This window comes from Microvirga aerophila, from assembly GCF_003332305.1.
In the GTDB taxonomy this organism is placed as follows: Bacteria; Pseudomonadota; Alphaproteobacteria; order Rhizobiales; family Beijerinckiaceae; genus Microvirga; species Microvirga aerophila.
Genome location: NZ_QOIO01000040.1, coordinates 1 through 52,714, shown reverse-complemented (window position 1 = coordinate 52,714; position 52,714 = coordinate 1). Strand labels below are relative to the sequence as shown.

General features: G+C 64.2%; 49 protein-coding genes. 30 read left to right on the top strand and 19 right to left on the bottom strand.

Translation table 11 applies throughout. The features are described 5' to 3' along the window. Positions 1-149: 149 nt before the first annotated feature. The 3 genes from DRB19_RS19920 (at position 150) to DRB19_RS19910 (ending at position 2,653) form a co-directional block, all read left to right on the top strand. Positions 150-770, top strand: coding sequence for a DUF2939 domain-containing protein (locus DRB19_RS19920; RefSeq protein WP_114187772.1), 621 nt, complete (start codon positions 150-152; stop codon positions 768-770). A 126-nt stretch (positions 771-896) separates the two neighbouring features. Further along, on the top strand, positions 897-1,181 hold the full coding sequence (locus DRB19_RS19915) for a YMGG-like glycine zipper-containing protein (RefSeq protein WP_114187771.1): 285 nt from the start codon (positions 897-899) through the stop codon (positions 1,179-1,181). A 434-nt stretch (positions 1,182-1,615) separates the two neighbouring features. After that, positions 1,616-2,653 carry an AI-2E family transporter gene (locus tag DRB19_RS19910; protein WP_162815772.1) on the top strand — a complete coding sequence of 346 codons (1,038 nt, stop codon included), beginning with the start codon at positions 1,616-1,618 and terminating at the stop codon, positions 2,651-2,653. 334 nt (positions 2,654-2,987) lie between these two features. Here DRB19_RS19910 and DRB19_RS19905 read toward each other — a convergent pair whose 3' ends face one another. Continuing rightward, on the bottom strand, positions 2,988-3,488 hold the full coding sequence (locus tag DRB19_RS19905; RefSeq protein ID WP_162815771.1) for a YcgN family cysteine cluster protein: 501 nt from the start codon (positions 3,486-3,488) through the stop codon (positions 2,988-2,990). Between the two features lie 233 nt (positions 3,489-3,721). Between DRB19_RS19905 and DRB19_RS19900 the strand changes: the two genes are divergently transcribed. The 5 genes from DRB19_RS19900 to DRB19_RS19875 all read left to right on the top strand — a co-directional run bounded on the left by DRB19_RS19900 (position 3,722) and on the right by DRB19_RS19875 (position 9,318). Beyond that, a complete protein-coding gene (locus DRB19_RS19900) occupies positions 3,722-5,938 on the top strand; it encodes a transglycosylase domain-containing protein (protein ID WP_114187780.1) in 2,217 nt (738 codons plus the stop codon). 137 nt (positions 5,939-6,075) lie between these two features. Then, entirely contained in the window at positions 6,076-6,726 is a 651-nt protein-coding gene (locus tag DRB19_RS19895; RefSeq protein ID WP_162815770.1) for a DUF1214 domain-containing protein, read from the top strand. Next, positions 6,723-7,286, top strand: coding sequence for a DUF1254 domain-containing protein (locus DRB19_RS19890; protein WP_114187779.1), 564 nt, complete (start codon positions 6,723-6,725; stop codon positions 7,284-7,286). Before DRB19_RS19895 ends, DRB19_RS19890 begins: the two co-directional genes overlap by 4 nt. Further along, positions 7,286-7,789 (top strand): GNAT family N-acetyltransferase, encoded by a 504-nt coding sequence (locus DRB19_RS19885; protein ID WP_114187767.1) that lies wholly within the window; start codon positions 7,286-7,288, stop codon positions 7,787-7,789. The genes DRB19_RS19890 and DRB19_RS19885 overlap by 1 nt, the downstream gene beginning before the upstream one ends. 509 nt (positions 7,790-8,298) lie before the next feature. After that, positions 8,299-9,318 carry a hypothetical protein gene (locus tag DRB19_RS19875; RefSeq protein ID WP_114187765.1) on the top strand — a complete coding sequence of 340 codons (1,020 nt, stop codon included), beginning with the start codon at positions 8,299-8,301 and terminating at the stop codon, positions 9,316-9,318. A gap of 121 nt (positions 9,319-9,439) precedes the next feature. Here DRB19_RS19875 and DRB19_RS19870 read toward each other — a convergent pair whose 3' ends face one another. The 4 genes from DRB19_RS19870 to DRB19_RS19855 all read right to left on the bottom strand — a co-directional run bounded on the left by DRB19_RS19870 (position 9,440) and on the right by DRB19_RS19855 (position 13,183). Next, complete coding sequence (locus tag DRB19_RS19870) at positions 9,440-10,183, bottom strand: SDR family oxidoreductase (protein ID WP_114187764.1); 744 nt, start codon at positions 10,181-10,183, stop codon at positions 9,440-9,442. A gap of 89 nt (positions 10,184-10,272) precedes the next feature. Further along, positions 10,273-10,614: a DUF1491 family protein gene (locus DRB19_RS19865; RefSeq protein ID WP_114187763.1), complete on the bottom strand. Its 342-nt coding sequence runs from the start codon at positions 10,612-10,614 to the stop codon at positions 10,273-10,275. Beyond that, positions 10,614-11,405: a peptidoglycan-binding domain-containing protein gene (locus DRB19_RS19860; protein ID WP_245439685.1), complete on the bottom strand. Its 792-nt coding sequence runs from the start codon at positions 11,403-11,405 to the stop codon at positions 10,614-10,616. Before DRB19_RS19860 ends, DRB19_RS19865 begins: the two co-directional genes overlap by 1 nt. A gap of 5 nt (positions 11,406-11,410) precedes the next feature. Beyond that, positions 11,411-13,183, bottom strand: coding sequence for a sensor histidine kinase (locus DRB19_RS19855; protein WP_114187762.1), 1,773 nt, complete (start codon positions 13,181-13,183; stop codon positions 11,411-11,413). 296 nt (positions 13,184-13,479) lie between these two features. On the opposite strand from DRB19_RS19855, the gene DRB19_RS19850 reads away from it, so the two are divergent. Both DRB19_RS19850 and DRB19_RS19845 read left to right on the top strand, forming a co-directional pair. Beyond that, positions 13,480-13,779 (top strand): hypothetical protein, encoded by a 300-nt coding sequence (locus tag DRB19_RS19850; RefSeq protein WP_114187761.1) that lies wholly within the window; start codon positions 13,480-13,482, stop codon positions 13,777-13,779. Positions 13,780-13,857: 78 nt separating this feature from the next. Further along, complete coding sequence (locus DRB19_RS19845; RefSeq protein ID WP_114187760.1) at positions 13,858-14,286, top strand: SufE family protein; 429 nt, start codon at positions 13,858-13,860, stop codon at positions 14,284-14,286. A gap of 181 nt (positions 14,287-14,467) precedes the next feature. On the opposite strand, the gene DRB19_RS19840 is transcribed toward DRB19_RS19845, so the two are convergent. Both DRB19_RS19840 and DRB19_RS19835 read right to left on the bottom strand, forming a co-directional pair. Next, positions 14,468-15,397, bottom strand: a complete 930-nt coding sequence (locus tag DRB19_RS19840) for a DUF6456 domain-containing protein (protein ID WP_245439683.1) — start codon at positions 15,395-15,397, stop codon at positions 14,468-14,470. Positions 15,398-15,597: 200 nt separating this feature from the next. After that, positions 15,598-16,032, bottom strand: coding sequence for a rhodanese-like domain-containing protein (locus DRB19_RS19835; protein WP_114187759.1), 435 nt, complete (start codon positions 16,030-16,032; stop codon positions 15,598-15,600). 184 nt (positions 16,033-16,216) lie between these two features. On the opposite strand from DRB19_RS19835, the gene ftrA reads away from it, so the two are divergent. Then, positions 16,217-17,188 (top strand): transcriptional regulator FtrA, encoded by a 972-nt coding sequence (ftrA, locus tag DRB19_RS19830; RefSeq protein ID WP_114187758.1) that lies wholly within the window; start codon positions 16,217-16,219, stop codon positions 17,186-17,188. A gap of 71 nt (positions 17,189-17,259) precedes the next feature. Here ftrA and DRB19_RS19825 read toward each other — a convergent pair whose 3' ends face one another. Next, positions 17,260-17,688, bottom strand: a complete 429-nt coding sequence (locus tag DRB19_RS19825) for a Ros/MucR family transcriptional regulator (protein WP_174799976.1) — start codon at positions 17,686-17,688, stop codon at positions 17,260-17,262. Between the two features lie 431 nt (positions 17,689-18,119). On the opposite strand from DRB19_RS19825, the gene DRB19_RS19820 reads away from it, so the two are divergent. Then, the gene (locus DRB19_RS19820) at positions 18,120-20,231 is read left to right on the top strand and encodes a S9 family peptidase (protein ID WP_114187757.1); all 2,112 of its coding nucleotides are present in this window, start codon (positions 18,120-18,122) and stop codon (positions 20,229-20,231) included. Positions 20,232-20,320: 89 nt separating this feature from the next. Next, positions 20,321-22,705 (top strand): PAS domain-containing protein, encoded by a 2,385-nt coding sequence (locus tag DRB19_RS19815; RefSeq protein WP_114187756.1) that lies wholly within the window; start codon positions 20,321-20,323, stop codon positions 22,703-22,705. 57 nt (positions 22,706-22,762) lie between these two features. On the opposite strand, the gene DRB19_RS19810 is transcribed toward DRB19_RS19815, so the two are convergent. Then, positions 22,763-23,815 carry a hypothetical protein gene (locus DRB19_RS19810; RefSeq protein ID WP_114187755.1) on the bottom strand — a complete coding sequence of 351 codons (1,053 nt, stop codon included), beginning with the start codon at positions 23,813-23,815 and terminating at the stop codon, positions 22,763-22,765. Positions 23,816-24,079: 264 nt separating this feature from the next. Between DRB19_RS19810 and DRB19_RS19805 the strand changes: the two genes are divergently transcribed. Continuing rightward, positions 24,080-24,679, top strand: coding sequence for a superoxide dismutase (locus DRB19_RS19805; protein ID WP_114187754.1), 600 nt, complete (start codon positions 24,080-24,082; stop codon positions 24,677-24,679). A gap of 121 nt (positions 24,680-24,800) precedes the next feature. Here DRB19_RS19805 and DRB19_RS19800 read toward each other — a convergent pair whose 3' ends face one another. After that, entirely contained in the window at positions 24,801-25,652 is an 852-nt protein-coding gene (locus DRB19_RS19800) for a ChbG/HpnK family deacetylase (protein WP_114187753.1), read from the bottom strand. A gap of 235 nt (positions 25,653-25,887) precedes the next feature. Between DRB19_RS19800 and DRB19_RS19795 the strand changes: the two genes are divergently transcribed. Both DRB19_RS19795 and murJ read left to right on the top strand, forming a co-directional pair. Next, positions 25,888-26,871, top strand: coding sequence for a glycosyltransferase family 2 protein (locus DRB19_RS19795; protein WP_373867375.1), 984 nt, complete (start codon positions 25,888-25,890; stop codon positions 26,869-26,871). 3 nt (positions 26,872-26,874) lie between these two features. After that, positions 26,875-28,425, top strand: a complete 1,551-nt coding sequence (murJ, locus tag DRB19_RS19790; protein ID WP_114187751.1) for a murein biosynthesis integral membrane protein MurJ — start codon at positions 26,875-26,877, stop codon at positions 28,423-28,425. On the opposite strand, the gene DRB19_RS19785 is transcribed toward murJ, so the two are convergent. The 3 genes from DRB19_RS19785 to DRB19_RS19775 form a co-directional block, all read right to left on the bottom strand. Then, positions 28,409-29,569: an adenylate/guanylate cyclase domain-containing protein gene (locus DRB19_RS19785; RefSeq protein ID WP_114187750.1), complete on the bottom strand. Its 1,161-nt coding sequence runs from the start codon at positions 29,567-29,569 to the stop codon at positions 28,409-28,411. The two genes, murJ and DRB19_RS19785, sit on opposite strands and share 17 nt — an antisense overlap. A gap of 45 nt (positions 29,570-29,614) precedes the next feature. Next, positions 29,615-30,334, bottom strand: coding sequence for a DUF1194 domain-containing protein (locus tag DRB19_RS19780; protein ID WP_114187775.1), 720 nt, complete (start codon positions 30,332-30,334; stop codon positions 29,615-29,617). Between the two features lie 162 nt (positions 30,335-30,496). Beyond that, complete coding sequence (locus DRB19_RS19775; RefSeq protein WP_114187749.1) at positions 30,497-31,381, bottom strand: branched-chain amino acid aminotransferase; 885 nt, start codon at positions 31,379-31,381, stop codon at positions 30,497-30,499. A 155-nt stretch (positions 31,382-31,536) separates the two neighbouring features. Here DRB19_RS19775 and DRB19_RS19770 point away from each other — a divergent pair, with 155 nt between their 5' ends. Then, positions 31,537-32,247, top strand: a complete 711-nt coding sequence (locus tag DRB19_RS19770; protein WP_114187748.1) for a haloacid dehalogenase type II — start codon at positions 31,537-31,539, stop codon at positions 32,245-32,247. Between the two features lie 143 nt (positions 32,248-32,390). Here DRB19_RS19770 and DRB19_RS19765 read toward each other — a convergent pair whose 3' ends face one another. Then, positions 32,391-33,773, bottom strand: coding sequence for a M20/M25/M40 family metallo-hydrolase (locus DRB19_RS19765; protein WP_114187747.1), 1,383 nt, complete (start codon positions 33,771-33,773; stop codon positions 32,391-32,393). A 143-nt stretch (positions 33,774-33,916) separates the two neighbouring features. Here DRB19_RS19765 and DRB19_RS19760 point away from each other — a divergent pair, with 143 nt between their 5' ends. Genes DRB19_RS19760 through DRB19_RS19750 form a run of 3 tightly spaced genes read left to right on the top strand, consistent with a single transcriptional unit; the run spans position 33,917 to position 35,467 of the window. After that, positions 33,917-34,273 carry an ArsR/SmtB family transcription factor gene (locus DRB19_RS19760; RefSeq protein WP_114187746.1) on the top strand — a complete coding sequence of 119 codons (357 nt, stop codon included), beginning with the start codon at positions 33,917-33,919 and terminating at the stop codon, positions 34,271-34,273. Next, positions 34,266-34,796 (top strand): arsenate reductase ArsC, encoded by a 531-nt coding sequence (locus DRB19_RS19755; protein ID WP_114187745.1) that lies wholly within the window; start codon positions 34,266-34,268, stop codon positions 34,794-34,796. Before DRB19_RS19760 ends, DRB19_RS19755 begins: the two co-directional genes overlap by 8 nt. Further along, complete coding sequence (locus DRB19_RS19750) at positions 34,793-35,467, top strand: aquaporin (RefSeq protein ID WP_210207500.1); 675 nt, start codon at positions 34,793-34,795, stop codon at positions 35,465-35,467. The genes DRB19_RS19755 and DRB19_RS19750 overlap by 4 nt, the downstream gene beginning before the upstream one ends. Positions 35,468-35,478: 11 nt before the next feature. Here the strand turns inward: DRB19_RS19750 and DRB19_RS19745 are convergent, their stop codons facing one another. Further along, positions 35,479-37,017 carry a helicase HerA-like domain-containing protein gene (locus DRB19_RS19745; RefSeq protein WP_114187744.1) on the bottom strand — a complete coding sequence of 513 codons (1,539 nt, stop codon included), beginning with the start codon at positions 37,015-37,017 and terminating at the stop codon, positions 35,479-35,481. A 123-nt stretch (positions 37,018-37,140) separates the two neighbouring features. Here DRB19_RS19745 and DRB19_RS19740 point away from each other — a divergent pair, with 123 nt between their 5' ends. From DRB19_RS19740 to scpA, 5 genes are all read left to right on the top strand, one after another. Then, entirely contained in the window at positions 37,141-37,524 is a 384-nt protein-coding gene (locus DRB19_RS19740) for a DUF2267 domain-containing protein (RefSeq protein ID WP_114187743.1), read from the top strand. A gap of 214 nt (positions 37,525-37,738) precedes the next feature. Beyond that, positions 37,739-39,595: a methylmalonyl-CoA mutase family protein gene (locus tag DRB19_RS19735; protein ID WP_114187742.1), complete on the top strand. Its 1,857-nt coding sequence runs from the start codon at positions 37,739-37,741 to the stop codon at positions 39,593-39,595. Between the two features lie 47 nt (positions 39,596-39,642). Continuing rightward, entirely contained in the window at positions 39,643-40,035 is a 393-nt protein-coding gene (locus DRB19_RS19730) for a hypothetical protein (RefSeq protein ID WP_114187741.1), read from the top strand. Positions 40,036-40,204: 169 nt separating this feature from the next. Continuing rightward, a complete protein-coding gene (locus DRB19_RS19725) occupies positions 40,205-40,573 on the top strand; it encodes a hypothetical protein (protein WP_114187740.1) in 369 nt (122 codons plus the stop codon). A 149-nt stretch (positions 40,574-40,722) separates the two neighbouring features. Further along, complete coding sequence (scpA, locus tag DRB19_RS19720; protein ID WP_114187739.1) at positions 40,723-42,900, top strand: methylmalonyl-CoA mutase; 2,178 nt, start codon at positions 40,723-40,725, stop codon at positions 42,898-42,900. A gap of 5 nt (positions 42,901-42,905) precedes the next feature. On the opposite strand, the gene DRB19_RS19715 is transcribed toward scpA, so the two are convergent. Further along, positions 42,906-43,544, bottom strand: coding sequence for a DUF924 family protein (locus DRB19_RS19715; RefSeq protein ID WP_114187738.1), 639 nt, complete (start codon positions 43,542-43,544; stop codon positions 42,906-42,908). 216 nt (positions 43,545-43,760) lie between these two features. Between DRB19_RS19715 and DRB19_RS19710 the strand changes: the two genes are divergently transcribed. Continuing rightward, on the top strand, positions 43,761-44,921 hold the full coding sequence (locus DRB19_RS19710; RefSeq protein ID WP_114187737.1) for a family 16 glycosylhydrolase: 1,161 nt from the start codon (positions 43,761-43,763) through the stop codon (positions 44,919-44,921). A gap of 82 nt (positions 44,922-45,003) precedes the next feature. Here the strand turns inward: DRB19_RS19710 and DRB19_RS19705 are convergent, their stop codons facing one another. Together DRB19_RS19705 and DRB19_RS19700 are read right to left on the bottom strand one after the other, a co-directional pair. Beyond that, complete coding sequence (locus DRB19_RS19705) at positions 45,004-45,990, bottom strand: Bug family tripartite tricarboxylate transporter substrate binding protein (RefSeq protein WP_114187736.1); 987 nt, start codon at positions 45,988-45,990, stop codon at positions 45,004-45,006. A gap of 88 nt (positions 45,991-46,078) precedes the next feature. Beyond that, entirely contained in the window at positions 46,079-47,062 is a 984-nt protein-coding gene (locus tag DRB19_RS19700; RefSeq protein WP_114187735.1) for an alpha/beta hydrolase, read from the bottom strand. A 148-nt stretch (positions 47,063-47,210) separates the two neighbouring features. Between DRB19_RS19700 and DRB19_RS19695 the strand changes: the two genes are divergently transcribed. From DRB19_RS19695 to DRB19_RS19685, 3 genes are all read left to right on the top strand, one after another. Next, positions 47,211-48,005 (top strand): DUF3750 domain-containing protein, encoded by a 795-nt coding sequence (locus DRB19_RS19695; protein ID WP_245439681.1) that lies wholly within the window; start codon positions 47,211-47,213, stop codon positions 48,003-48,005. Between the two features lie 99 nt (positions 48,006-48,104). After that, positions 48,105-49,091, top strand: coding sequence for a methylmalonyl Co-A mutase-associated GTPase MeaB (gene meaB / locus DRB19_RS19690; protein ID WP_114187734.1), 987 nt, complete (start codon positions 48,105-48,107; stop codon positions 49,089-49,091). Between the two features lie 325 nt (positions 49,092-49,416). Further along, on the top strand, positions 49,417-51,399 hold the full coding sequence (locus DRB19_RS19685) for a LuxR C-terminal-related transcriptional regulator (protein WP_114187733.1): 1,983 nt from the start codon (positions 49,417-49,419) through the stop codon (positions 51,397-51,399). A gap of 25 nt (positions 51,400-51,424) precedes the next feature. Here the strand turns inward: DRB19_RS19685 and DRB19_RS19680 are convergent, their stop codons facing one another. Then, a complete protein-coding gene (locus DRB19_RS19680; RefSeq protein ID WP_114187732.1) occupies positions 51,425-52,432 on the bottom strand; it encodes an asparaginase in 1,008 nt (335 codons plus the stop codon). A 163-nt stretch (positions 52,433-52,595) separates the two neighbouring features. Between DRB19_RS19680 and DRB19_RS31540 the strand changes: the two genes are divergently transcribed. After that, the coding region (locus tag DRB19_RS31540) for a hypothetical protein (protein WP_162815769.1) at positions 52,596-52,714 on the top strand (119 nt) is incomplete at its 3' end.

Genomic DNA, 52,714 nt, shown 5'->3' with positions numbered 1-52,714 from the left:
CGAAGTCAGAACGGAGTGGGATCGGCATGGCGAACCTCCATGGCTCGCCAAGTTGAATCACACCCACCCCGACGCAGGAAATCACGAACGAGTCAGCCCTTCAGGGACTTAGTATTACAGGCCCGTTCTTAGAGAAACTGGAACAAAATATGGTCTGGACGATCCGAATAACAATTCTTCTGTTCCTGGCTTGGCTCGCCTTCCTCGTCTCGCCCTTCTGGTCGCTGTACAACCTGGCGAGGGCCGTGGAGGCCCGCGACATCCAGGAGATCACCGAACGGGTGAATTTCCGGGCTCTGCGCATCTCCCTCACCCGGCAGCTTGTGGGCGAATACCTGAATTCTCCCGGGGGAAAGCAGGAATTCGGCGGGATTGACCGGCCGATGGCCATGAACGCAGGGTCGGCCCTCCTCAATCCGGTGGTGGAACAGCTTGTCACGCCCGAGGCCGTGCTCGACCTGCTCGAGGACGGATGGCCTCAGCAGGCGGTTACCGGAAACCGGCCACCGCCGCCCCAGGTTACGCCGGTCAAGCTTGACGTCGGATCCCTGGGCCAGGCCTGGAGGCTCTTCATCTCGTCGGAAACACAGGGCTTCCGGAGCATCACGATCCCGTATCCGGACGATGCGCCGAAGGACAGGCAGTTCAGAATCACCTTGCGCCTCAGCGGCCTGACCTGGCGGCTCACCGGGGTTGAGCTCCCAAGGGTCCTGAGCCGGGAACTGTCGAGGCGGGCGTCGCGGGCTGCGCGCACGAAAGAACAGCCTTAGCGCGCCCGGAGGAAAATCGATCCGGCTTTTCGCACTGAAAGCTGGGCAACAAGCAAGCTTTGCATTGGAACCCGCCACGCTCCGGAACGTTCGTCTTCCGAACTGTTCGAGATAAAGTATTTCAACATGCGTAAGCTAATCCTGGCCGTTTCTGCGTCTGCCCAGGAAGGCACTGCCGCTGGCGTGGCCACCGGTGCTGTGACCGGCGCAATCGTCGGCGGTCCGGTCGGCGCTGCCATCGGCGCGGGTGTCGGCGGCGTGGCCGGCGGTATCGCCGAGCAGAACGCCAAGACGCAGGCCCCGGCAGGCGTGGTCGTGGTGCCGGAGGCGAGCACCACCGGAACGATCAGCCGGCGCACCTGCGTCCAGGACGCTTACGGCAACCAGAGCTGTCGCGAAGTCATCCAATAAGCTTCCGGTTCCATAGTAAAGCCCGCCCAAGTAATCTTGGGCGGGCTTTACTATGGCCTATACACGCAACTAACGCACACTCTTACGCAACATCTATTCGATACATAGGTCATGACAAATAAATTTATAAACGATCTAGCCCTGCATGATCAGCCAACCCACGGTGGCTAGCGGGAAGACAGTACCAAGAACGAAGCAAATTGCGCTCGAAGTCATATCAACCACTCCTTTACCAAATTAACCAACCAGGAAAAGAAGCGTTCCTTGAATTCATATTCTCATATTAAAGTGAATACTTTTTAGCTTTGCCATTCGTCTTAAGAGTCAAGCAGCCGAGCTTCCATGCCTCTAAGGAACCAAGCTTCGCGGTTGGGATTGTTCCGCCAGATATCGAGGTGTGAGTGATGGATGAGCCGAGGCGGTCTTCTCAAAGAATGCTGGACGATGTGGAATTCATCCGAAAGATCCTCATCGCCCTGGGCATCATCCTTCTAGCGCTGATCTTCTGGAAGCTGTCTGGCGTCCTCCTCCTGGCCTTCGGCGCGATCCTGACGGCCATCATCTTTCATAGCGCAGCCGAGGCTCTCGAACGCTATGCCCGTGTGCCGAGCCGCTGGAGCCTCGCCACGGCGGCCTTTATCTTTCTCGTCATCCTGGTCGGCCTCGTGCTCCTCTTCGGGGCGCAGATCCGCACCCAGTTGTCCGGCGTCATCCAGGGCCTGCCGGCTGCCATCAACGATTTCAGCAAGAGCCTTGGCTTGGGCGACGTCACGGACGAAATCTCGCAGGCGTTCAACGATCAGGGATCGGGCGGCCTCGCGGCGCGCCTTGCCGGCATCGGCGGAACCATCCTGGGCGGTCTCGGCGACTTCTTCCTGGTGATCGTGGCGGGCCTCTACATCGCGGCCGCGCCGAAGACCCACGTGGACGGCCTCGTCAAGCTCTTTCCCGTCAACCAGCACCGGCGCGTGAGAAGCTCCCTCCACGCCTCCGGCGAGGCGTTGAAGCTCTGGCTCGTGTCCCAGCTCATCGCCATGACCTGCGTGGGCGTTCTGTCGACGATCGCTTATTGGCTGATCGGCCTGCCCTCCCCGTTCGCCCTCGGCCTCATCGCGGGCCTCGTGGACTTCATCCCGTTCCTCGGCCCCATTCTCGGCGCGCTCCCGGCCGTCTTGATGGGCTTTACGGTCAGCTCCGAGGTGGCGATCTGGACGATCGTGGCCGCCTTCGTCATCCAGCAGATCGAAGGCAACATCATCTTTCCGCTCGTGGCCAGGAAAGTCGTAACGGTGCCGCCGGCCCTCGCCCTCTTCGCCATTGTGGCGGGCAGCGTGCTGTTCGGGACCTACGGGCTCATCTTCGGCTTCCCACTCGCGGTGGTTGCCTACGTGCTGGTCAAGAAGCTCTACGTGAAGGAAACCTTGGGCGAGGAAACGCCCGTGCCCGGAGAAACGCCGGCGGAGAGCCACTGATCGGCCTTTGCCGGGACGCAAGAGGATGGGGGCCGAAGCCAGGCTTCAGCCTCCGATGACCCATACGGGATTTTGCAATTGCTAATGATCCGGCCAATGCCGGCAAGTCGATTCTGATTGTCTGATAAGCGGTCTTTCGCGCGGGGCCACGCCTGGCTTACGAGAGACCCAGTGAACTGCTCTGCGGCGGCGTCATTATCGTAGCCTCCGTGGTTCGACATCTCACGCTGGGCCTATTTCCTCACCGCGTCAAGGCTGATCGATGCTCGTCTGACGCCAGAAACCATAGCCCGCCCGAGAACAGGCTGAGATGGCCTGTGGGTGCGATTGGCTGTTACCCTTCCCGGTATGGATCGTCCTTCGGCCAGTCGGTCAACCGCTCAAGCAATTCCCGGACCGTAAAGTCCTCCTCGGGGCCCGCCACCCGGTCACGCACCGAGATCCCGGCCGCATGAACGGTCTCTGGATCGCCCGAGACGAGCGGATGCCACCAGTAGAGGTCCCGGCCCTCGGCCACGAGCCGGTAGCCGCAGGTATCCGGCAGCCAGGAGAGGCTTCGCACCGCGTCGGGCGAGAGGCGCACGCAGTCGGGAACCTTGGCCTGGCGGTTGGGGTAGTCGCGGCAGCGGCAGGCCTGACCGTCCAGCAGGGTGCAGCCCACATCCGTGTACAGGACCTCCGCCGTATCCTCATCCTCGAGCTTGACGAGACAGCAGCGCCCGCAGCCGTCGCACAGGCTCTCCCATTCGTCGGAGCTCATGGCCTCGAGTGATTTCAGACGCCAGAACGGCAGTTCCTCGGGCTCCGGGGGCATGACAGGCAAAGAGTTTTCCATCAGCAGAGTCTTGGGACTGTTTTTGCGGCGATTTCTAGGATAATTAAACGATAGGCGGTGCGGCGTTATGGCCCTGCAACGCTTCTCCTCTAAAGAGGTAGAAGCCATTTGAACCGATAAACCTGTTTGCGAGTTGTTGATAGAAGGTTTCGGCGGCGTTCAGACGTTGCCGCAGCGAAAATCAACGATCATAACGGGCACTCTTGGTTGCCTGGCCTGCCCCGAGGACCACCGTGCGCTCCCATCCCCCCACCCCGTTTACGACCCGGCTCAAGCGCGCGGCGCTGGCGTTCGACGCTTGGCTGAACTCATTCCTGTTCCAGGGTGGGCGAGGCTTGGCCCAGGCCTGGGATTCCTATTCGGAAAAGGCCAAATGCCTGCGGTTCCGCGGCGCGTCCCGGGTCGTGCTGGATCTGACCAGCGAGGCGACGACCCTTGGCCTCGTGGGCGGCGTGGTCATGCTCGCCCTCGCGCTCCCGGCCTTCCGGGAGACGGAGGATGACTGGCTCAAGACCCAGGATCTCGCCGTGACCTTCCTGGACCGGTACGGTCAGGAGGCCGGGCGGCGCGGCCTGCATCTCGACGATTCCTACAAGCTCGAGGACTTCCCGGACTATCTCGTCAAGGCCGCTCTCGCGACCGAGGACCGGCGCTTCTACGAGCACTGGGGCATCGACCCCATCGGCACGTTCCGGGCGCTTATGGTCAACGCCAAGGGCGGCGGCGTGGTGCAGGGCGGCTCGTCCATCACCCAGCAGCTCGCTAAGAACCTCTTCCTGACCAACGAGCGCTCCCTCGAGCGCAAGATCAAGGAAGCCTTCCTGGCGCTCTGGCTCGAGTTCCACCTGACCAAGGACGAAATCCTCAAGCTCTATCTCGACCGCGCCTATATGGGCGGCGGCGCTCACGGAGCCGTGGCGGCGGCCGAGTATTACTTCGGCAAGCCGGCCAAGGATCTCACCCTGGCCGAAGCCGCCATGCTGGCGGGCCTGTTCAAGGCTCCCACCAAATACGCCCCCCACGTCAACCTCCCGGCGGCCCGCGCCCGCGCCAACGAGGTGTTGCGCAACATGGTGGAGGCAGGCTTTCTGACCGAAGGCCAGATCCAGATTGCGCGCCGCAACCCGGCGACCCCGGTCAACCGCAGCCGCGAGACGACTCCCGACTTCTATCTCGACTGGGCCTTCGAGCAGGTGAAGCAGCTTGCAACCGCGAAGAAGCTCGGCAGTGACCGCGTGCTCATCGTCAAGACGCCCCTGGACACCAACCTCCAGCAGCATGCGGAGCAGACCCTCGAGAACATGCTTCGCCAGCACGGACGGCAGTATAAGGCGGGACAAGGCGCGATCGTGGTGCTCGATTCCGACGGGGCCGTCAGAGCCATCGTGGGCGGGCGCGACTACGGCCAGAGCCAGTTCAACCGCGCGACCGGAGCCCTGCGCCAGCCCGGCTCATCCTTCAAGCCGTTCGTCTATGCGGCCGCCATGACGGTCAACCCGAAGCTGCGGCCGAATTCGAATGTGGTCGACCAGCCCATCTGCCTCGGCAACTGGTGCCCGCAGAACTATGGCCGGTCGTTCTCGGGCTCGATGTCCCTCACCTCGGCCATCGCCCGCTCGATCAACTCCATCCCGGTGCGCATGTCCCTTGAGATCGGCAAAAGCAACGCCAAGGCGGGCCGTGCGGTCATCATGGACACGGCCAAGCGCATGGGCCTGTCCCACCCGCTGACGGATTCGAGCTCGCTGCCCATCGGCGCCGCCGAGGTGACGGTCATCGACATGGCGGCGTCCTATGCGGTCTTCGCCAATGGCGGCAAGCGGGCCGATCCCTATGCGGCCTGGGAGGTGCGCAACTCGTCCGGCGAGGTCATCTATCGCCGCGACCAGGCCGTCCAGCCCAAGCAGGTCCTCGAAACCCGCGTGGTCAACGACATGAACTTCATGCTGAACAAGGTGGTGGAGGAAGGCACGGGCAAGCGCGCCGCCCTGGACGGCATCAAGACGGCCGGCAAGACCGGCACCACCAACGCCTACCGCGACGCCTGGTTCGTGGGGTACACGGGCAATCTCGCGGCGGCAGTCTGGTACGGCAACGACGATCACAGCACCATGAACGACATGACCGGCGGCACCCTCCCAGCCATGACCTGGAAAGAGGTGATGACAGTCGCCCATCAGAACCTCGAGATCCGCCCCCTCCCGGGTGTGGACGCCGCAGCTCCGACCGTGGCGGCGAAACCGGGTAGCCCGGCCGAGCAACAGGCGACCGCGCAGGCCTATCTGGCGGGCACGCTTTCGCGCCGTTCGTTCGATGTGCTGGGTGATATCGGCAACCTGTTCAAATCGGCCGAGCGGCCGGCAGCGGCCGCAAGGGAAGCCGAGGCCGCGCGCAACCAAGCTGCCGCTCGGCCGGCCGCCAGCGCCGCCCGCCAAGTTGCAATGCCGTAACGGGTTGCGCACAAAAGTGGATTGCACTTTTGGGGATTCGTCCGGTGCGCACGTCTATGAGCTGCGCATCGTTCGGTGCCGACAACCGGAACCACTTTTCAACACGATGCGCTAGTCGGATGAACGTCCAGCCTGTATTGACCAAAACTCCGGCGCCCGCCTTCGTGCGGGCCTCCTCCATTTCGTCGTTGCCCGTGACCTCCAGATTCAATCCAACGGTCCTCCTCATCATCTACGCCCTGCTGCTCGCGCTGGCGCTGGGCCTGGGCTCGGCCTACCTTGCCTTGAAGGGCGATCCGCCTTTCGGCGGCGTCAGGATCGGGCCGTGGCAGACCTGGCCGAAGCTCGGCTCTCCCGAGGCCGATCCCTATATGCGGGCGATCGTCGCGTATGGAGGGGACGTGCCCCTCGCCACGGGCGAGGGTCTGGCCGTGACGGCCAGGACCGATAATGAGGGTCGCGAGCTCGATTCCGGCTGCTCCTACCGGATTGGGGCGGTCATGCCCGCCGCGCGCATCTGGACGCTAACGCTCTACGACCGGGATGGACGCCTCCCCGCCTCCGGCTCGGCGCGAAGCAGCTTCACCTCGTCGGAAATCGTGCGGAACACGGACAATCTCTTCTTCCTGAACCTGTCGCGGGATCTCAGTGCGGGCAACTGGCTGCAGCTTCCCCCATCGGGATCGTTCAGCTTGGTGCTCCGTCTCTACGACATGGCCGGCGCGGGCGGCGCGAACCTCAAGGCGGAGGATCTTCCCACCATCGAACGCCTGGGATGCGGGTCATGAGCTTCCTCAACCGTCTCCTGCTTGCCACCTTCGTGGGCGTCGTCCTGGCGGCCGGGGTCCACATTGCGGCGATCCTCACCGCCCCGCGCTACGCGGAGCAGGATGCGTTCGGCCGGATCCAGCCGACCCTTGCGGCCGAACACGCCCAGATCATCAGCGCGCCCGGTGGAGCCAACACCTGGCTGCCGATGCCCGATCCGGCGGCCGCCGTCGCGGCCTGCGCGTTCAATCTGAGCGACGGACCCGCACGCATCGCGGCCAAGACCGGCGCGCTCTTCCTGTCGTTCTCCTTCCACACGAAGACCGGGGGCGTGTTCTTCGCCGTGACCGACCGCGCCGCTGTGCGGGGTGAACTCGAGATCGTCGTCATGACCGCCCGGCAGCTGGACGAGGCCCGCGCCGGCGAGGACGTGAACGAGCCCTCGCGAGATGTTCGGATCGTCGCCCCAGAGTCGCGGGGCTTCATGATCGTTCGGGTCGTGGCCCCCACCTCAAGCCTGCACGCGCAGGCCCAACAGGCCGCCGAGGCGGTCTCCTGCACGGTGGACGAGCAGGTCTGATGTCCTGGCGCCCCATGGTGTCCCAGGACGTCGATGCCGTGCAGGCCCTTGCGGACCGCATCCACGTGGATCACCCGGAAGATAGGTCGGTATTCGTCGAGCGCCTGCATCTCTACCCGCAGGGGTGCCACGTGCTCGTTGGAAACGGCCGCCCCATCGGTTACGCGCTCACGCATCCATGGCGACTGGCGGAGCCGCCGCCATTGAATTCACCATTGGGGGAGATTCCCCGCGACGCGAACACCTACTACGTCCACGATGTGGCGCTGCTGCCGGAAGGGCGCGGGAGGGGCTATGCGGGACAGATCATCGACCGGCTGACCGATCATGCCGGGAAGGCGGGGTACGGCGCCATGTCGTTGGTGGCCGTGAACAAATCACAGAGATTCTGGGAAAAGCTGGATTTCCGCGCGCAGGATATTCCGGGCCTGAAGACCAAGCTCTCGAGCTATGGGCCGGACGCGGCACTCATGGTGCGCGAACTGAAAACACGAAACAACTGACGTCAGGACTGCACACAAAACCCTTGGCGGGGCAGCACTCCGAAAATCAGAAGCGGCGGCGACGTCCAGGACCATCCGAAATGAACGGGCGCGAAGGACCCGGGTTCGGAGAGGGCCTCTCGTAACGGACACCCGTGAAGAGCAGGATCTCTCCCCTTGGCTCATCGGCGGATAGCGGGCGTTGCGGGCGCGATGTCGCGTCGGGAAAAGCGACGACGACACCAGGCGATCTTATCAGGACCTCTTGCATTTGAATGTCCTCCCTTTCAACCGGACTCGGCTGGTTAGACTACCCTCACAAAAAAGACCCTATGGTTAACAGACCGTTTCCAGATTGCTGAGCCAGACCCGAAAAACGCCGCCTGTTGCAAATCCAACAATACAGCTGCGCTTAATGTTCCGGACGGCCACGATCACAATCTGTTTTCCCCAAAGGGATGTTTAATGATCCGCTAAGAGCGATTGCGTAGGGTCATGGAGTCAGTTGCGTTGCCGAGAGTATCAAGCCCGTGGCGTCCCTTGCATGGCCGGATCTATCGAGCCTGAGCTCGACGGAGACCAGTGGGTTCGATCCCCGCGCAGCTCTCCTGCGGGTCAACGCGGAGATGTTCGTTGCTGCGCCTGCGCGCGACCGGGAGATCATCGCGACCTTCGAGGCCTTGGCGCTCGGCTTCCTGCCGATGGTCGACGCCGCGACGCTCGCCGACATCGCGCGCATCCTTACCCCTTGCGCGGATACGCCGGCTTCCGTTCTCGAGCATCTGGCGCGCCTCTGCCCACAGGCGCGCGACATCCTGCGAACGGGCCCTTCGCATCCTCCGGGTTCGGCCAATGTCAGGCATTTCGCCACGCCCGAGGGACGGTTGCAGCTCGCAGGCAGGCCTGATCTCGACGCCTGGACGCTGGACCGCCTTCTCGTCCTGCGCGAAAGTCGAATCGAAATCGCGCTTGCGGCCAATCCCGCCCTTGCGCCCTCGGACGCGGCCTTCAGGGAGCTGATCCGGCGAGCCAAGGAGCGACCAGCCGTCGCGCTTGTCCTTCTCGACCGGTCCGACCTGACGGTTGCGGACGAAGCCGCCCTGTACATCGCCGCGCCGCCGGAACGCCGGGTCCGCATCCGCGACAGGGTCGCGGCCGCAACCGCGCTTCAGCGCGCGACGCTCACGTTCAACCTGACGGAGCACGAGGTAGGAGAGCTGTTCACTGCGGCGTCCCGGAGCGATGACCGGCAGTTGGAAAAGCTGTTCAATGCGGCGTTCGAGTTCCCGCCCTCGACCGACTGGCGCATTCTCCAATGGGACCGCCACGTGCTTCTCGCGCTGGCCCTCAAGGCGCTGGGGCTCATCGACAAGGAAGCCACGCGGATCTTCCTGACCCTCCACCCGGCGCTGTCCCAGTCCCTGTCGACCGTCAAGGAACTGGCGCGGGTGGTGCGCGATACTCCAAGCCCTGTCGCGCTGGCACTCGTCGAAGCAATCCTCGGCGTGCAGGCGCTATCGGGCCGTCCCGCCGCGCCGATCCTGAAGTAGCGACGCAAGCCGATGCGTCATCCCGGACGCCGAAGGCGATCCGGGATCGCATGCCGGATAGAGCGTCATTCTCGCCGGGTGGCCTCGAGATGAGAGCAGAAGATAAGCGGCGACGCGTGCTCTAACGACCGCCCGACACGTCCAGAAAAGCGCCAGTCGAATAGGATGCCGCATCGCTCAGGAGCCAGACGATCGCTTCCGCGACTTCTTCCGGCTGGCCGGCGCGGCCCATGGGCGTGGTTACCCCGAGCCTCTCGGCGCGGTCGGGCTGCCCCCCGCTTGCATGAATGTCGGTATCGATCAGGCCGGGACGCACGGCGTTCACCCGCACGCCCTCCTGGCCCATCTCTTTGGCGAGGCCGATCGTCAGGGAATCGACCGCCCCCTTGGCGCCTGCGTAGTCCACATACTCCGAGGGCGACCCGAGCCTTGCGGCCATGGACGACACCAGGACAATGGACCCGCCGCGGCCGCCGCGGCTTTTCGCCAGACGCCGCGCGCCTTCACGGGCGCACAGATAGGCCCCGATTGTGTTGATCTCGAAGACCCGCCGGATGCGTTCGGCCTCCATGTCCATCAGCCGCGACGGCATGGCGACCGCCCCCGCATTGACCACCACACCGTCCAAAGGCCCGAGCTGAGCGACCGCGTCGAACATGGCGAGCACGTCGGCCTCGCTCGTCACGTCGCCTTTGATCGCAACCGCCTTCCCGCCTGCCGCGCCGATGGCCCCGACCACGGCTTCGGCGGCGGACTGGTTGCCGACATAGTTCACGCCGACAGACCATCCGCGCCGGCCCGCGAGGAGCGCCGTCGCCCGGCCGATGCCCCGGCTTCCCCCGGTAATCAGAATCGTTTTCGTCATTCGTCACCTGCCTGTCGACTCACTGCATGAGCCGAGTGTCGCAAAGTTTTCGGCTTTGGCGAATTGCCGCGCCGAAGTTTGCCGCCTGCCTATTCTTCCGGCGCGAGATCGAGGAAATGGCGACCGGCCCGGTCGTCGACTTCGACCAGCCACAGATCCGAGTCGAACCGCAGTTCCCGCGTGACCCTCTCCTCCACGTCGAGCGGCGTGACCGCGTGCAGCACCCGGGCGAAGAGGCGCTCGCCCGCATCCGTGACGAAGAGCTGCGGCGCAGGGCCATAGAGGCTTGCCGTGCCGTCGAGGTGGTCCACCTTCACGAAGATCGAGCCGGCCTCCGCCGAGCCGCGCCGGCGCAACACCGCCTCCACCCCCTCGACGCCACAGCGTCGAAGGTAGGCCGAAACCCAGAAATCGGACCGGAGCCTCGCCACTAGTGGATGGCGACGCCGGACGCGGCCGACAATTCGCGAACGGTGCGGGCCGTGAAGTCGCCTGTCACCGGCAGCTTCCGCTCCCGCTCGAAGCGCTCGATGGCCTGACGCGTCCCGGAGCCCATGATGCCGTCCGCCTTGATGTCGTAACCGAGCTTGGCGAGGGCGCGCTGGCCTGACAGAACGGTGTCGCCGGGCTCCGCACGTCCCACATTGGCGGGCGGCGTCGGCACCGGACCGCCCATGCGAATGATCTCGCCAATCGCGTCGCGCGCGGCGGGCGGCCTCGTGGGCGTGGACACGACCGCAGGACCCGGCGCAGGCGCGGCGCGGGCGGCGGGCGGAACCTCGCCGCCGTTGCGGATCATATACCCGATCGCACTGCGCGCCGGAACCTTGGGCGGAGCCGGTGGAGCGGCGGCTGCGGGCGGAACGGCAGGCGTCGGCGCCAGGATGGAGGATTCGTGGGCAGCGCCGGCCTCCGCCTCCGGCAGTGGGGCGCTCGGCCGCGCCGGTGGAACCGGAAGCGCCGACGGGGCCGCAACCGCGTCCTTGTGGTTGAAGAGCGGCGCCGGATGGTGCGCCGTCTGAAGAAACAGTGCGTTCCAGGCAATCATGCCGCCGCAGCCCCCTAGGAGCAGGGTCATGGCGATCGCGCGCGGGCGCTGCAGGACGAGCATCAGCAGCCGCGTCCCGGCCCCGACCTTTTTCTTGCGGGCGGGCACTCTGCGTCGCGCCGGGGCGTCGACAACGAAATCTCCATCGTGGCGGGCAGCTAGGGCTTCACGCAAAGGGGTCATCCCGTCTTGAGAACAATAACGTCGTGTCTGTCATGGTCGTGGCGCCGGGCTGCCGGGACAAGTCCCTTGGCGGCCGCCGCCACACGGGCATCGACCGGAAGGCTGATCCTGACGCAGGTGCCGTTGCCGGGCGTGCTCGAAATCCGGAAAGCCCCTTGGTGCAGGGTCACGAGGCCGCGCACCACCGAGAGGCCGAGGCCGTTGCCCTTCTCGATCCTGCCCCGGCCCGATCCCTGATAGAACGGCATGCCGAGCCGCGGCAGGTCCGCCTCCGCAACGCCAATTCCGGTGTCGCGGATCGCAAGGCTCACGAAGCCGCCCTCGTGGCGGGCTTCCACGGCGACTTCACCACCCTTCGGCGTGAACTTCACCGCATTGGACAGAAGATTGAGCAGGATCTGTCGGCAGGCGCGCCGGTCGGCCACGAGGTCCGGCAGGCCGGGCGCGAGATCCCGCCGCAGGACGATGTCGCCCTGCTCCGCTGGAAGCGCGATGACGGAGCAGCATTCCTCGATCAGTTCGGCCACGTCGATGGTCTCGAACGCGAGATTGTAGTGGCCTGCTTCGATGGCCGACAAATCGAGCAGCGTGTTGACCACGCCGAGCATGTGCTGGCCCGAATGGTTGATGATCTGCGCGTAGCTTTCCCGCCGCTCGAGCAGGCCAGGTCCGCCCTTGCCCATCAGGATTTCGGAATAGCCCACGATGGCGTTGAGCGGGGTGCGAAGCTCATGGCTGACCGTGGCGAGAAGCTGCGCCCGGCCCTCGCTCGCACTGACCGCCGCGCGCCTCGTCGCATCAAGTTCTTCAGCGCGAATCTGATGATCGCTGATGTCGCGCGTCACCGCCACGGCGGCGCAGCGATCGTCACCGGCAAGCCTGAGACGATGCACACGCATCTCGACCCAAACCACCGGATGTGACCCCGCATCGCCGCTCTGAACCCGAAACCGGGCGAGCGCCGATTCGGCCCCGTTGATGGCGTCGCTGACCGCCTTCAGGAAGACCGGGCGGTCGGCCACGTGGATGCGCGTGAACAGGCCGTTTCCGTGGATCGACGAGGGCGGCGCGCCGAGCAGCCGCGTGGAGGCCCCGTTGGAGCGCAGGATAATGCCATTGCCGTCATGCCAGGTGACGAGATCGTCGAAGGCGCTAAGAGTCTCCGCCTCCGGATCCTGGCCGGAGCGGGCACGAGCGCCGAGGATTTGGTCAAGCCTCCGGTCCATCACCGCGCGGGACGCCATGTGGCCTAGCAGGATAGCGCCCGCGATGGCGACTCCAGCGCCTGGAGCAAGACCATGTTCGGCCACTCCATTGGCCTGAAGCATGTAAGTCAGTGGAACACCCAGGATGGCGAGAAGGCAGGCGGCCGCGAGGCCGCGACGGGATCCGTTCAGCAGGGCTTCGAGCGGCACAGCCAGCAGGACGAGCCAAGCGAGCCCGCCGCCGCCTGCCGCAGCAGTCGCGGCGAAGAGGGTGAGCGCCGCCGAGATCAGAGCCTGCGCGGGAGCAAGCCGACCCCAACGGGACAGGATGAAGACGGACGCCAGCGGGGCCAGGGTGAGCGCCGCCCAGGACTCGAGAAGGCTTGGTCCCGTCTGCGCGAGCAGGGACAGGGGCAATCCCACGAGGGCAAAGAGCGACGTGACGGTGCGGCTGATGATGAAGCGCTCCTGCCGGGCGCACTCGGCAGGGTCGGCCAGCGTCGAACGATGGAGAAGCCCGGAGAGCCACTCGTCGATCCAGTGCCTGGTGGAATCTGTCTGCAAGTCGCCCTCGCGACGGTTGTCCGTCGCTCCCCGTCTTCCGTGATAGACCCTCGCAGAGGCGGCCTAAACGAACCCTAAAAGCACGGAAGCCGGATAAGCCCCGACCGGCGCAGGCGCAGCCGCGGGCGGGACCGTGACGCGAATTTTTTCTTGTTCCGGCAATAGGTTAACGCGACCTCAGCTGCGTCAATGGTTTGTTAATCCTGTTTGCAGTTTGCCGCCCGGGCTCCTACGCGAAGACGGGCCCGCACGTTATGATGGAGCAAATTCGATCAGAAGAGCAAAGACAGCCGCCGATGTTTTCGATCCTGCGAACCATTCTGATCATCGGGGCGATCTTCTACTACTCGCCGGTCCGACAGGGCAGCGCCGCGCCCCCTTCCCTGGACGGCCTCCTGAGCGCGTCGAAGGACGCCGCCGGAGAGCCCTCTTCGGGGCGGCTGGAAACCGTGTGGCAGGCTCTGCCCGACCAGGCCAAGCAGGCGGTGGTCGACAGGATTCTCGGCACCTCGGCCCTTGGCGGACCGACCCCGAAATCGACCGACACCCTGCTACCCACGGACCGCCAGCTGGCCTCGCACGGAAAGGGCCAATAAGCAGCGATTGCGCAATTCGCCGCCATCGCCAAAACAACTGCGAACACCTATATGGACGGCAGATACCATAGGGATGCCATGCTGCCGTCAATTGACGAGATCGTCTCGAACTTCGAGCTGCTCGACGAGTGGGAAGAGCGCTACCGCTATGTCATCGAGCTAGGTCGCCTGATGGAGCCCCTGCCCGAGGAGGCTCATACGGACGCCAACAAGGTCCGGGGCTGCGCCAGCCAGGTCTGGCTCGTGACCAAGCTCGACCCCGAGAAGGGCGAGCCCGTCCTGCGCCTAGTCGGCGACAGCGACGCTCATATCGTGCGCGGGCTCGTGGCGCTTCTGATCTCCCTCTACAGCGGCAAGACCGCCTCGGAAGCCCTGTCGACCGACGCGCTTGGCTTGTTCAAGGAACTCGGCCTGTCGGAGCATCTGACGCCGCAACGGTCGAACGGCGTCAGATCCATGGTCGAGCGCATTCGCCAGGATGCCCAGGCGGCGCTGGCGTCGTCTTAAATTGAGGTCCCGTCTACTGCCTCATACCAAGCATTCCACCTCCAGCTCTGGCCTCATCCTGAGAAGCGGCGAAGCCGCGTCTCGAAGGAGGTTCCAGTGGTCTCCGGAGACGCCCTCGTGCTTCAAGACGGTGCTGCGCATCTCCTCAGCATGAAGGCTATGGTCTCTCCCCCGGGACCGCTTAAACCAGACCGCCCGCGATCACGACCGCCTTCCAGGTCCGGATGCCCCGCGAGGCGGCGGGCCCCTGCGCTGCGGCCTCGATGCCGTAATGTTCGGCCAGCCGCGCCAGGGCGAGCCGCACGACAACCTTTCCCGAGCGAGGCGGCCAATGCCTCTCGCGCTCGATCAACTCGAGCCCCTTCAGGAAGCCGCATAGATCCATGAGCAGGTCGCTGAAGTCAGACCCGATCGCATCAAAGGCGTGCCGGATCCGCTGCCGCGCGGCAATCATCCGGTCGGTTGCATCCGAGGGCGATGCGGGACCACTGCTCCGGGGCGATGCGTCCCACCGGGCGGTCACGCTGGGCAGCAATCCTGCCAGCATGATGTCCGTTCGCAACCTCTCGCCCGCCTGATAGGACGCCTCGTCGATCAGCGGCTGACCATCGCGGCCCTTTCGGCGGCGAAGCCAGTCGAGGGGACTCTCGTCCATATCGACCCGCACCCGCTTAATGCCCTCGCCGGTCTCAACGGCGATCTCGGCCGTTTCCCGGTGCTGGCGGAAGAACGGGGCATCCTGCTCCGTCGCCTCAGCCCGGCGCAGATGGGCCCGCCCCGCATCCGTAAGGCACAGGGTCTTCTGCCCGGTTCCCGCCTGCTGCCAGCAGGCGAGATCCTGCCGTCCGAGTGCCTCAGCGGCATCGCGCGAGAAGCGCCCTGCCCCAACGGAGACGCCGGACTTCCTTTTCTGCAAAATCACCTCGCTCTCATCGGTCGGATCGACGAGAGCCCGCGCCTCCGGAAAGCCCAACGCGGACAAAAGGCGTTGCGCCTCCGCGGTGAGCTGATCGTTCCGGCGCAGGTTCGATTCCTGGGGCAAGGCTGTGCCGGATAACGGCCTGCCGGTGCTGCGCTTGCGCGGCTTCGCGGCTCGGTTCGGCCGTTTCAAAGGTTTTGGTTCTGAACAATCACTTTTATCAATGTTCATGTTTTGTTCCTAATACAACAGAAGGAAGGGACGAGTCCCTCCCGTCATGATTGTGGGCGCTCATTCCTACCTGTCAACGAGGATTCAAAGCTGTTGATAAGTATGAGGATAACTGCGCTGAGTCGTAGGGTTGAAAACCCCAAGCAACGGAAGCAACGGGCTCACGCCGCCGAAGCATTCGCCATCGCTCCCGGCTCGCTGCCGTGTGCGAACCGGAAGCCTTCGTCCGTCCATCCTGTGACACCGCCGAGCATCAGTTTGACCGGTCTGCCGAGTTGCGCCAGCTTGAGCGCGGCGCGATCGGCGCCGTTGCAATGGGGACCTGCGCAGTAAACCACGAACAGCGTGTCCTGCTCCCACTCCGCCATACGCTCCACGGTAATCTCGCGATGAGGCAGGTTGAGCGCGCCCGGCACATGGGCGCGGGCGTAAGCATTTGGGCCGCGAACATCGAGCAGCACGAAGTCATGCGACCCCTCGCGCAGGGATCCGTGCACATCGGCGCAGTCCGTCTCGAGGGCGAGGCGGGCGGCAAAATGTGCGACAGCCTCCTCGGCCGGAGCTGGGGGGATCGACGCGACTGAACTTGGCGACATCTGGAAACTCCTGTGGAAAAGCTTCAATGGGCGTGTGATCGACGAAGGCGCTCGCTTCGGCGAACGGGAGTTCGCCGCGACGATGCCTGCGAGCCGAAAGAAAGCGTCCCTATCGATCGCGCTCTAGACTTCGGTATTGCGGCCATGCTGAAAAGTGGCGCTACCGCCAATCACCGCGCAGATCATGCCAAACCACCTCGTCGTCGCCCTCGCCTATGATCGGCTCTGCACTTTTGAGTTCGGCATCGCGGTCGAAGTCTTCGGCTTGCCGCGGCCGGAGATGGGACAGGACTGGTATCGGTTCGCCGTCTGCGCCGTCGATCCGGGCCCGTTGCAGGCGACCGGAGGCTTTCATGTGGTGGCGGATGGCGGACTCGAACTCCTCCCCGAGGCTGGAACGATCATCGTTCCAGGCTGGCGCGGCGCGCTGAGCGAGCCCGTTCCTCCGGCCCTCATAGAGGGTCTGCGGCGCGCCCATGAGCGTGGCGCACGGATCATGTCAATCTGCTCCGGAGTTTTCGTGCTTGCCGCAGCGGGCCTGCTTTCAGGCCGCAGGACAACGACGCATTGGCATCATGTCGACCAGCTTGCGGAAGCCTATCCGGACATTCGGGTCGCGCCGGATGTTCTGTACGTGGACGAAGGCTCCGTTTTGACATCCGCCGGAAGCGCAGCGGGAATCGATCTCTGCCTGCATGTGGTCCGTCACGATTACGGATCCGAGATCGCCAACCGCTTGGCCCGCCGTCTGGTCGTTCCGCCGCACCGAGAGGGCGGTCAGGCCCAGTTCGTGGAGCGTCCGGTGCCGCCGATTCGCGAAGGTGCGCGGTTGGGACCGCTCTTCGACCGCATGCGGTCCCGCCTCGCCGAGGATCAGCCTGTCGCCGAACTGGCCGCCGAAGCGGGCATGAGCGTCCGCACCTTCCTCCGGCGCTTCAAGTCCGCGACCGGAATGCCGCCGGGCGAATGGCTGCTGGCGGAGCGCCTGCTTCGCGCCCGTGAATTGTTGGAGACCACGACGCATTCCATCGAGGATATCGCGGCCGCCTCGGGCTTCGGATCGCCCGCAACCTTGCGCCACCACTTCCGCTCAAGGCTCGGAACGAGCCCGGCCGCCTATCGGATACACTTCACCCGTGAGCTAACGGCTCCTTGAATACTTAATAGTCCGCAAAAGCAAAGAGCCGCCCCGAAGGACGGCTCTTCTTTGACAAGAGAGCTGAAGACTTAGCCGCGGGACGAACGGCGCTTGCGGCGCTGCTGGCCGAGACCCATTTCCTTCGCGAGCTCGGAGCGGGCCTTCGCGTAGTTGGGAGCAACCATCGGATAGTCGACCGGCAGGCCCCACTTCTCGCGATACTGCTCGGGAGTCATGTTGTACTGCGTGCGCAGGTGGCGCTTCAAAGACTTGAACTTCTTTCCGTCTTCCAAGCAGACGATGTAGTCGGGCGTCACGGACTTCTTCAGGGGAACCGCAGGCTTGGGAGCCTCGATCGGCGCTTCCACCGTGCCGCCCCCGACACGCAGCAGAGCCGTATGAATTTCGTTGATCAGGGCCGGAAGGTCGCCAGACGGAACGGAATTGTTGCTCACGTAAGCCGATACGATATCCGCAGCCAGCTCAATATAATTGGACGCAGCGATGTTGTCGCTCATTTTGATTTTCTTCCTTTCCGGTTCTTTAGAACAACTCAAATAAGCTTTTCAGCACATTCTTTGAGCAGTCTTGTCAGAAGCAATGCTTGCTTCATCCTCGAACCGCACCGTAATCACACAGAAATCGTGCCTAACTGTCCACGTATGGCAAATTCGTACCGATTACAAGATGTGCAAAAGGAAAACTTTGGAAAACTGTGTATCATCTTCCCTGTTGCAATAAAACGGCGCAATTAAAGAATAGGCTCTTAACCATAGGTCACAGGTCCTTGAGCGAATTCCACGCTCCTCCGTCAGAAGAAGTAGCTAGAAAGTGTTCTATTGCGAGGCTTGCCTTGTAACCGGCCCGGCGGGCGGACCTGTCGCGGCGAATACGAGTTATATATGAGTCGTCATTCCCGTTACCCGAACGTTACCATCCGGAAGTTTTCATGAAGATCGAGCGCCTTCCCTCTCCGCAGCTTCCCGCTGCGCCTGTCGTGCCCGCGAAGCCGCACGTCTTCGAAGTCCATGGGGTTCGGATCCAGGACGACTATGCCTGGCTCAAGGCCGAGAATTGGAAGGAGGTTCTGAAGGAGCCGTCTGCCCTCGACCCCTCCATCCGAGTCTGCCTGGAGCAGGAAAACGCCTATACGGCCGCGGCCTTCGCCGGGTCGGAAGCGTTTCAGGCGCGGCTCGTGAGCGAAATGCGCGGCCGGATCAAGGAGGACGATTCGTCCGTGCCCGACCCGGATGGGCCCTTCGCGTATTTCACCCGATACCGGGAGGGCGGCCAGCACCCCCTGGTTTGCCGGATGCCCCGCAAGGGCGGGGACGAAACCATTATGCTCGACGGAGACAAGGAGGCAGGCGGCCATGCCTTCTTCGACCTGGGCGGAGCCGACCATTCGCCGGATCACCGCCTCATGTCCTGGGGCGCGGATATCAAAGGCTCCGAATACTTCACGATTCGCGTTCGAGACCTTCAAACCGGGGCCGAACTGCAGGACGAAATCCCCCACGCGTCGGGAGGCGTGGTCTGGCTGAAGGATTCGTCAGGCTTCTATTATGTCGAGCTCGACGAAAATCACCGGCCGGTGCGGGTCAAGCGTCATATCCTGGGCGCACCGGCCTCCCAGGACGACGTCGTCTACGAGGAAAGCGACCCCGGTTTTTTCGTAAAGCTTGGCGTCACCCAGTCAGACGCCTTTGTGCTGATCGAATCGAGTGACCACGAGACGTCTGAGGTCCGGCTTCTCGACCGGGCGGACCCGGCGGCTACCCCTCGCCTTGTGGAAGCCCGCACGCCTCAGTTGCAGTACGACGTAGAGCATCACGGGGACAGCCTGATCATCCTGACCAATGCAGACGGCGCCGAAGACTTCAAGATCGTGACCGCGCCTGTTGCCAATCCGGGCCGCGCCCATTGGCAGGATCTCGTGCCCTATCGGCCCGGCGTCATGATCCTCTTCGTCATGGCGCTTGCCCGCTATCTGGTGCGGCTCGAGCGCGAGGACGCCAAGCCGCGCATCGTGCTGCGCGAGATCGCGACGGGTCGTGAGGAGACCATCTCGTTCGAGGAGGACACATATTCGCTTGGGGTCGATCCCGGCTACGAGTTCGACACGGACGTGATCCGCTACCGCTACTCGTCTCTGACGACGCCGAGCGAAGTCTACGATTACAACTTGGTCACGGGCGAGCGGGTCCTGCGCAAGCGGCAGGAGGTTCCCAGCGGCCACAACCCGGCCGACTACGTGACCCGCCGCCTCTTCGCAACCGCGCCCGACGGCGAGCAGGTTCCTGTCTCCATCGTGCATCGGCGTGAGATCGCCCTCGACGGATCGGCTCCCTGTCTGCTGTACGGCTATGGCTCCTACGGCATGTCCATGCCCGCAAGCTTCCGCACCGGCATCCTGTCCCTCGTGGATCGTGGCTTCGTCTATGCCATCGCGCATGTCCGCGGCGGAACCGAGAAAGGCTGGCGCTGGTATCTCGACGGCAAGCGCGAGAAGAAGCCCAACACCTTCACGGATTTCATCGCCTGCGGGGAAGCCCTGATCGCCCAGGGCTACACGTCCCGCGGCCGCATTGTCGCGCATGGCGGCAGCGCGGGCGGCATGCTCATGGGCGCGGTGGCCAACCTGGCGCCGGACCTCTTCGCCGGCATCATATCCGAGGTGCCGTTCGTGGATGTGCTCAACACCATGCTCGACGCGGAGCTGCCGCTCACACCCCCCGAATGGCCGGAATGGGGCAACCCGGGCGCGGACGAGGCGGCCTTCCGGACGATCCTGTCCTACTCGCCCTACGACAACGTGAAGCCCCAGGCCTATCCGGCCATCCTGGCCCTGGCGGGGCTGACGGACCCCCGCGTTACCTATTGGGAGCCCGCCAAATGGGTCGCACGACTCAGGGCCACCATGACGGGCGGAGGGCCCATTCTGCTGCGGCTCAACATGGATGCCGGCCATGGCGGGGCCGCAGGCCGATTCGACCGGCTGGAGGAGGTCGCCCTGGCGTACACTTTCGCAATTAAATCGGTTGACGGTTTCCAGAGCTGATCGCAGCCCTATGTGACGGGCTCCTGGCAGGCGGATAGAGATCGCGAGGCAGGGTGGGTAAGCATAAGAGCGTTCGAAGGTCGGGGTTGATGAGTGAGCAGAGCGAAGTCTCGGCCGTGGAGGATGTCGCGTCATCCCAAAGCGATGCGGAGCAACGCCTTGCGGAGCTCGAGGCCAGGCTGAGCGAGACCGAAAAGCAGCTTCGCTGGAGCAACGGGAAACTGCGCATGGCGCTCGAGGTCGGCAAGCTCGGCGCGTGGGAACGCGACATCGAGACCAACGAACTGACCATCAATGCCGCCTGCAAGGCCAATCTGGGCGTTCCCGTGGACGAGGCGCTGACGCACGAGGAACTGGAAAAACTCTACCACCCGGGCGACGTGGAGCGAATTCAGCAAGCCATATCCTATGCGCTGGCCACGAAGACCGACTTCAACATCGAGCACCGGATCATCCGCCGGGACGGGCGGATCGGGCGAATCCTCGTCAGAGGCGGCGCCGTCTATGAGAACGGCAAGCCTGTCCGCATGATCGGCGTGACCCAGGACGTCACGGAGCGGGAGAAGATCAGGGAGGAGTTTCATCTGGCGCAGCGCCGCCAGGATTTCCTGCTCACGCTTAATGATCAGCTCAGGAGCTTTGAGGATCCGTACTCGATCATGGAGGCAACGTCCCAGAGCCTCGGGTCCCTCCTGAAGGTCGACAGCGCCGGGTACGGCGAGGTCGACCAGGATCGCGGCATCGTTCTCGTGGAACGGGAATGGTCGAAAGGCGCGATCAGCAACGAGGGGCGGCACTACCGGCTCCAGGAGTTCCTGCCCGGGATGCTCGACGAACTCAACCAGGGTCGAACCCTTGCGATCGCGGATGTCAGAATAGATCCGCGCATGGGCGATCCTGCGATCCAGTCGTTCTACAACACCATCAACGCCCGGACGCTGCTCGTCGTCCCCCTGCTCAAGAACGATCGGCTGACGGCGGTGGTTTATGCGAATTCATCCGAGCCGAGAGCTTGGACCACCGACGACCTGGCCCTGGTCGAGGATGTGGCGGAGCGCACCTGGACGGCGGTCGAGAAGGCCCGCGCCGAGATGCGACTGCGCGAAGCCGAGTCGCAATTCCGCATCATCGCGGAATCGCTTCCGGCCCTGGTGTGGATCATCGACACCGATTTGCGGCTGACCTACGCCAATGCCCGCTGGCTCGATTTCTCCGGGCTCCCTGTGGAGGATTCCTTAGGGGAAAGCTGGATGCGGTGGATTCATCCGGATGACCTCACCCGCGTGCTGAAGAAAATGGAAGTCCATCGTCGCGACGAGTCCTCTCACACCACAGAGATGCGCTACCGTACGAGGGAAGGCGTCTATCGCTGGCACATGATCCAGGCGGCTCCTGTTCATAGCGCCAGGGGTGAATTCAAGGGCTGGTGCGGCACGAGCGTCGACATCCACGACATCAAGGAAACCGAAGAGGCGCTTCGCCGGAGCGAGGAGCAACTGCGCATCGCCCTGCGGGCCGCCAAAATGGGAGACTGGAGCTGGGACCTTGCGACCGACCGACTGAACCTTTCCGATCGTGCTGCCGAAATCTTTGGCCTGCCTCCAGGAACAGCCTTGAGCGGCCTCGATCTGCAAAAGCAGCTGCATCCGGCGGATGTGGCCCGGGCGGTGGACGCCATGGAGAAATCGGTCGGGAAGCTTGCTCCCTACGACGTGGAATACCGGATCAGCCGGGCCAATGACGGCGCGCGCGTATGGGTTGCATCGCAAGGGCAAACCACCCTCAACGACGACGGCAGCCCCAGCGGGATTGCCGGCGTGGTGCAGGATATCACGGACCGCAAGCACGCCGAGGAGCGCCAGCAGCTCCTGATCCGCGAGCTGCATCACCGGGTCAAGAATACCCTTGCGACGGTCCAGGCCATCGTCGGGTCGACCGCGCGCACCGCGTCCAGCATCGACGAATTCTATCATGGCTTCGTGGGACGCATCGTTTCCCTGGCGCGCACCCACAACCTCCTGACGGAGGATCTTTGGCAGAAAGCCTCCCTCGAAGAGTTGATCGGGACCGAACTCGGTCCCTACGAGGATGAGGCCAGGAACCGGATTCTCGTCGACGGCCCATCCGTCGAGCTGCCCTCCGAAGCCGCCGTGCCGGTCGGAATGGCAATACACGAACTCACCACCAACGCGGCCAAGCACGGTGCGCTGTCCACATTTGGTGGCCAGGTGGAGGTGAAGTGGCGGGTCGAGCCGGGAGACACACGGCCCATTCTGAACTTCGTCTGGACCGAGCGAGGCGGCCCTCGCGTCATGACGCCGACCCGGCAGGGATTCGGCTCCCGTCTGCTGCAGCGGGTCCTGGCGACGCAGCTTCAGGCCGACGTGCACATGGACTTCCAGGAGGATGGCCTGCGCTTCACGATGGTGATGCCCATCCCGGGCGATCCACCGCTGTTTAATCCCGACAAGTAATCGAATAATCCGAACTGCGCAGAGGAGACGCGGGTGGTCAGCCCGCGTCGCAACCGATCACGCGGTTTGATCGCCCTTGGGGCTTTCGCCGCCCGACGCAATGAACCCCTTCAATTCGTCGAGGGAGTCAAAGTTGAAGACGCCCCGAGGCGTTTGCGCCTCGATGGAGCCGTTGGAAAACATCACATAGGTGTTGTCGCCGGACGTATAGGTTCCGACGATCGCCAAGGCGGAGCGCTGCTCATCCGCAGGCACTTCGGCCGGTTGTTCCACGGCAGGCTCTTCGATCGGCTCTGTGGTGTGCGTCGCCGCTTGCACCGGCTCTTCGGCTGCCTCGTCAGCAGCATCAGGGACAGGCTCCTTGGCCAGGGAGGCGGCCTCGACGGGGGTCTCCAGGACAAGCTCGTCGGGACGGGCCTCTTCGGCCATTTCGATGGGCTCGGGCGGCTCCTCTGGAACAATATCCGATCCCTGCTCTTCGGCTGGATCGCGCGCGTAGAGGGCTTCGTCCAGTTCGGGAGGACGCACGGGTGGGTATGTGTCGTCGCTGTACCGCTCTTCGTTGTAGCGCTCCGCGAACAGGAACTCGGGCACCTTCGCTTCCGATAGGTCATCGTCCGCTGCGGGCTCCGGCTCGCGCGTGGCCTGCGGCTCCGAATAGGCTCTCGGCCCCAGCGGCACGGTCGGCTCGGGCGCCTCTTCCACGGGCTCGGAGACGAGCGCAGGCTCGACGTCATTGGCCGGCGCATCCCTTCCTGGGAAGAGCGGAAGCGTCGGTTGCTCCTCGTCCTCCTTCGCCTTGCCGGCGGCCGCTCCGCCGAACAAGCCTCCTGCGAGGGCCGCGACGGACAACTCGGAAGACGATGGCAACTGGGCGGCTTCCGGCTCATTCAGGCCCGCGTGCAGGCGCATCAGCTCGGCCTGGATGTTCACGAGTTTCGATACCGCCGCCGTGATGCCGATCAGGAGCGCGCCGCTTGCCGCCATGATGCTGCCGGCGATCACCATGGTCCACCCGCGCTCGACCAGTACGATGTCCCACCCGAGGACGGCCGACAGCAATCCGCCAAGAATCATCGCAACGGCAAGGGCGAAAAGGGCGATGATCATACAGTCTCCGATACGCAAACTTTTAAGGCCGTGAAGGAAAAGCTATGTTTCTATAGGCGAAAGGCAAGGCCGTGGAAAGCTTGAGCCGAAAAAGTCGGAAGCCTGGCCGTTGCTCTTGGGCGTGTGGCGCTTTAACTAAGCCCCTGAAGCATTTTCAGGCGAAGTGTATCCGTTCGTCGTCGAAAATGCGGCACGAGAAAGAACAGAGACGATTTCACACCCGTGAAAGCACCTCTTGTGGCTCAACCCTCGAAGGAGACTCCGATGTCGTTCACCCTGCCCGAACTGCCCTACGCTTATGATGCGTTGCAGCCTTACATGTCGAAGGAAACGCTCGAGTTCCACCACGACAAGCATCACGCCGCCTATGTGAACACCGGCAACAACCTGCTGAAGGGCACGGACCTCGAGGGCAAGAGCGTCGAGGAAGTGGTGAAGGCCTCCTACGGCACGAACCAGGCGCTCTTCAACAACGCGGGCCAGCACTACAACCACATCCATTTCTGGCTCTGGATGAAGCCCAACGGCGGCGGCGCAATTCCCGGCAGCCTTGAGAAGAAGATCATCGAGGACATCGGCTCCGTCGACAAGATGAAGGAAGACTTCATCCAGGCGGGCGTCGGCCAGTTCGGCTCCGGCTGGGCGTGGCTTGCGGTCAAGGACGGCAAGATCTCCGTCATGAAGACCCCCAATGGCGAGAACCCGCTCGTCCACGGCGCACAGCCGATCCTGGGCTGCGACGTGTGGGAGCACTCCTACTACATCGACTACCGCAACCGCCGTCCCGACTACCTCAAGGCCTTCCTCGACAACCTAGTGAACTGGGAGCACGTCGACGAAATGTACCAGGCCGCGACGCGCTGATCGCCACCGGATTTTATAACGATGCGGGCCTCTTCGGAGGCCCGTTTCTTTTTGGTCGGGCGTTCCCTTCGTTGAAGGCGGTGCTATGCGTCCTTTGGGACGGGGGCGTATCTCCGCTCTCTCAGCCGTCCCCAGGCCCCGTCACCAACCTGATCCCGCGCCCCTCCAGCAGGCGTCCGAACGCGTCGGACCCGAGATAGGTCAGTTCCGCCACGCGGCTTTCCACGGCCGGGTCGAGCTTGCGCAACTCCACATCCACGTACCCTGGGTGGCACATGATGACGGGCCTCGGCCCCAGCCCCGTCAGCGCGTCCTCGAAGATCCGGTAGGGCGCAACCGACAGATCAAACGGTGCGAAACCGGAAAAGCCTTCGTTGGTCTCAAACCCCGATTTTCGGGCGCTCTTGCGGAATCCCATCGCCAGCGCGCCGACGACGAGCGCCTTGCGGCGTCCAATCCGGCGGCTCAGGATCGACGCGGCTCGGTCGGAAGGATCCCGCAGCCATAGGCGCCCGGCATAGCCCCTGGCTTCAAGCTCTCGCAGCAGCGCATGCCGCACCACGGGAAGCACATGAACATGCTGATGTCCGTCCACAAAGGCCGGAGCTTCTCCGTATATCTCCACGAAGGCATCGATCTGCCGGGCGATCTCGGCCCTCACCTCACTGGCCGGCAGCCGCCCGGACAAAGCCCTGGCAAGCAACCCCTTGAGAGGTGTAAACACTCCGTCAGGAGCCAGATTCGGCATGGAGCCCAATGGTCTCCCGGTGGTGAGATTGAGATGCAGGCCGACCCCGAGTCGCCCGGTCAAGGGTCTCAAAGCCGGCGCAAAACTCCGCCAGCCGGGCATGTTGGTCATGGCTCCGGTGGCCGAAAGCCGCCCCGCCTCCGCCAGTTCGACAATTCCCCGGCTCACCCCGTCGGTGAGGCCGAAATCATCGGCGCACAGTACGACGGAACGCGGCATGGTCATGATTTACCCCCGAAAATCGGCGTGGCGCCACCCTAGAGCGTGATCGGCAATAGAGGGTATCCGGTGCTTCGTTGTCGTGCGCAAGCAGCACATGATCTCTTCCCCAAAGACACGGTTGTTATGCCGCATTCACACGGTCGAAACCCGATTTCCACCTTTTCGGAAAATGCTCTAAGGCACTTGAGCAAAGCCGCAAACTCGGCTCTCAATGCGCGCGACAATGAAGGATTATTGCGTGGCGTCCCCCAAGCTCAGCGTCGTCATTCCGGTTCACAACGAGAGCGCCAACATCGCGCCCCTGTGCGAGCGGCTTTTGCCGGTCTTGAACAGGATCACGTCGATCTGGGAGATCATCTTCGTCGATGACGGCAGCCAGGACGATACCCTGCTTCGCGTCAGGGACATGAGCCTCAGGGAGCCTCGGATCGGCGCGGTATCGCTCAGCCGCAACTTTGGCAAGGAGATCGCCATCGCGGCCGGTCTCGACCACACCCGGGGGGACGCGGTGGTGATCATGGATGCGGATCTGCAGCATCCGCCTGAAATGATCGAGGCGTTCGTGGAGCGCTGGAACGCGGGCTACGAGATGGTCTATGGCCAGCGCACGGACCGTTCGGACGAGACCAGGGTCAAGCGCGGCTTCGCCCATCTGTTCTACCGCCTGTTCTCGCGCTTCGGCGAGATCGATTTGCCGGAGGGCGCGGGCGATTTTCGGCTTATCGACCGCAAGGGCGTCGAGGTGCTGCGGACACTGGGCGAGAAGGCTCGGTTCTCGAAGGGCCTCTACGCCTGGGTGGGCTTCAAGGGAACGGGGGTGCCCTTCGTCGTGGAAGAGCGCCGATTCGGCGACACGAAATGGAGCTTTCGCAAGCTCTTCCGCTTCGCCTTCGACGGCATCGCGGCGTTCTCGACCGCGCCCTTGCGGGTCTGGACCTATCTGGGTTTCGTGATCTCGTTCCTGTCGATTGCCACCGCCCTCTACTTCGCCATCAGGACGCTGCTGTTCGGCACGGACCTTCCCGGCTTTCCGAGCCTGATCGTGTCGGTCATGTTCTTCTCGGGCATTCAGCTCATGTCGCTCGGCATCATCGGCGAGTATGTGGGGCGCATCTTCGCCGAGGTGAAACGGCGGCCGCTCTATGTGGTGGCGGAACGGATCGGCGGCGCGGCCGAAGTCAGCTCCAGCCTCGTCCGCGACGAATTCCGGCGTCGGGCCTGATCGATGTTCAGGAAAATCCTTTCCGTCGGCGGATGGACGCTGGTCTCCCGCCTGACAGGCTTCGTCCGCGACGTGGTGCTGGCGGCCGTAATGGGCATCGGTCCCGTAGCCGACGCCTTCCTGGTGGCCCTCCGCATCCCCAATCACTTCCGGGCCATCTTCAGCGAGGGCGCGTTCAACAGCGCCTTCCTGCCCACCTATGCGCAGGTGCTGGAGCAGGACGGAGCGGCCCAGGCCCGCTCTTTCGCCAGCCGGATTACCACCCTGATGCTGCTGGTGCAAACGGTTCTGCTCGTGGCAGCCTTCGTGGCGATGCCCGTGGTGGTGACGCTGCTGGCTCCAGGCTTCACGGACGATCCGACGAAATTCAGCCTCGCCGTCACTCTGACCCGGATCACCTTCCCGTATCTGCTCTTCATCACCCTGGTGACGATCCTCTCAGGCATCCTCAATGCCCATGAGAAATTTGCCGCCGCCGCGGCAGCGCCGGTGTTGCTCAACGTGGCCATCGTGGCGGCTCTCGGTCTCGCGTTCCTGTTTCCCAGCGCGGGCCACGCGGCGGCCTGGGGCGTGGTGGTGGCGGGCGTGCTCGAACTGCTTTTGGTCTGGGTGGCGGCGCGACGCCTGAAGGCGACGCCGACCGTCGAGAGGCCCCGCCTCGACCCGCCCATGCGGCGCTTCTTCAAGACCCTGGGCCCCGCCGTCATCGGTTCGGCCGGCGTTCAGCTCGCCATGTTCGCCGACACGATCATCGCGTCCTTCCTGCCCACCGGCGCGGTGGCGTCGCTCTATTATGCGGACCGCCTCTATCAGCTGCCCCTCGGCGTCATCGGCATCGCGGCCGGCACGGTGGTGCTGCCGGAGATGAGCCGGCGCATCGCGGCAGGCGATCCCGGGGCTGCCCACAACGCCCAAAACCGGGCCATCGGCATGACGCTGGCGCTGGCCGCCCCGTTCCTCGTTGCCTTCGTGACCATGCCGGACCTGATCATGTCGGCCCTCTTCCAGCGTGGAGCCTTCGACGCGGCGGCCGCCCAACGCTCCGGCGCCGTCCTGGCAGCCTACGCCATCGGCCTTCCGGCGGCGGTGCTGATCCGCTCGGCGGTGGCGAGCTTCTATTCCCGCTCCGATACGCTGACGCCGCTCATCGCATCCCTCTCGGCGGTGGCCGTCAACGTGATCCTGAAGATCCTGCTGATGGACACCTATGGGGTCGTCGGGCTGGCGCTGGGCACGGCCATCGGAATCTGGGTCAATCTCGGCTTGCTGGTCTTCCTGGCCCTGCGCCGGGACTGGATGGCCCCGAGCGGCGCTCTCGGGCGCACCTTCGTGGCGGTGTTCGTGGCAAGCATCCTGCTTGCGGCCTTCGCGTGGTTCGCTCCCGCTCCCTTGAGCCAATGGATAGCCGCACTGCCGCAATGGCACAGCGAGATCCTGCTTGGCGTCCTCGGCGCGTGCGGGGCGCTCCTCTATGGCGCGGTGCTGCTCGTGTCCCTCAAGGCTCTTGGGGTTAGGCTCTCGCGGCGTCGAATGCGCCTCACTCCGCCAGGGTGAACAGCTCGCGCGGCTCGCTGAGGCCGCGCAGGGTGTGGCGGCCCAGCGACCGGACAGGCGACGGGCTCGAATCCGCGATAGTCTGCGACATTACGACAGAGCATCCAAGCGGGCCGCACATGGCCTCCATGCGGCTCGCCTCGTTTACGGCGGGGCCGATGACCGTGAAGTCGAGGCGGTTCGCGGCGCCGATATTGCCGTAGAACACGTCTCCGCAATGGAGCGCGATGTCGAGGCTGAGGGACGGCTCTCCGGACAGAGAACGATTGACGGCCTCGTTGCGGGCGAGCGCCTCACGAGCCGCCCGCACGGCAGCCGCGCTCGCCTCCCCCTGCGAGCTCTCGTGGTTGATCGGAAAGACAGCCAAAAGACCGTCGCCGAGGAACTTCAACACCTCGCCGCCATGCTCCACCACCGGCTCCGCCATGGCCTCGAGATGCCGGTCGAGCCGGCCGATAATCGACGCACCGGCTGTGTCGGCGAGGGTCGTGAAGCCTCTCAGGTCCGCGAACAGCAGGGCCGCCGTGACGGTGGCTCCCAGACCGCGCTGGATCTCGCCGTTCAACACCCGCCGGCCGGCGGACAGGCCCACATAGGTGTCAAGCATGGCGACTGTCAGGTCGAACAGGGTCATGCGATAGGCGGCAAGCCCAAGCGCCGGCATGAGGGCGTCGATGGTAGCGATCTCGTCAGGCCTCAGCCCCCCGTCGCGACCGCATGAGAACGCCACCGCGAAGCCGCGCAGGGCCGGTGCGGTGGGTTGCTCGAAGGTGATGAGGCGGGCGAGATAGTCCTTGCCGCCCAGACGGCGCACGTCCTCGAACACGCTATAGGCGTTCGCGTCCGGTCCATCCAACCGCCAGTGGCAACTGGTCATGCCGTTCCTCAGCATGTACCCGATGGGGCTCACTTCGAGAGCCCCATCGTTGCGCTCGTGTGAGACGACTTCGACCTTCGTTCCGGTGGCAGGCGTCCAGGCATGGGTGTGGACGCGAAAGTTCGGGTTGACGGTGGGCATGGCCAGATAGGATCGCGCCAGCGGAATGCCGTGCGCGACAAGCCGCTCGGAAAAGCCCGACAGAAGCGAGCCGATATCGGAGCCGCGCAGGCCCTGGTCGATGATCCAGCGTTCGAGATTCGTCATGGGCGCATCTTAGCATTCCGCGCGGGAATGCGCGCCCGGCTCGATTTAGCGGCTGGCGTGCCGGGTCGCGCCGCCCGTGCCGGCGATTTCTGTCAGCAGCTTGCGCCGCGCCGCGACTGCGAATGGACGCATTTCGTCCGCGATCTCCACGAAGGAGCCTGGCCCGCCGATGACGCTCTGGCCGTAATAATCCTCCAGCGACATGCCACCCGGGCCGCCGGGCCGGCCGCTGCCGGGACGGCGGATCGCGAGAGCGTTGATGGTGAAGCCCTTCGCAAGCGCTTCCGCCCGCGCGGCTTCGAGGGAACGGCCGTTCATGTTGGGGCCGTCGCCGGAGACGTCGATCACCTTGCGGGTGCCCTCATGGGCGTTCTGCTCCACGAGACGCACGGAGAAGTCGATGGCATTGGAAATGGAGTTGTAGCCCGTCGCACCACGTGGCGTGCTCGTGAGCTTGTCGGCGAAAATCCGTGCGCTCGCTTCGTCCCGGATCACATGCCAATCGACGATGAGCACCTGCGAGCTCGGCCCGCCCCACTCCATGAACGCGACCGCAATGGCTCCCACCGGCCCGTCCTTGATGCCGTCGAGCACGTCTTTGCTGGTAAGCGCATCGGCCCAGCCCTGGCGCTGCAGGCGCAGTTCGTCGTTGTCGATGGACCCGGAGCCATCGGCCGCGAAGACGAGTTCGAGATCCACCGACTCGGCCCGGGCGGCTCCCGTCAGGAGCCCGAGGACAACGAGGCTTTTCAGGAAAAGGCGCATCGACGGCTCCATCGGATAAGGCATTGCTGGAGCCATCTAGGGCGCAGCGTTGCGAAGGCCGCCTTATGGCAGGATCACAACTTCGTTGAGGGGGCCGCTACCTCGTTTGGGCCGCCTCATCATCCCCGGACTTGTTCCGGGGATGATGACCAAGCGGGCAAATCAAGCCGCCTTGCTGACGCCCTTGTCGTGGGCGAAGGCCCAGTAGAGTTCCCGCGCCCTGCGGTAGAACGGACCAGGCTGCAATTCGCGGCTGTCGATGCGCAGCACCGGCATGACCTTGGAGTAGTTGCCCGAGATGAAGATTTCGTCGGCGTTCGCGAAATCCTCGTACCGGAGCGTCGCTTCCACGACAGAGACGCCGTTGTCGCGCAGGAGCTGCATCACGCGCTGACGGGTGATGCCATTGAGGAAGGTGCCGTTCGGGGCTGGCGTGAAGACCACGCCGTCCTTGGCCATGAACACGTTGGAGGTGCCCGTCTCGGCCACGTTGCCGAGCGCATCGCACACTAGGGCGTTGTCGAAGCCCTTTTCCCGCGCCTCGCGGATCACTCGAGCGTTGTTGGGATAGAGGCAGCCGGCCTTGGAATCGGTCGGCATGGATTCCAGCGTCGGACGGCGGAAGCTCGACTTCATGACCGACAGGCCACCCGGCACCGGCATCGGGGCCTCGAAGAGCGACAGGCAGAACTGGGTCGAATCGGGATCGGGCGCGATGGTGGCAAGGCCCTCGGCCTCGCCCCAGTACATGGGCTTCACGTAAAGGGCCGTGTTGGGGGCGAATTTCTTCACGCCCTCGCGGACGAGGTCGACGATCGCCTGCGGGTCCATGGTGGGCTCGAGGCCGATCGTACGGGCCGAGCGGTTCACGCGGGCGCAATGCAGGTCGATGTCCGGCGTGACGCCCTCAAAGACCCGCGCGCCGTCGAACACGGACGAGCCGAGCCAGGAGACATGCGAACGGGGGCCGATGAGCGGCGGGTTGCCCTCATGCCAGGCGCCGTTGAACCAGTTCCATGTCTGTGAATACCAAGCCACTTGTTTCATCCTTATCGTCAGTATGACTATCTCATCGAATCCCTTGCGTAGGGATGCGTCAATCTTTTGGCATGGCTTGGGACATAAAGACTTGTGATGGATTTCATGAGACCGGTTGATCCATTGTCTGTTGCAACTTTTGATATGTGACGCCACACTCAAGAATGCCTTCGTCCCACCCCATCGCTTTGCAGGTCAAAGCCGTCATCTTCGACGCCTATGGCACCTTGTTCGACGTGCATTCCGCCGTGGGGCGGCACATGGGGCGCGTGGGCGCGGCCGCCGCGGCGTTCTCGGACATCTGGCGGGCGAAGCAGCTGGAATACTCGTGGGTGCTGTCTCTGGCGGAAACCTACCGGCCGTTCTGGGAACTCACCGAGCGGGCCCTCGACTATGCCTTCGCGCGCTTTCCCAACGTGGACCGCTCCCTCAGGCCCCTGCTCCTGGAGGCTTATCGCAGTCTCACAGCCTATCCGGAGGTGCCGGCGACCCTTCACACCTTGCGTGAGCGGGGCCTTAAGACCGGCATCCTGTCCAACGGCGATCCGGGCATGCTGAGCGAGGCGGTCTCCTCGGCGGGACTTGCCGATTACCTCGATGCCGTCCTGTCGGTGGACGCCGCGAAGGTGTTCAAGACCAGTCCGCGCACCTACGAGCTCGTGCTCTCGGCTTTGCCGTATTCCGGACAGGATATCGCTTTCGTGTCATCGAACCGCTGGGACGTAGCGGGCGCGGCCGCGTTCGGGTTCAAGGCCGTATGGGTGAACCGGCTCGGGATGCCCGACGAGTATCCCGATCTGGCTCCCAGCCTGGTGATTCCAACGCTGAAAGGCCTGCTTGAGGGAGCGCCTGCATCGGCGCAGTCCTCACTCTAAAAGGTCAATCTTCTGCCTCTGGCCTCATCCTGAGAAGCAGCCGTAAGGCTGCGTCTCGAAGGAGGCTCCAGTGCTTTCTGGAGACGCCCTCGTGCTTCGAGACGCTACACCCCTCAGCAGGAGGGTTGCGGTGGCAGTCGCTCCTACTTCGCCAGGGCTGCGAGAATGCGCGCCCAGGAGCGCGTGCCCTTGTGGAAGCTCGTGAGATCGTACTTCTCGTTGGGCGAGTGGATGCGGTCGTCATCGAGCCCGAAGCCGACGAAGAGCGTGTCGAGGCCCAGGGTGCGCTTGAAGTCGCCGCCCACCGGGATCGATCCGCCCATGCCGATGACGATGGGGTCCGCCTGCCATTCGTCGTGGAGCGCCGCCTTGGCGGCGGTGAGCGCCGGGAAGTCGTGCGGCAGGGCCAGAGCGCGGGAGCCCTTGTGCTTGATGAACTCCACCGAGCAATCGGCCGGAATGCGCTCGCGCACGAAGGCGTGGAAGCTGTCGGAAATCTTCTCGGGATCCTGATCGCCCACGAGCCGGAACGAGACTTTGCACCGCGCTTCCGCGGCGATCACCGTCTTGGTGCCCTCGCCCGTGTAGCCGCCGATGATGCCGTTCACGTCGCAGGTCGGGCGCGACTGGATCTGCTCGATGAGCATGCGGCCCTTCTCGCCGGCGGAATGCTTCAGGCCCACCTGACCGAGATACTCTTCTTCGGTCAGGTTCAGCTTCTTCCACTGCTCCAGCACCTGCGTGGGCGTTTCGGGCACGCCGTCGTAGAAATCCTTGACGGTGATGCGGCCGTTCTCATCGTGGATCGCCGCGATGATCTTCGACAACACGTGAATGGGATTGCGCGCTGCGCCCCCGAACTGGCCCGAATGGAGATCGCGGTCGGCGCAGCGCACGATCACTTCCTCGTAGACCATGCCCCGCAACGACGACGTGATTGCGGGCGTTTTCTGATCCCACATGCCGGTGTCGCACACGAGCGCCACGTCGGCCTTGAGCTCGTCCTTGTTGGCCTCGATGAACTCCGGCAGGAACTTCGAGCCGTCCTCCTCGGCGCCCTCGACCAGGAACGTGACGTTGATGGGCAGCGAGCCGGTGACGGCCTTCCAGGCCCGGCAGGCCTCTACGAAGGTGAGCACCTGCCCCTTGTCGTCGGAGGACCCACGGGCGCTGATGACCTTCCGGCTATCGGGAAGCGTCGCAATCTTGGGCTCAAACGGCGGCGTGTCCCACAGCTCCAGCGGATCGACCGGCTGCACGTCGTAATGCCCGTAGAACAACACATGCGGCTTCGCCTGACCATTGGCATGGCCCACCACAGCCGGGTGTCCGCCGGTCTCCCTCAAGCGTGCATCCACGCCAATGCCGTTCAACTCGTCCACGAGCCACTGGCCGGCGACGCGGCAATGGTCCTTGTAGGCGGGATCGGTAGAGATGGACGGAACCTTCAGCCACTGGAACAGCCGCTCCAGGGACCTGTCGAGATCGGCGTCGATACGGCTCAGGACTTGGTCGAGTTGGGACATGACAGGATGCTGCTCACTTCGAAAGACAGCGCCTCAATGCTCCCGATCCACCGGCTTGGCAAGGTCCCGTGCTCACCCCGGAGCCGGCATTCGGGCGTGGAACTGTCATAGGCCTGTCACTCAAGATCCATATTTCCGGAAATATGGATAAGACAGAGAGCATCATGGCGCTTGCGGCGCTGGCGCAGCCGACACGCCTCGACATCTTCCGGCTGCTGGTCGGCGGGGAACCGCTCGGCTTTCCCGCGGGCGAACTGGCGCGTCGGCTGACTGTCCCTCAGAACACGCTGTCCGGCCATCTCGGAATCCTGTCGCGGGCGGGCCTCGTAACTAGCCAGCGACTATCCCGCTCCATCGTCTACAGGGCGAATGTCGAACGTCTCCAGGCTACGATCCTGTTTCTCCTCAAGGATTGCTGCGGCGGATCGACGGAAATCTGCGCTCCGCTCATTGCCGATCTGACACCCTGCCGCACCCAGAAGGCTCACGCTCATGACTGAACGCACGCTCAACGTCTTGTTCCTCTGCACGGGCAATACCGCCCGTTCGATCCTGGCGGAAGGCATTCTGCGCAAGGACGGGCAGGGTCGCTTCAACGTCTTCTCGGCGGGAAGCCTGCCCAAAGGCACGGTTAATCCCTTGGCCCTGAAGGTCCTGGAGAGCTTTGGTTACCCGACCGACGGCATGCGGTCGAAAAGCTGGGAGGAATTCGACCGGCCTGACGCTCCACAGATGGATTTCATCTTTACGGTTTGCGACAGCGCAGCCGGCGAGGCGTGCCCTGTTTGGCCCGGCCATCCGATGACGGCGCATTGGGGTATCGAGGATCCCGCCGCCGCCACGGGAACGGAGATCGAGAAGGAGCGCGCCGTCGTGACGGCGTTCAAGTACCTGCGGAACCGTATCCAGGCCTTCGTGGCGCTACCGATGGCCACTTTAGACGACCGGTCCATGCGCACACAGCTCAAGGAAATCGGCGAGATGGAAGGCGCGACGCAGCCTCCGCCGGGGAACCTCCCGTGAGCGAACCCCTGTCACGACGCCTCCTTGCCGAAGCACTCGGGACGGCTTTTCTCCTTGCGACCGTCGTGGGCTCGGGCATCATGGGCGCGAAGCTGGCCGGCGGGAACATCGCGCTCGCCCTTCTGGGCAATACCCTGCCGACCGGGGCGGTCCTTGTCGTCCTGATCCTGATCTTCGGTCCCGTCTCGGGTGCGCATTTCAACCCTGCCGTGACCCTTGGGTTTGCGTTGAAGCGGACCTTTCCCTGGAAGGAGGCTGGCCTCTATGCGGGCGCGCAGATCCTTGGCGCTGTCATCGGCGTCTGGACGGCGCATTTGATGTTCGAGCTGCCCCTCTGGCAGCTCTCCGTCACGGCTCGGACAGGTTCGGGCCAGTGGCTGGCGGAATTCATCGCGACATTCGGTCTGTTGCTGACGATCTTCGGATGCGTGGCGCGGGCGCCGATGGCGGTGCCTCATGCGGTTGGCCTGTACATCACGGCGGCTTACTGGTTCACGGCCTCCACGTCGTTCGCCAACCCCGCCGTGACCATCGCCCGCGCCTTGTCGAATACATTCGCGGGAATCGCGCCTGCAGACGCGCCGGGCTTCATCCTGGCGCAAGCGGCGGGAATGCTTGCAGCCGTCCTTCTGCAAAGCGTGGTCTGGCCGGCGAAACGGGCGTCGGCCTAGGGGAGAATCTTTTAGCGCCGCAGCAGCCCGCCCAAGGTTCCGCGCACAATAGCGCGGCCGATAGAGCTGCCCTGGCGGCCGCCGATGGATTTGCCGATCTCGGCCGCGATATTGCCCACGGTCTGGTTGACGATGGTGCGGGTGACTTCCCGGGTGACGCGCTGCCCCACCGTCATGGAACCCTTGCGTGATCCCGTCGTGCCGAAAAGCCCCCCGAGCATGTCTAAGATGCCTCCGCCGCCTGCGGCGGCCTGCGCCTCGGTGGCAGCCTTCTCGGCTCGCTGCGCCAGCATCTCGTAGGCGGATTCGGAATCGATCGGCTGATCGTATTTCCCGCGCATCGGGCTGCCGGCGATGATCCGCTGCCGTTCCGCGAGCTCGATCGGCCCGACCTGCGCCATGGGCGGCGCGATCAAGGTACGCTCCACCATGGAGGGCGAGCCCTTGCCTTCCAGGGTCGAGACCAGCGCCTCGCCGACGCCGAGTTCCGTAATGGCTTTCTCGGTGTCGAAAGCCGGGTTCTGGCGGAAGGTCTGAGCTGCGACGCGCACCGCCTTCTGCTCGCGCGGCGTGTAGGCGCGCAGCGCGTGCTGCACCCGGTTGCCAAGCTGAGCGAGCACGGTTTCCGGAATGTCCACAGGGTTCTGCGTGATGAAATAGACGCCCACGCCCTTGGAGCGGATGAGGCGCACGACCCGCTCCACCGTCTCGGTCAGGGCCTTGGGCGCGTCCGCGAAAAGCAGATGCGCCTCGTCGAAGAAGAACACGAGCTTGGGCTGATCGAGATCGCCCACTTCGGGCAGTTCCTCGAACAGCTCCGACATGAGCCAGAGCAGGAAAGTGGCGTAGAGCCGCGGGTTGTTCATGAGCTTGTCGGCCGCCAGGATGTTGACGATTCCGCGCCCATCCCGATCGGTGCGCATCAGGTCCCTGATGTCGAGCGCGGGCTCGCCGAGGAACTCGTCGCCCTGCTGGTTCTCCAGCACGAGGAGCTGGCGCATGATCGTGCCTACGGTGGCTTTCGAGACGTTGCCGTAGGTGGTGGTGAGCTCCTGCGCGTTCTCGGAAATGAGCTGCAGCAGCGCCCGCAGATCCTTCAGGTCGAGAAGCAGCAGACCCTGCTCGTCGGCGATGCGGAACGCGATGTTGAGCACACCCTCCTGCGTGTCGTTGAGGTCGAGAAGGCGCGAAAGCAACAGCGGTCCCATCTCGGACACGGTTGCGCGCACTCGGTGGCCCTGCTCGCCGAACAGGTCCCAGAACACCACCGGAAACTGGTCTGGCGCGTAGTCGACGCCGATGTCTTTGGCGCGCTTGACCAGAGGCTCCTTGCCGTTGCCGGGCGCCGCCAGTCCCGAGAGATCGCCCTTGATGTCGGCGGCGAAGACCGGAACGCCGGCTTGAGAGAAACCTTCCGCCAGCACCTGCAGCGATACGGTCTTGCCGGTGCCCGTGGCGCCCGTGATCAGCCCGTGCCGGTTGGCGAGCCGCAAATCCAGCGTTTCCGGCTTGGCGCTCTTGCCGATGAAGATTTTTCCGTCCTGGAGCATCGTGTCTCTCCCGAGTGCCCCATTGTCATAGGCAATCCATCCTCCGGTTTCCACTCTCACGCTTCTTGATTTCACGCCTTAGTCGCCCGAAGTACCGCCTCACACCAGTTTTAGGAGAATCACATGGATGAGCTGATCGCTCGCGTGACGGAAAAGACGGGACTTGAGGCCTCGGTGGCCAGAAAGGCGATCGGCCTCATTCTCGCGTATCTCCAGAAAGAGGGTCCGGCGAACGAAGTCGGCCAGCTCGTCGCGGCCTTGCCGGGAGCCGAGGATGCGATCAGCAGCGCCCAGGGCGACAGCTCGGGCGGCGGCATCATGGGCATGATGGGCGCCATGGGTGGCGGCGTCATGGCGCTGGGCGGCCAGCTCATGGGCGTGGGCGTCTCCATGGGTCAGATGCAGCCCCTAGGCAAGGAACTCTTCGCCTACGGCCGCGAGAAGGCCGGTGAGGACGTGATGGGCCCCATCGTCGGCTCGATCCCCGGGCTGTCGCAGTTCGTCTGATCACCCGCTACCCCATACGCCGCTGTTTCCGTCCTGGCCGGGCTTGTCCCGGCCATCCACGTCTTCAGCCGCATCAGGGCGTGGATTCCCGGAACAGGCCCGGGGATGACGGAGGTGGAGCGGCGGCCGCTTGACCATCGTAGCGTTCCCTCAGCCCGCCGGACCCGATATACCGCTCCCTACGATACAGGCTGCTTCGGACGAGGCGTGACCCGTGGACGATCTGAACTTTGCCGCCGACTTCCCCATTCCCACCCGCGAGCAATGGCTCGGTCTGGTCGAGGGGGTGCTGAAGGGCGCGGATTTCCAGAAAAAGCTCGTGGGCCGCACCCATGACGGCATCGAGATCCAGCCGCTTTACCCAAAGGCCGAGGGCACTTCGCGCATCAGCCGCGCCGAGCCTGGGCGGTGGCGCGTGTCCCAAAGGACCGATCATCCAGACCCGGCCAAGGCTAATGAACTCGCCCTTGTCGATCTCGACGGCGGTGCGGATGCGCTGACGCTGGTCACCCGCAAGGCCCCGGCGGCGCGGGGTTTCGGCGTCGGCGCAAGGAGTGTCGAGGACCTCGACCGCACCCTGTCGGGCGTCATGCTCGACCTCATCCACCTGCGCCTCGACGCGGGCGGCAAGGGCCGCAAGATGGCCGGCCTGCTGATCGAGCTGGCGGAACGGCGCGGCCACAGGCTTGGAGACCTCTCTCTCGATCTCGGCATGGACCCGATCGGAGCCATGGCGGCCCTCGGGCACCTGTCCGTTCCCTGGGAGGAGGTAACTCGTCGCATGGGCGCCGTTCTCGCAGATCTCGACGGGCGCGGGTTCAGGGGCCGAGCGTTTCTGGCCGATGGGCGGCCTTATCACGAAGGCGGCGGCAGCGAAGCGCAGGAGCTTGCGGCCGTGCTCACCACGGGCGTTGCCTATTTGCGGGCGCTCGAGGCCAACGGCCATTCCGTCGAGGCAGCGCGGGACACCCTCGCGTTCCTGCTCGTGGCGGATGCGGATGAGTTCCTGACCGTTGCCAAGTTCCGGGCCCTGCGGCGGCTATGGGCGCGCATCGAGGAGGCCTCCGGCCTCTCCTCCAAACCCATCCGCCTCCACGCCGAAACCGCCTGGCGCATGACCACCCGGCGCGACCCATGGGTGAACATGCTGCGGGCCACTGTCGCGGCCTTCTCGGCAGGCATCGGTGGAGCGGATGCGATCACCGTGCTGCCCTTCACGTCCGCGCTTGGCCTGCCGGATGCCTTTGCGCGACGGGTCGCGCGCAATACGCAGCTGATCCTGCTCGACGAGGCCAATCTCTGGCGGGTAGCCGATCCTGTCGCCGGAGCCGGCGGCTTCGAGGCGCTGACAGATGCACTCTGCGAAAAGGCCTGGGGGCTTTTCCAGGAGATCGAGCGCGAGGGCGGAATCGTAGAAAGCCTCGCCCGCGGAGCCCTTCAGCAGCGCATCGCGGCTGTACGGGCGCAGCGCGAGAAGGCGGTGGCCACCCGTAGAGAGCCGATCACCGGCACGAGCGAGTTTCCGAACATCCGGGAAGCGGACGTTTCCGTCCTAGCCCTTATCCCACAGGCGCAAGACGAGCAAACCGGCGCAGCAGTCGAAATCGCACCCCTGCCCTCCACCCGCGCTTCAGAGCCCTTTGAGCGCCTGCGCGATCTGTCCGACGCCTATCTGGCTAAGACCGGGTCGCGGCCGAAAGTGTTCCTGGCCAATCTCGGCCCGGCTTCCGCCTTCACGGCTCGCGCGACCTTCGCCAAGAACTTCTTCGAGGCCGGTGGAATAGAAACTGTCATGAGCGACGGGTTTTCAGATAGTGATAAGCTTCTACAAGCTTACCGTGAAAGCAAAGCCAAGCTTTCATGCATCTGCTCGACGGACGAAATTTACGAAAATCACGCAAAACAGACGGCCGATACCTTGCGGTCTGCCGGATCAGGACCCATTTATCTAGCAGGCCGACCGGGAAAAGATGAAGATGAGCTTGCCCGCTCCGGCATTACCACATTCATTTACGCCGGGTGCGACACCCTCAAGGTCTTGAGCGAGGCTCTGGAAGCAGCCTGCGCCTGAACCGTGAGGTTTTCCGTCCCGGGCTCGCAACCGGGAGAAGCACGGCAATGACCTTTGCGAAGAGATCCGCTCTGGCCCTCGGCCTCGGTTTGACCCTGATCGGCGGCGCCTTCGCCGCCTCGTCCGACCGAAACGACGGCACCTGGAGCGTCCAGATGGTGACGGATTCCGGCCTGTGCGACCGCACCTACGGCTATTCGATCGCCATTGAGAACGGGAACGTCCGCTACCTTCTCGCGCCGGGCGACTCGCCGACCACCGTCTCGGGCCGTATCGGCCCCGACGGCGCTGTGGACCTCGATATCCGCCGCAGCATCGCCAAGGTCGATGCCACCGGCCGACTCAACGGCAAATCGGGGTCCGGCACTTGGACCCTCGGCATGCTCGGCTGCACGGGCCGCTGGACGGCCCAGAAGCGCTCCAATATCGTCCAGTCTTAACGGACGACCTGACCAGGACCATCAACAATAACAATACACTTCACGCCGCCGCGTCCCTCGATGCGGCGGCTTTTTCTTTTCCATCACGGGAAGCTGACAGACCGCCCGGGAACCGCCCTGAAAGACCCTTCGTTACCTAACCTCTTCAATGAGGATAGTGGAGTTCTCGATGCGGATTTTTGCATGGCTCGGTGCGGCGACTGTGATGAGCTGCATGCTCGCCCCGCCTGTTCTCGCGCAGACAACCCGGTTCGACGGCAACTGGAGCGTCGAGGTCGTGACGCAGCAGGGTGCTTGCGACCGCGCCTATCGCTACTCGGTGATCATCCAGAACGGCCAGGCCCGCTACGGTGGACCGGAGCAATTCAACGTCAACGGCCGGGTTCAGCCCAACGGCTCCGTCTCGGCCAGCATCTCGCGCGGGCAGGACCGCGCCAACGTGACAGGCCGCCTCTCGGGCAACAACGGAACCGGCACCTGGTCGACCTCTGGCGGGCGTGTCTGCTCGGGCAACTGGAACGCCGAGAAGCGGGGGTAAATCAATCTCCACGGTCTTCCGGGGCCGCTTCGTCCGCCCCCGGAAGACCGTGGAGGCCCCCGACGATGCTCCGATAGCCTAGCGCAGCCGGATGCCCTAGAATAAGGCACATTTCGGCATCGCGACTTCTGAGAGTATTCGTTCCGACCATGACCCGCATCCCGGACTTTTCAGGCGTCAGCTGGGCTGACGCACAAGCGTCGTCCCCGGCCTCCGGCTTGCCGGAAACGACGGGCGAGCCCTGGCTCACCCCGGAAGGCATTGCGGTCAAGAATGCGTATGGGCCCGAGGATCGCGCTGGCCTCGGCTTCGTGGACACCTATCCGGGCATCGCGCCTTACCTGCGCGGCCCCTACCCGACCATGTACGTCAACCAGCCCTGGACCGTGCGTCAGTATGCGGGCTTCTCCACGGCTGAGGATTCCAACGCCTTCTACCGCCGCAATCTGGCGGCAGGTCAAAAAGGCCTGTCGGTCGCGTTCGATCTCGCAACTCACCGGGGCTACGATTCCGACCATCCCCGCGTCTCCGGCGACGTGGGCATGGCAGGCGTCGCCATCGACTCGATCTACGACATGCGCACGCTCTTCGCAGGGATTCCCCTCGACCAGATGAGCGTATCGATGACCATGAACGGCGCGGTGCTGCCCGTGCTCGCGCTCTACATCGTGGCTGCCGAGGAACAGGGCGTTCCGGCCGATAAGCTCTCGGGCACGATCCAGAACGACATTCTGAAAGAGTTCATGGTGCGCAACACCTACATCTACCCGCCCAAGGGGTCGATGCGCATCATCTCTGACATCTTCGCCTACACGTCGGCAAATATGCCGAAGTTCAATTCGATTTCGATCTCCGGCTATCACATGCAGGAGGCGGGAGCCACGCAGGACCTCGAGCTTGCCTACACCCTCGCGGACGGCGTCGAGTACATCCGCGCCGGCATCGCCGCAGGCCTCACCATCGACCAGTTCGCGCCGCGCCTGTCGTTCTTCTGGGCGGTGGGCATGAACTTCTTCATAGAGGTGGCCAAGATGCGCGCCGCCCGCCTGCTCTGGGCGAAGCTCGTGAAGGGGTTCGATCCCAAGAGCGAGAAGTCCCTGCCGCTTCGCACCCACAGCCAGACGTCCGGTTGGTCTCTTACTGCCCAGGACGTGTTCAACAACGTGGCGCGCACCTGCATCGAAGCCATGGCGGCAACCCAAGGGCATACGCAGTCGCTGCACACCAACGCCCTCGACGAGGCGCTCGCCCTGCCCACCGATTTCTCCGCCCGCATCGCCCGCAACACGCAGCTCTTCCTCCAGCAGGAAAGCGGCATCACGCGCATCATCGATCCATGGGGCGGCTCGTACTATGTCGAGCGCCTGACGCAGGAACTTGCGGCGAAAGCCTGGAGCCATATTCAGGAAGTGGAATCCCTCGGCGGCATGGCCAAGGCCATCGAGGCAGGCATTCCCAAGCTCAAGATCGAGGAAGCCGCGGCCCGCACCCAAGCGCGCATCGATTCAGGCCATCAGAAGATCATCGGCGTGAATGCCTTCCGGCCGAACGACGAGGCGACCATCGACATCCTCAAGGTCGACAACGCGGCGGTGCGCGCGCAGCAGATCGAGAAGCTCCAGCGCCTGCGCGCCGAGCGCAATCAGAACGACGTTGATGCCGCGCTCGCAGCCCTTTCGAAGGGCGCCGCCACGAATGAGGGCAACCTGCTCGATCTGGCCGTGAAGGCCGCGCGGGCGAAGGCCACCGTGGGCGAGATTTCCGACGCCCTGGAGAAGGTCTGGGGCCGTCACAGGGCCGAGATCAAGGCGATCTCCGGCGTCTATAAGCGGGAGGTCGGCATGGCGTCGCCTGCGGTCGAACGGGTCCGGCACCTGGTCGAAGATTTCGAGACCAACGACGGGCGCCGCCCGCGCATCCTTGTGGCCAAGATGGGCCAGGACGGGCACGATCGCGGCCAGAAGGTGATCGCGTCCGCGTTTGCCGATCTCGGGTTCGACGTGGATATCGGTCCCCTCTTCGCCACTCCCGGCGAGGCTGCCCGTCAGGCCATCGAAAACGACGTGCACATCATCGGCGTATCGTCGCTCGCGGCCGGCCACCTCACCCTCGTGCCGGAGTTGCGCGCCGAACTCGCGAAGTATGGCCGCGAGGACATCATGATCGTGGTGGGCGGGGTGATCCCGCCGCAGGATTTCGATGCGCTCGTCAAGGCCGGCGCCTCGGCGATCTTCCCGCCCGGCACGGTGATCGCAGACGCGGCCGTCAACCTGATCGAAGATCTCAACCGCCGCCTCGGCTACGGCCCCAAGCAGGCGGCGGAGTAAATCGCTCACCCTTGCGGCGGCTGGCGGTTATAAACGTAGTCGCCCTTCTCCAGATAGGCCAGTTCCTCGGGCGTGGACTCGCGCCCAAGCAATGCGTTGCGGTGCGGAAAGCGGCCGAAGCGGCCGATCACGCCGCGGTGGCCGCGGGCCTGGCTCAAAGAAAACTCGTAGATTGGCCGAAGGTGCGCAGGCGCCTCCTCCAATGCCGTCTCCGAGATCGCGACGATCCGGTCCAAACGCTCCAGGTGATCCGGCCCTTCCGCATGAGCGGTGGGAAGCAGGAAGAAGAACTTCTCCCAGTTGCTCCCAAGCGCATCGTAGTGTCCGTTCCTCAACCCCTCCTCGGCGAGGCGTAGCGCCTCGGGATCGGATGCGTAAGCCTCAGGCGTCCCAGCCAGGAGGCCGCGCGTGAACTGGTCGAGCACGATGATGAGGGACAGCCGTCCCCAGGGGTTATCGGCCCAATTGTCCAGGTGACCGGATCGGGCTGCGTCCAGGATCGGCGCGAGCGGTCCGAGTTCCGCACTCGCGCCGCCGCGCATCCACCATGTCAGCATGCGCCAGTGGGTCGCCGTATCCGCACCGTCCAGTTCGATCGGAAACCAGAAATCGTAAACCGTTCGCCAGTCCAGAGCCTCAGTCATCCAAGCCCCCTGCAACAGGACGTGGAGGCGGGATTTTAGCACGCAACTCGACGATGGGCGCGGCTCTTAAGATGGGCAGCCCCTTTGCGCTTTCGCCGTAGCCGCCTTGGCAGAGCGAGGGTGCGACGTTCAGACCTTCCATCCTATGTCAGGCCTTAACCAGCCCCAACGTATGCTGCCCTGAGACAATGAGCGTGAAACGCGCAGGGGGCGCATATGTCACTTAATCTCGACAGCTATACACTGACGTTTTCGGACGAATTCACCGGCAGCTATCTCGACACATCGGTCTGGGGCACGAAGTACTGGTGGGGCGGACGCACCCTCTCGACCAATGGCGAGATGCAGTATTTCGCGGATCGCTCGACGGCCGTCGTACAGAAATATCCACACCTCGATCCGTTTCGGATCGATCAGGACCAGAACCAAGCCGGCGACGGCATTCTCACCATCAGGGCGAGCGTTTCGCCGGAAACTGGATTAACCGAGAACCTTCCTTACGTGTCAGGGCTCATCACCACGCATGGCACGTTCTCGCAGACCTACGGCTATTTCGAGATTTCCGCCCAGGTGCCTTCGGGCCAGGGCTTGTGGCCCGCCTTCTGGATGCTGCCGCAAAGCGGAAACTGGCCGCCGGAAATCGACGTGCTCGAACTGCTCGGACATGACCCGACCACATACTATGTCGGGTCCCATTGGAAGGACGCGTCCGGCCAGCATGTCTACGACACCCAGTCCTATGCGGCTGGCGTCGATCTCTCGCAAGGCTTCCACTCCTACGGCACCCTTTGGACCGCGGACGCGATCACCTTCTACCTCGACGGGCAGGAGGTTTACACGATGCAGACCCCTGCAGGAATGGACGAGCCGATGTATCTGCTGGCCGGGCTGGCCGTGGGCGGCAACTGGCCGGGCGCACCGGATGCGTCAACACAGTTTCCGGCCGAGTTCCAGATCGACTACATCCGCGCCTGGGCCCTGTCCGCCACAACCCCGGAGCCCACCATAGTGGGCGGCTCCGGGGCCGACACCCTTTCCGGCAGCCAGCAGGACGACGTGATCTTCGGCTATGGCGGCAACGATTGGCTGGAAGGTCTCAGAGGGAACGACACGCTCAATGGGGGCAGTGGCATAGACAAATTCGTTTACCGGACAGCTTCGTCCGGGCACGACATCATCCTGGATTTCGAGCCGAACGGCGGCAACTTGGTGCAGGTGTCCAAATTGGCCGCGGGCGTGAAGAACTTCTCCCAACTCTACCGTAACATCAATGATGTATCCGGAGAGGCGGTTCTCAAGCTCGCCGATGGCGGCACCGTCACGTTCGTCGGTGTCAGGAAAGCGCAGCTGGCCTACGACGATTTCCTGATCCTTTGAGACCCGCGCCTGGAAACGGCAGAGCAGCCCTGAGGGCTGCTCTGTCTTCGAGGCTACCGTGAGGGTGAGCCAGGCTCGATGATCATTCGAGCGTGATGCCGGCGGTCTTGATGACCTGCTCCCACTTGGACCCTTCGGCCTGCATGTAGGCGGCCATCTGGTTCGGGGAGCTATGGAGCACATCGACGCCCGCGCCGGTCAGCTTCTCGCGGATCTCCGGTTGGTTCACAACCTTCCGATAGGTCTCGTTGAGCTTGTTGATGATTTCGGGCGGAGTGCCCTCCGGAGCCACGATCCCCTGCCAAGCCCAGGCTTCAAAGCCCGGATGGTCGGCCGCCACGGGCGGCACGCCCGGAAGGCCGTAGAACTCGCCCGGCGAGGCAACTGCGATAGCCTTGATGGGGCCTGAAAGCTGCGAGCGTGCGGTCGCGAAGTCGATGAACATCATGCTGATGTTGCCGGCAACAAGGTCCTGCACGGCGGGAGCCGCGCCCCGGTACGGCACATGCGTGAACTTGACGCCCGCTCGCTGGGACAGCAGTTCCGTCGCCAGGTGAAACGGGCTCCCGAGCCCCGGGGTGCCATAGTTGATCTCGCCGGGCCTCTTCTTGGCCTCCTCGATCAGCTCCTGCACCGAGTTCACCTTGAGCTTGTCCGTGTTGACGAGAAGCACGAGGGCAAACCGACCGCTGAGTGAGATCGGGCTGAAATCCTTAAATGGGTCGAAGTTCAGCTTGCGGTACAGGGTGCGGTTCGTCGCAAAGGTCGCGCTGTCGCCGAGAAGAAGCGTGTAACCGTCCGGCTCTGCGCGCGCGACCGATTCCGCCCCAAGGTTGGTGCCTGCCCCGGCCTTGTTCTCGATGACGAATTGCTGGCCGAGCTGCTTGCCGATCTCCGCAAAGACCAGGCGGGCGAAGAAATCCGTTCCGCCACCCGCCGCATACGGCACGACCACGCGCACCGGACGGGTCGGGTAGTCGGCCTGTGCGAAAGCCGCCGATGTGGCGAGGCTCGAAGCTGCGGCGGCAGCCGCGACGCCTATGAGAATGCTGCGGCGGGTCCAGGTCATCGTTTCCTCCGGTGGGTTCTCGTTTTGACAAGAACCTAGTCCCGGACCCTGCGAGGACAAGCGAGACTTCCGTGCAAGCTCGATTGGATCAATCCGCCCGGTCGATCGCCCGCTTCACCACCTGCTGCACTTCCGGATTGGACAGGAAGAGGTCGTGGTTGATGTTGATGAAGCTGCCGCCGAACTCGGTGGCGTCGGCCACCCTGACGCCGAGGGATTCCAGCCGCTCCCGATCGGCCGCGCCGGCCCGCACGATGCCGCCCGCCAGGCGGCTCGACACCGCAAGCGCCCGGTCGTTGGTGGAGCTGATGACGGTGATCTTCTTGGCGTCCGTGCCAAGCCGTTCAAGCCCGCGGGCGAAAAGATCGATGTCGATGTCGGGAGCAGCGAGCACCACGGCGCCGATGCGCGACATGGCGTCGTCGCCACCCGAGCCGCGCAGCATCCGCAAGGTCTCGAGGGTCAGCAGCGTGCCCATGCTGTGCGCCACGATGTGGATGCGCCCGCCGCTCGGGGTCTTGGCGATGGCCGTGAGCAGATCCTCCAGGGCATCGCGGGACCACATGGCGCTCTCGCGATCGCTCACGTAGCTGAAGGTGGAGCCGGCAGACGGCCAGGTGAAAAGGCCGGTCGCGCCCCGGAACTTGATGCCCTCGGACAGATGCACGGTGGATGTAGCGGCGGTCTCGAAGCTTTCTCGGTACCCGTGGATGTACAGGAGCAGGTCACGGCCGAACGCCGCCTGGGCGAAGGCCTGAGCTGCGCCCTTGCGAACCGGCGGCTCGACCGACGCGATGGCCCAGTCCGACGATCCGATGAGCGAGTTGGCCGGGGGCGTCAGGCGCGCCTCGGCGAAAACCAGGTCCGGCGAGCGCTGGCTGTTGAACCATGGCTTGCGCAGGGGCTCGCCCACCGGCATGCGCGTGGTCGCCACCAGGAGCTTGGGGTCGTTCGAAAGACTGGCGCGGGACGCCAGCGACGCATCCGTCAGGGCCGATTCGTCTCCGAGGCAGCCCGACAGGGTAAGAGCAGCGATGGCCATGAGAGCAAGGCGGGGAAGCGGAAAGAGCATGAAGGCCGAGGACCCAGGAAATTAATCGGAATGCTGTTTCGCGCCCGATCATGGCGGGCGCAAGGCGGCGACAGAGAATGGCCCCAATGCTTGCCAAGGATGGTAAACCCTTGGTGAACGAGCCGAGCCAGAAGGCCGCAGCGCCTTGATGCGTCAGGAATCCAAGCATACCTCTGCAACCATGTTCATGCTCGTTCTCGCCCGCCTCCTCCTCGTGGTTCTCGGCCTTTTCCTTTTTCCTCTCGGGGCGCATGCGGTCTGGTGGGCCATGCGCGACGATGTGGCGCCGAGCTGGCGCGCCGCCGATTGGTCGAGCGCGAGGCTCCTGCCGCAGCCCTCCGCCGCGCCGCAGGCCATTGTGGCCGTCTATGCCGCGCGGGTGGGCCGTTGGCGCGGGATCTTCGCTCATCATACCTGGGTGGTGGTGAAGGAAGCCGACGCACGCCAGTACACCCGCTACGACAAGGTCGGCTGGGGCAGCCCGGTGCGCACCAACGGATGGGTCGCCGATGGGCGCTGGTTCGGTAATGCGCCGCAACCCATCGTGCTGATCGAAGGCGAGGCCGCGCAGCGGCTGATCCCGCAGATCCAGCAGGCGGTCACCTCCTACCCATACCGGAGCGCGGGCGACTACAATGCGTGGCCTGGCCCGAACTCCAATACGTTCGTGGCCCACGTGATGCGCCAGGTGCCGGAGCTGGGAGCAGCGCTTCCGCCCACCGCCATTGGGAAGGATTGGCAGCCCTTTCGCGACATTGTCGGCCTGACCCCGAGCCGCACGGGCGTGCAGGTCTCCCTCGGCGGCTATGCGGGTCTCACCATCGGCTGGGTCGAAGGGTTCGAGGTCGATTTCCTGGGCCTCATCGCCGGGCTCGATGTCCGCCGCCCGGCGATCAAGCTTCCCGGCTGGGGACGGATCGGCATGAACCCGGTTACTTGGTGAAAGTCGCACAGGAACGATGCGCATCCTCTCGACGTAGGCGTCGGAAGGGTTCCAAAAGTGGAGTCCACTTTTAGGGTTTGATGCTCTAAGCCTGTCCTCATGAACGGGGGCTCACACACACGACAGCCGGTGACGGCTCAGGCCGTTGCGCGCGGCGACCGCGCGGCGTTGGCGCGCGCGATCACGCTGATGGAATCGCGCCGGGCCGACCACCGGGAGACCGCGCGGGCGCTCCTGCAGGAGCTGATGCCCCGCACCGGACAGGCTGTGCGCGTCGGCATCACGGGCGTTCCGGGCGTCGGCAAGTCGACGACCATCGATGCACTCGGCTCCGCGCTCACCGAGAAGGGCCACAGGGTGGCGGTGCTCGCGGTCGATCCCAGCTCCACCCGAACGGGCGGCGCGATCCTGGGTGACAAGACCCGGATGGCGCGGCTTGCCAGTGACCCGAACGCCTTCATCCGCCCCTCCCCGTCCTCCGGCACCCTCGGCGGTGTCGCGGCCAAGACCCGCGAGACGATGCTGCTGTGCGAGGCGGCGGGCTTCGACGTGATCCTTGTGGAAACGGTCGGCGTCGGACAATCGGAGACGGCGGTCGCCGAGCTGACAGATTTCTTCCTCGTGCTGATGCTGCCCGGCGCCGGCGACGAGTTGCAGGGCATCAAGAAGGGCATTCTGGAACTGGCCGACATGATCGCCGTCAACAAGGCGGATGACGCCGGCATGAAGGCGAAGGCGGCGGCAGCGGAATACAAGGCGGCGCTCCACATCCTCACCCCCGCCTCAAGCACCTGGACGCCGCCGGTGCTCACGGTCTCCGGGTTGACCGGCCAAGGGCTCGACGAGCTGTGGACCAAGGTTCTCGAACACCGCAAGCGCCTGGAGGCGACAGGGGAACTGGCCGCCAAGCGACAGGCGCAGGATACCAAATGGATGTGGGCGCTGGTCCATGAGCGGCTACATGACCGCCTCGCACATGATCCCGGCTTGCGCAGGCGCGTTCCCGAAATCGAGAAGGCGATCGGCGACGGGGCGCTGTCTCCCGATGCGGGCGCGAGCGAGATCATCCGGCTGCTCGGGCTCTGACCCCAAGAGCGTATATCCCGAATTGCCCCTGATCGTTGCCGACGAATCCGTTTCTATGGAAGGAACCAGTTTGCCTGCAGCCAAACGTGGGGCCGCTCTCCAACGCGTTCATGCTTTCCTGGGTCGTGCGACTTGCGATCCCGCCCGGTGCAAGTCCCATTTCTCGGTCGACGGGGCGTCAGGGACATTTCGTCAAGATACCGATTCTTCACCCTGTCAGGAGATCCTAACTCCGGTACATGATTTTGGAATTTTTTGGCCGGCATCCGACGATCCGTTGCCCGGCCGGACGCGTTGAATACCAATAGACGAGGAGGAACGGCGTGTGAGCACTTCCGACTTCCTGACCGACGTGGGCGTCATGGGCGCCCGTATCAAAGCGCATGACTGGTCGACCTCGTCACTCGGCCCGATCGACACCTGGCCGCAGCCGTTGCGCATCATGCTCGACACTCTGCTCGCTTCGAAGTTTCCCGGCTACATTGCCTGGGGGCCGGAACTCATCAGCTTCTACAACGACGCCTATCTGCCGATGCTCGGGGAGAAGCACGACGCCCTCGGAAAACCCCTGCGAGAGGTCTGGCCTGAAATCTGGGACGAGATCCTGCCCATTGCCGAAGGTGCGCTCAGGGGTGTGGCGAGCTATCTTGAGGACCTGCCCTATACCTTGCTGCGCAACGGCTATCCGGAACAGACTTGGTTCACGTTTTCCTACAGCCCCATCCGCATCGAGGACGGCAAGGTCGGCGGCGTCTTTTGCATCATTCAGGAGACGACCAAGCGGGTACAGACCGAACAGCGGCTTCAGTTCCTGGTCGATCTCGGCAACCGCCTGCGCACGTTGAGCAATCCACGAGACGCCATGGCGGCCGCGGCAGAGATGTTGGGCCGGCACTTGGCGGCGAGCCGCGCTGGCTATGTGGAAATGGGCGCGACCGGGGAAACCATGTCGGTGGATAGCGACTGGACCGACGGCGTCACGCCCACCTTCGCCGGGCGTTACCGCATCGAGGATTTCGGCAGCCCGATCCATGAGGAACTCGCGGCCGGGCAAACCGTCCGCCTGGACGACGCCCTCACCGACTCGCGTACGGCCCAAAAGGATGTTGCCGAGGCGTTCATCGCCAATGGCAAGCGTGCGAGCCTCATCGTTCCGATCATCAAGGCCGGTGTGCTGGCAGCAACGCTCTACATCCATCAGACCGAACCCCGTCAGTGGCGCGACGACGAGGTGGCGCTGGCGCAGGAAGTCGCTGAGCGCACCTGGGAGGCGGCGGCGCGGATGCGCGCCGAGAAGGCCCTGAAGGAGGGCCAGGAGCGCTTCCGGCAGTTCGCCGAGCATTCGGCCACCGTCCTTTGGATTCACGACCTCGATACCGGGCAGCTCGAATATCTCAGCCCTGCATACGAAGCCATATGGGGCGAACCCGCGGAGGTCGCGTTGAGCAATCCGGATCATTGGATCGAGACCCTCCATCCCGACGATAGGGCGCTTGCCTCGAAGTTTCGCGAGCGGGTCCAGCGCGGCGAGGATTTCACCCAGGAATATCATATCGTCCGGCCGGACGGCGGCGTGCGCTGGATCCGGGATTCGTTCTTTCCCATTCGCGACGAGCACGGGCGGATCCGGCGCGCGGGCGGAATCGCGCAGGACATCACGCAGCATGACGGATCGATCGTTTACGTGGTCGACGGCAGCGACACCTCGCGCAAGGAGATCTGCCTCCTGCTCCAGGGCGTCGGCTACGAGGTCAAGGTCTTCGCCTCCGCGCAGCGGTTCCTCGAGGTTGCGCCGATGCTGGTTCCCGGCTGTGTCGTGCTCAATGTCCGGACACCGGAAGCGGGCGCGCTCACGATCCCGAGGGAGTTCAAGGCCCGCCGGCTCAGCCTGCCGGTCATCGTCATCGGCGAAGCCTATGGCAATGTGGACTTCGGCGTTCAGGCCATGAAGGCCGGCGCGGTGGACTTTCTCGATACGCCTTACGGACCGGAGCAGCTTCTGGACTCGGTTGCCTCGGCGCTCGCGGCCATTCACAAATCGGCCGAGAGCGACCAGATCGGACAGCGTTTCAAAGCCCAGATCGCCGGCTTGTCGGGCCGGGAGCGCGAGGTGCTCGACGGGCTTCTAGCGGGCGGCACCAACAAGACCATTGCGAGAGACCTGGACATCAGCCCGCGCACGGTGGAAGCGCATCGGGCACGCATCATGGAGCGACTCGGCGCCCGCAGCCTGCCGGAGCTGGTGCAGATCGCCGTTGCGGCAGGCCTTCAGCGCAGCGCGTCCGGCAGCGGAGGGAGCCCGCACTGAAGCCGACCCGGGAGTCCCCGGCAACCTATTGCAGCAAATCAGGCGCAACCCGATAGCGGCCGACCTCGATGCCGTTCCAGTTCTTGATCACGGGCTGCGCCAGCGCCTCGACGGCGGCGCGTTCCTCGTCGCGAAGCGAGAGGAAGTGGAGCACGAGGCCCGCCATCATGGCCTCGGCCGCGCGGGTGCTGCCGTCGTCGGCTTTCAGGGCGACGCCGTATCCGAGCTCCGGGAAGGTCGCGCAATAGACGCCCTCGGCTCCGACCTTCACGAAGGCGCGCTCGCCCAGGAGCTCCATCAATTTCGTGTCGAAGCGATCGGTGCCCGCCACCATGAACGGGTGCTTCGCCACCGCCTGCCGGATCCGCCTGGCGGCCTCCTGGCAGGCGCGGGACAGGCCCGCTCCGGTGCCGAACCTGGCGAAGCCGAAGGCGAGCGCGGGCAGCGGAATCGCATAGGTGGGAATCGAGCATCCGTCGATGCCCTGCTCCTCGTCCGTATGGGAGCTGCCGGTGATATCCTCCAGGGCGGCCCGCACGGTTTGCTGGACCTTGTGCCCGGCCTTCACATAGCCGGCCGGATCCTCGTTCACGCCGCAGGCTAGGCAGATGAAACCCGCATGCTTGCCCGAGCAGTTGTTGTGAAGCGCGCTCGGAGACTTGCCCTTCGCCGCCAAGGCGCGGGCGGCGGCATCGCCCATGGGCCAGTGCGTCCCGCATTCGAGGCATGCCACGTCCCGCCCCGCCTTCGCCAGCATGGAGGCGGCCGCCGCCGCATGCGCGGGCTCGCCCGAATGGGACGCGCAGGCCAGGGCGATCTCGTCGTCGGTCAGCCCATACTTGTCGGCAATCCCGCTCTCGACCAGAGGCAGCGCCTGGAGCGCCTTCACGGCGGAGCGCGGAAACACGTGGCGCTCCACGTCGCCGATGGACAGAACCGTCGCCCCATCCGCGTCGATCACCGAAACGCTGCCGCGATGGCGCGATTCGACAAGTTCGCCCCGCAAAACCTCGACGAGAAAAGGATTATCCATGAAAGGCCTCGCTTTAAAACGCGGTCTTTTGTGCGGGGACGGCCTGAAAGTCAAAGGAATCCTTGTTTCAAAACAGATATTTTCGGCCGGGTATGGCCTGTGGGTTGCAGGAGAGCGCCCCTGCGCCTAAACCCGCCTCCAAAGGAACGCGGGGAAGATCCTGATGCGGATAGCGATGATTGGGGCTGGCTATGTGGGCCTCGTGTCGGGAGCCTGCTTTGCGGATTTCGGGCATGCGGTGTGCTGCGTCGACAAGGAGCCGGCCAAGATCGACGCGCTGAA

Bases quoted from the DNA above. Each gene is read 5' to 3' on its own strand.
- DRB19_RS19920 (WP_114187772.1), top strand. From the start codon at position 150: ATGGTCTGGACGATCCGAATAACAATTCTTCTGTTCCTGGCTTGGCTC.
- DRB19_RS19915 (WP_114187771.1), top strand. From the start codon at position 897: ATGCGTAAGCTAATCCTGGCCGTTTCTGCGTCTGCCCAGGAAGGCACT.
- DRB19_RS19910 (WP_162815772.1), top strand. From the start codon at position 1,616: ATGCTGGACGATGTGGAATTCATCCGAAAGATCCTCATCGCCCTGGGC.
- DRB19_RS19905 (WP_162815771.1), bottom strand. From the start codon at position 3,488: ATGGAAAACTCTTTGCCTGTCATGCCCCCGGAGCCCGAGGAACTGCCG.
- DRB19_RS19890 (WP_114187779.1), top strand. From the start codon at position 6,723: ATGAGCTTCCTCAACCGTCTCCTGCTTGCCACCTTCGTGGGCGTCGTC.
- DRB19_RS19885 (WP_114187767.1), top strand. From the start codon at position 7,286: ATGTCCTGGCGCCCCATGGTGTCCCAGGACGTCGATGCCGTGCAGGCC.
- DRB19_RS19870 (WP_114187764.1), bottom strand. From the start codon at position 10,183: ATGACGAAAACGATTCTGATTACCGGGGGAAGCCGGGGCATCGGCCGG.
- DRB19_RS19850 (WP_114187761.1), top strand. From the start codon at position 13,480: ATGTTTTCGATCCTGCGAACCATTCTGATCATCGGGGCGATCTTCTAC.
- DRB19_RS19845 (WP_114187760.1), top strand. From the start codon at position 13,858: ATGCTGCCGTCAATTGACGAGATCGTCTCGAACTTCGAGCTGCTCGAC.
- DRB19_RS19835 (WP_114187759.1), bottom strand. From the start codon at position 16,032: ATGTCGCCAAGTTCAGTCGCGTCGATCCCCCCAGCTCCGGCCGAGGAG.
- ftrA (WP_114187758.1), top strand. From the start codon at position 16,217: ATGCCAAACCACCTCGTCGTCGCCCTCGCCTATGATCGGCTCTGCACT.
- DRB19_RS19825 (WP_174799976.1), bottom strand. From the start codon at position 17,688: ATGAGCGACAACATCGCTGCGTCCAATTATATTGAGCTGGCTGCGGAT.
- DRB19_RS19820 (WP_114187757.1), top strand. From the start codon at position 18,120: ATGAAGATCGAGCGCCTTCCCTCTCCGCAGCTTCCCGCTGCGCCTGTC.
- DRB19_RS19815 (WP_114187756.1), top strand. From the start codon at position 20,321: ATGAGTGAGCAGAGCGAAGTCTCGGCCGTGGAGGATGTCGCGTCATCC.
- DRB19_RS19810 (WP_114187755.1), bottom strand. From the start codon at position 23,815: ATGATCATCGCCCTTTTCGCCCTTGCCGTTGCGATGATTCTTGGCGGA.
- DRB19_RS19805 (WP_114187754.1), top strand. From the start codon at position 24,080: ATGTCGTTCACCCTGCCCGAACTGCCCTACGCTTATGATGCGTTGCAG.
- DRB19_RS19800 (WP_114187753.1), bottom strand. From the start codon at position 25,652: ATGACCATGCCGCGTTCCGTCGTACTGTGCGCCGATGATTTCGGCCTC.
- murJ (WP_114187751.1), top strand. From the start codon at position 26,875: ATGTTCAGGAAAATCCTTTCCGTCGGCGGATGGACGCTGGTCTCCCGC.
- DRB19_RS19785 (WP_114187750.1), bottom strand. From the start codon at position 29,569: ATGACGAATCTCGAACGCTGGATCATCGACCAGGGCCTGCGCGGCTCC.
- DRB19_RS19780 (WP_114187775.1), bottom strand. From the start codon at position 30,334: ATGCGCCTTTTCCTGAAAAGCCTCGTTGTCCTCGGGCTCCTGACGGGA.
- DRB19_RS19775 (WP_114187749.1), bottom strand. From the start codon at position 31,381: ATGAAACAAGTGGCTTGGTATTCACAGACATGGAACTGGTTCAACGGC.
- DRB19_RS19770 (WP_114187748.1), top strand. From the start codon at position 31,537: ATGCCTTCGTCCCACCCCATCGCTTTGCAGGTCAAAGCCGTCATCTTC.
- DRB19_RS19765 (WP_114187747.1), bottom strand. From the start codon at position 33,773: ATGTCCCAACTCGACCAAGTCCTGAGCCGTATCGACGCCGATCTCGAC.
- DRB19_RS19760 (WP_114187746.1), top strand. From the start codon at position 33,917: ATGGATAAGACAGAGAGCATCATGGCGCTTGCGGCGCTGGCGCAGCCG.
- DRB19_RS19755 (WP_114187745.1), top strand. From the start codon at position 34,266: ATGACTGAACGCACGCTCAACGTCTTGTTCCTCTGCACGGGCAATACC.
- DRB19_RS19745 (WP_114187744.1), bottom strand. From the start codon at position 37,017: ATGCTCCAGGACGGAAAAATCTTCATCGGCAAGAGCGCCAAGCCGGAA.
- DRB19_RS19740 (WP_114187743.1), top strand. From the start codon at position 37,141: ATGGATGAGCTGATCGCTCGCGTGACGGAAAAGACGGGACTTGAGGCC.
- DRB19_RS19730 (WP_114187741.1), top strand. From the start codon at position 39,643: ATGACCTTTGCGAAGAGATCCGCTCTGGCCCTCGGCCTCGGTTTGACC.
- DRB19_RS19725 (WP_114187740.1), top strand. From the start codon at position 40,205: ATGCGGATTTTTGCATGGCTCGGTGCGGCGACTGTGATGAGCTGCATG.
- scpA (WP_114187739.1), top strand. From the start codon at position 40,723: ATGACCCGCATCCCGGACTTTTCAGGCGTCAGCTGGGCTGACGCACAA.
- DRB19_RS19715 (WP_114187738.1), bottom strand. From the start codon at position 43,544: ATGACTGAGGCTCTGGACTGGCGAACGGTTTACGATTTCTGGTTTCCG.
- DRB19_RS19710 (WP_114187737.1), top strand. From the start codon at position 43,761: ATGTCACTTAATCTCGACAGCTATACACTGACGTTTTCGGACGAATTC.
- DRB19_RS19705 (WP_114187736.1), bottom strand. From the start codon at position 45,990: ATGACCTGGACCCGCCGCAGCATTCTCATAGGCGTCGCGGCTGCCGCC.
- DRB19_RS19700 (WP_114187735.1), bottom strand. From the start codon at position 47,062: ATGCTCTTTCCGCTTCCCCGCCTTGCTCTCATGGCCATCGCTGCTCTT.
- DRB19_RS19695 (WP_245439681.1), top strand. From the start codon at position 47,211: ATGCGTCAGGAATCCAAGCATACCTCTGCAACCATGTTCATGCTCGTT.
- meaB (WP_114187734.1), top strand. From the start codon at position 48,105: ATGAACGGGGGCTCACACACACGACAGCCGGTGACGGCTCAGGCCGTT.
- DRB19_RS19680 (WP_114187732.1), bottom strand. From the start codon at position 52,432: ATGGATAATCCTTTTCTCGTCGAGGTTTTGCGGGGCGAACTTGTCGAA.